The following is a 55,227-nucleotide window of genomic DNA, read 5'->3' as shown; positions in this document are numbered from 1 at the left end:
AACGCCAGGCCGCGTTCCAGATCGGGCACCGGCACCTGCACGCAGTCGACGGCTTGCAGTACACCTGTCATCGTTCCTCCCGGTTTTATTGACAGACGCCGATCGCTCAGCGACGCTGGGCACGCACCCCTGCCGGGTCACGTGGCGGGCGGAAGCCCTGGGCAGCTTCCGCCGGATCCCCCCTGACCTGCGCCCTTTTCCTCGAGGGCCTTCAATTTCGGAGTGCTGAGCCCCCATGTCCTCTTCTCTACGAATCCGCATCCTTGTCAGCGGTCTGGTCGGAGTCGTCGTCGCCACGCTGGCGGCGGTCGTCATCCCGGCCGGTCCCGCCTCCGCCCACGGCAACGTCACCGGCCCGGCGTCCCGCAACTACGGCTGTTACGAACGGTGGGGCAGCAAGTTCCAGGACCCGGCCATGGCGACCGAGGACCCGATGTGCTGGCAAGCCTGGCAGGCCAACCCCAGCGCCATGTGGAACTGGAACGGCCTGTTCCGCGAGGGTGTCGCCGGCAACCACCAGGCCGCCATCCCCGACGGCCAGCTGTGCAGCGCCGGCCGCACCGAAAGCGGCCGCTACAACGCCATGGACACCGTCGGCGACTGGAAAGCCGCATCCGTCGGCAACAACTTCAACGTCCGCCTCTTCGACGGCGCGCTGCACGGCGCCGACTACATCCGGGTCTACGTGACCAAGCCCGGCTTCAACCCGGTGACCACGGCACTGAAGTGGTCCGACCTGAACCTCGTCAGCCAGATCGGCAACACGCCCGCCGCACAGTGGCAGACGGCCAACGGCGGCGTGCAGATCGACGTGCCGGTGGCGCTGTCCGGGCGTACCGGCCGGGCAATGGTCTACACCATCTGGCAGGCCAGCCACCTGGACCAGTCGTACTACTTCTGCAGCGACGTGAACTTCAGCGGCGGCTCGACCACTCCGCCGGTCACCACACCGCCGGCCACGACGCCGCCGGTCACGACCCCTCCGGTCACCACACCGCCGGTCACCACACCGCCGGTCACCACCCCGCCGGTCACGACCCCTCCGCCGGCCACGGGCGCCTGCTCGGCCACCTACGCAGTGGGCTCCACCTGGTCGGGCGGCTTCCAGGGAGACGTGACGGTCAAGGCCGGCACGTCGGCGATCAAGGGCTGGACCGTGAAGCTGACCTACCCGGGCAGCCAGACGGTCCAGCAGGGCTGGAACGCCACCGTCAGCGCCAGCGGCACGACGGTGACAGCAGCCAATGCGAGTTACAACGGCGCATTGAGCGCCGGCGCCACGACAAATTTCGGATTCATCGGATCCGGCACCAGCAGCACCCCGGCGGTCACCTGCACCGCGACCGTCTGAGCAATTACGGTTCCCTCTTCCACCGGCCCGCCGGGACAGTTACAGTCATCTATGGGAGCGCTCCCATAGAACTGTCCCGACGAGCTGGAGGTGACCGGACAAGACCATTCGCGTGACCCGGCTCCCGGCACGGATGATCCGTCCGAACAGAATTGGACGGGGGACGAGGCGCCCTCCTCGTCCCCCGTTTCCCCTTGCGGTGCCCGCATCCCCGGTCCCCCAGGTGACGCGGGCACACGCCGAAGGCCTACGGCAGCGCCGCGGGCCTTTGGTCAACCGCAGGCCTCGGTGCAGGCCCCGATCTTGGCGGCACTCGCCTGGCAACCGATTCTCAGCGCAGGCCGCGATCTCGCGGCACTCGCCTGACAACCGCAGGTCTCGGTGCACGCCGCGATCTCGCAGCACTCGCCTGGCCACCGCAGGTCTCGGTGCAGGCCGCCCAAGCCGCGATCTCGCGGCACTCGTCCGGCAACCGCACGTCTCGACGCAGGCCGCGAACTCGCAGCGCTCGTCCGGGGTCGGAGTTCCCGGCGCCCGCCCTGCAACGCAGGCCGGACCGTTGACGCCCCGCCGGGCTCAGCTGATCGCGGCGCCCACGTCATTGCTGGTGGCTCAACCACACTGCCCGCCGCCGCGGAAGTCGCCACTGACCCATCGCCGGATTGATCACCGCGGCGATAGCAAAACGCAGTGATCGAGCGCCGGGCGACCGACCTTGAGAGGGCCGGAAGAAAGAAATAACGCACAGTTTTCTTTCAAGCGCACAGCGAAGGCCCACTCATGCTCTCGCAGCGTTCTTAACAGTTTTGGCAACTGATTGAGCCGCGGTAATCACCCTCCGCCTGGAGCCCTCTGCAGCTGCTCGATTCCCGCCCTCTGCGCCCCTCCGAGGTCCTGCATCTCCACGACCTATGCAGTTCGCAACTCGCGACGACCGCCCCGCTTTCTCCCAAAGCTCGTTCCGGGCCGGTGAGTCAGCAGTCTGGCGTGGTCGCCGCCAGCGCAGCCGCGCAGCTTGAGGTCTGACCACCGTGGTGAACGCCGCAACGTGCAAGGACCACAGCCCTTGGGAACTGCCCAATCGCGGGCACCGCAGAACTTCCACAACGGACCAGCAAGATCCGTCGAGGAGACTCCCTCTCCCGGCGTCCCGGATCACCAGCAGGGCCGCCGGGACGCGGGCGCGGTTGCGATGGCAGGCACAGGGCTGCTCCCCGCCGTTCCCGACCGCGGTGCCGTGGTGCACGCCGCGGCGGGCAACTGCGAGACCCATCAGTCCACCTGACCGCGAGACCGCTCAGGACCGCCCAGCTGCAGCCGGCCCGACCGCTGCTCGCCGTCGTGGTCAACGGTCCGTCCATCCCCTGGGGGACGGCGAGGTCGAAGGCTGCAGCAGCCTCGATCGGCCCGCGACCTCCCGCCGCCCCGGACGGCATGTTGAGGTCGCCGAGCCGGATCCGCAGACGGTGCTTCGGCGGCTCGGAACCGTGGGTGCAAACGGTTTCGGCGCGGCGGAGAGACAGGGCCAGCCCGGTCCCCGGCCGCCGTGGGGCGGGTACAGGGACCGGGCCGGCAAGGCGAATCAGAGGGAGATTCGGCCCGCGCCCGCGCTCGCCGTCACGATGGACTTGACGTTGCCGGCGGCGTCGAGGGTGTATCCGTACGGGATGGTTTTGACGCTGCCGCCCGTCTGGCCGGAGCCGGAGCCGACGAGCAGGTTGCCGCGGGCGACCAGCGTGCCCGGGCCGGAGTCGCCTTCGCCCAGGTGGTACGGGTCGGAGACGCCGTCGAAGGAGTTGTTTTCGACGAGGACGCCGGCGCCTTCGGTGGAGGCGACGCCGTAGCCGCTGTTGCGGTAGTAGAAGTTGTTGTAGACGTGGACGGGGTTGCCGAAGCGGACCCGCGGGTGGCGTTGGGTCGACGCGTCGAACCAGTTGTGGTGGTACGTGACGCGGAGGTGGCCGGTGTCCTGGCTCGCGTTGTCGTCGCTGTGGCCGAGCAGCATGGCTTTGTCGTGGTTGAAGACGCGGTTCCAGGAAACGGTCACGAAGTCGGAGCCGCGTTTGACGTCGACGGCGCCGTCGTAGCCGTTGCTGAAGGTGTTGTGATCGATCCAGATGTTGGTGGCCGAGGTCTGGACGTTGATGGCGTCGTCGTTCCAGTTGCGGAACGTCAGATTGCGGATGATGACGTTGCGATCGCCGTTGATGTTCAGGCCGCAGCCGACGATTGCCGCGCCGGAATTGCCGATGATGGTTTTGTTGGAGCGCACCCGCAGCATGCCGGAGCAGTTGATCGTTCCGGAGACCCGGATGACCGACGCCGAGGTGGAGCCGACCGCCGAGGTCAGTGCGGACGCGCTGGTCACCGTGGTGGTCGCGGCGCTGCCACCGCCGGTGGTGCCGCCGTTCTGGGTCGCCCAGCCGACCAGCTGGTCAACCGCGGCGAGGGGTACCGGTGTCGACGCCGAGGCGGACGTGGTCGCGATGATGCCGACGCCGGTGAGAGCGAGTGCGGTCGCACCGGCGGAAGCGCCCAGCACGAGTTGGCGCAAGTGTTTGCGCATGGTTGTTTCTCCTTGATGTTTGGTGTTTACCGCGCGGTGGATCGCGGCGAAGAATGCCGGCTCCCGCGCCCGCTTTGCCCGAAGCAAGCGCTTTCCTGTTACAGAACAACACAGACGTCTGTCAATGTGAAGACAAATGTGTTTGCAGGTTGTTTGCAGTGATTCGGCTTCAGTAGGCGAACGGCCAGCCCGCCTGGTCGTACCCGATGAGGTTGATCCCGAGGTAGGAAGCACCGCTGTTCGCGTAGTAGTGGTAGACCAGCACGTCGCTGTCGGTGTCCGCAAGAACGGCCTGGTGCCCGGGTCCGTGGATGCTGCCGTGCGAGGCCAGCACCTGCGTGCCGCCGCCGGCTGTCATCGCGGTGCCGTTGCGGTCCACGAAGGGCCCGGTGACGCTGACCGACCGGCCCACCATGATCCGGTACGTGCTGGAGGCGCCGCGGCAGCACAGGTCGAAGGAGACCCAGAGGTAGTAGTAGTTGCCGTGCCGGAAGATGGTCGGCGCCTCGATCGCACCGCCGTTGCGGCCCGCGATGGCCCGCAGAGAAGTGCCCGACCGCTTGCCCGTGGCCGGGTCGAGCGCGATCTGCTTGATGCCGGACCAGAACGACCCGAAACTCAGGAACCAGCGCCCCTGCGCGTCCACGATCAGGTTCGGGTCGATCGCGTTGAAGGTGTCGGAGGTTCGCGACTCGATCACCAGGCCCTGGTTGGTCCACGAGCCGGACGCCCCGGTCGTACTGGTGGCCAGGAAGATCGCGGAGTGGTTCGAGCCGAACGTGGACGCCGAGTAGTACAGGTAGTAACGACCGTTCCGGTAGGACAGATCAGGCGCCCACAGGTTCCGGCTGCCACCGGTGTAGGCCGTGGTCCAGCTCGCGCCGCCGGGGAAAACCGCCCCGGCATTGCGGAACGCGGTCCGGTCCGGCGAGGTCTTGAGCTGCACGTTGTCCCCCGTGTACGCGGCCAGATAACCCCCCGCGGGCGTCTTCACCATCGACGGATCGTGCGTGCCGGTGTCACCCGTGACCACCCCCGGGTTCGGGTACGCGGCCGGTGGAACAGTGGGCGTCGCCGCGGCAACCACCGGCACGGCCGCCTCGGCGTTGACGGAGGCGACGGCGGCCACTGCGAGCAGCGCGCCCGTGGCGACACCTAGCCACAACGCACGGCCGGTACGGGTTCTGGACATGGCACTCCTCCTGACTGAGCAGAGACATCGGTCGATGTCGTGCCGCAGTGTTAACGGTCACAACTTTCTCGTCAAGGTTTCGAACTTGTTTCGGGCAGATGGGGTCAAGCTATTGACCCTCATCTCTGTGAACGTTCACAATCGCCGCCATGAAACGACCTCTCTCCCTGCTCGCCGCAGTGACGCTGATGCTGAGTACCGTCGCGGTCGCGGCGCCGCCGGCACAGGACCGCGCCGCAGCCGCCACCACGTTCACCAATCCGGTCGCCGCCGCGCCGTACGGTGCCGACCCTTGGATGGGCTACTACAACGGGAACTACTACGTCGCCGCGACCACCTGGAACTCCCAGCTGGTGATCAAGAAGGCAGCGTCGGTGGCCGCGCTGGCCGGCGCGAGCGAAACCGTCGTCCACACCGGATCCGGGTCGACGAACTGCTGCAACATGTGGGCGCCGTCGCTGCACCAGCTCGACGGCCCGAACGGGAAACGGTGGTACTACTACTATTCGGCCGGCCCGCCCACCTGTTGCGACGGGCAGCGCTCCTACGTCCTGGAGAGCAGCGGCTCCGACCCGATGGGGCCCTATCATTTCGCGGGGCAGCTCAAGGTCCAGGCCGGTAACGGCTGGGCGATCGACGGCAGCGTGGCGACCATCAACGGCGCGAACTACTACCTCTACTCGTCGTGGGTGGGCAACCTGCAGAGCCTGTTCATCGCGCCCATGAGCAACCCCTGGACCGTCAGCGCGTACGGGACGAAGCTCTCGTCGCCGTCGTACGCGTGGGAGACGAGCGGCGGCAACACCCAGGAGGCCCCGTACGTCCTGCAGCACGGCGGGAAGACGTTCCTGACCTATTCGGCCAGCTCGTGCAACACGCCGGACTACAAGCTCGGCCTGCTGACGCTGACCGGCAGCAACCCGCTGAGCGTTTCGTCGTGGACGAAGAAGAGCACACCGATCTTCCAGCGCGCCGACGGCAATGGCGTCTACGGCCCGGGCGGGCAGGGTTTCTTCAGCTCACCCGACGGTTCAGAGACCTGGATGGTCTACCACGCCAACGAGACCACCGGTCAGGGCTGCGGCGGCACTCGGACGACCCGAATCCAGAAGATCAGCTGGAACTCGGACGGATCGCCGAACCTCGGCACACCTGCCTCGCTGGGCAGCACCCTGACCGCACCCTCCGGCGATCCGGGTGGCAGCGTCGGCTTCCCCGTGACCGGCGCCCGGTACCGCTTGATCAACCAGAACAGCGGCGCCGTCCTGGACGCGGTCAACTGCGGCACCACCAACGGCACCGCGATCGACCTGTGGGCGTCGCTCGGCAACACCTGCCAGCAGTGGACGTTCACGAAGGCGGGCAGTGGCTATTGGACGATCACCAACGTCAACAGCGGGACGGTGCTCGACTCCGTCAACTGCGGAACGGCCGACGGCACGGCGCTGAATCTGTGGGCCTCTCTGGGCAACGCCTGCCAGCAGTGGAGTATCACGCCGGTCAACGGCCGCTACCTGATCGCGAACCGTGGCAACGGCAAGGTCCTCGACGTGGCCGACTGCGGCACTGCCAACGGCACCGCCGTACGGCAGTGGGCAGCGCTGGGCAACGTCTGCCAGGAGTGGCGGATCACGCCGTGAGGGCGCACCGGGCGAGCGTCTCGACAACACACCGCACCGGCGGGGTGGACGCCACCGCGGTCTGCACCAGCGCGTAGATCGAGCGTTGCACAACCGGTCCGGTGACCGGCACGGCGACCACCCCACCGGGCAGGGTCGCGGCACCCAGCCTCGGCAGCACGGTGACACCGATTCCCGCGGCGACAAAGGCGATCGCGGTCGGATAGTCGTGGGCCTCGACCCGGAACGGCGGGCTGAAACCCGCTGCCCGGCAGGCTTCGACAAGGTTCCGCCGGCACCAGCCGCGCGCGAAGTCGTTGTCGATCCAGCGTTCGCCGGCGAGGCGACCCAGGTCCACAGTGTCCTCACCGGCCAAAGGATGGTCCTTGGGGAGCACGACGACGTACGGGTCGTCGATCAGGTGCTCGGCCCGGGCGTCGCGGGTGCCCGTGTAGTCCCGGTGCGACACCATGATCTGGACGTCGGGGCGCTTTCCCGCGCCGGTCGGTGGATCGTCGCGCAGCTCGAGGTCGAGGCGGATGTCGGGGAACTCCCGCAGCAGCACACGGGCGACCGTCGGCAGCCACGCCGCGCCGACCGACGGGAAGTAGGCCATCGACAGCGAACCGGTGCGCCCGTCGCGCAGGTCCGCCACGAAGGCCTCGACGTCACCGAGCCGGGTCAGCACGCCGTCGGCCTCGCGGGCGAGGGCCAGGCCGGCCGAGGTCGGCTGGATGCCGCGGCCGTTGCGGGAGAGCAGGACCAGACCGGTCTCCCGCTGCAGGGCGGTGACGTGCTGGCTCACCGCCGATGCGGTGTAGCCCAGGTTGGCAGCCGCGGCGTTCACGGAGCCGCTGGCCACGACGGCCCGAAAGATACGCAGACGGTGCAGGTCCAGCATGCGGCCACCGTACAGTAGGGCTTAATGATCCGGTAGAAGTCTTTGCTTGTGCTTAAACGGCAGGCGGCTGAGATTGGACACATGCCTCCCGCGAAGACCGCCACTCTGCCCCTGCTCGCCGCGGCGGCCACGATGATCCTCTGGGCGTCCGCGTTCATCGTGATCCGCAGTGCCGGCGCGCACTACAGCCCCGGCGCGATGGCGCTCGGCCGGCTCGCCGTCGGCGCCACCGCACTCACCCTGGTCGCGTCCTTCAGACCCCGTCGCCTCCCGCGCGGCCGTCCCCTCCTGCTGGTCATCGTGTACGGAGTGCTGTGGTTCGGCATCTACGCCGTGCTCGTGAACGCGGCCGAACACCACCTCGACGCGGGTACCACCGCCCTCGTGATCAACGTCGGGCCGATCCTGATCGCCGTCCTCGCCGGGCTGTACCTGAAGGAGGGCTTCCCGCGCGGCTTGATGATCGGGCTGGTGGTCGCGTTCGCCGGGGTCGCAACGATCGCTGCCGCCACCTCGACCGGCCGCCACGACACGACGGGTGTGCTGCTCGCGCTCGGCGCCGCCGCCCTGTACGCCGTCGGCGTGCTCCTGCAGAAGCAGGCCCTCGACTTCGTGGACCCGTTCACCGCCACGTGGCTCGGCTGCGTCGCGGGCGCCGTCGCCTGCCTGCCGTTCGCCCCGGCGCTGGTCGACGAGGTTCGCGCGGCGCCCGGGTCCGCCACCCTCGGGGTCGTCTACCTGGGGGTGTTCCCGACGGCCATCGCGTTCGCGACGTGGGCGCACGCCCTCAAGCGGATGAGCGCGGGCACGCTGAGCTCGTCGTCGTACCTGGTCCCGGGTCTGGCCGTGCTGATGTCCTGGCTGCTGCTGGACGAGGCGCCCGCACCGCTGGCGCTGGTCGGCGGCGCCTTGTGCCTGACCGGCGTGGCCCTGACCTCACTGTTGCAAATTAGTGGCAACAAGTCGCCGGAACCTCTGGACTCGCCCCGACCTGTGTAAGTAGCGTGACGGGCATGACTCATTACCTGGCCGACTCGGCGGCAGCGTGGCAGGAGAGCTGGAATCTGCAGCAGGAGGCGTTCCTGCCCGACCGGGAACACCGGTTCACGACCATGCTGGACGCGGTCGGGGCCGTCACGGACGACGCACCGCCGCGGGTGCTGGACCTGGCCGGCGGCACCGGCACGATCAGCCTGCGGACGCTGGCCCGCTTCCCGGGCGCCGAGGTCACGGTCGTCGACCAGGATCCGGTGCTGCTCGCGCTGGCCACCGCCTCCCTGGGTGACCGGGCGACGATCATCGCGGCCGACCTGGGCGACCCGTCCTGGACGGCGGCACTCCCCCACCGGCGGTACGACGCGGTGCTGACCGCCACGGCGTTGCACTGGCTGCCACCGGAGCGGCTGACCACGCTCTACGGCGAGATCCTCCAGGTGCTGCGCCCCGGTGGCGTCTTCGCCAACGCCGACCACATGCCCGACGAGGGACTGCCGGGGCTGACAAAACGCCTGATGACCAGGGCGGACACCCGTCGCGAGACGCGCTACGCGACGGGTGCCGCACTGTCCTGGCCCGGCTGGTGGAGCAAGGTCGCGGCGGACCCGCAGCTCGCGCCGCTCTTTGCCGAACGCGAGAAGATCTATCCCGCCGCCCACGGCGCGGCCGAGTGGACCCCGCCGGCGGCCTGGCATCTCGATGCCCTGCGCGCCGCGGGGTTCACCGAGACGGGCCTGCTGTGGCGGGGCGCGGCCGACGCCACGGTTGCCGCGGTCCGGTAAGGATCAGCCGCTGCGACGGTTGCCGTACTGGCGGGGGCTCTGGACCGAGCCGCGACCCATCGGGCGCTGGCCCTTGGTGAAGACCTCGGGGCCGCCCCCGGCCTTCTTGCCCTTGGCCCGCCGGGCGGCGCGGTTGACGAACTCCTCCTCGGGCTGGTCACCCTCGGTCGGCTCGACCTCGGGCTGCTCGCCGGCGGTGGCGTCGGAACCTGCAGTGGACTCGGTCATCGGTGTCTCCCTGATCGCTGACTGCCGCGCGGGTCGTCCCCGACCCGGGAAACGCGACGGCCCGACCGACAGACGGTATCGCAGACCACCCCGGTCCCGGCGCACCGCCGCCGTGATCAGAAGCGGACTCGCGCCGTCCGGATCTCGGTGCGCAGGGCGGGCGGCCCGTCCAGCGGCGCCGGGTCCTCCGCGGTCGGGGTCACTCCCCCGGCTGCCACCTCGTCCAGGGTTTCCAGGCCGGTGGTCGTGACACTGCCGAAGATCGTGTAGTTCGGGCGCAGTGCCGAGTTGCCGTAGACCAGGAAGAACTGGCTGCCGTTGGTGTCGGGCCCGGCGTTCGCCATGGCGAGCACACCCCGGGCGTAGACGCGGCGCTCACCGGTCGGGTCGGTCGGCGCCGGGGGCAGACCGGTCGGCAGCTCGTCGGCGTAGCGGTACCCCGGCCCGCCCTCGCCGGTCCCCGACGGGTCACCGCACTGCAGGACCAGCAGGGTCGGGTAGGTCGTGAGCCGGTGACAGATCGTCCGGTCGTAGAACCGCTGCCGCGTCAGGTGCACGAAGCTCTGCACCGTGCAGGGCGCCGCGGCCCGGTCGAGCACGAGCGGGATCGGCCCGAGGTTGGTCCGCAGCAGCACCTCGACCACTCCCCGGCTCGGCGTCCGCTCCGGATCACGCGGCAGCGGCACCGGCCGCGCGGCCGGATCGTCCGGCGTCGGCGTGTAGGCGCACGGCCCCGCGGTCGGCGCATCAGGATCACCACCGCTCGCCACGGCGGGCGACGCACCGGTCAGACCCAGTGCCCCGGCCATCAGGACCGCAGCCACCACACGACCAACAACCATTTTCCGTACCCCCGGAGCTCGACGAATGCCGCACCCCGGTCTAATCGACGGAAGTGGATACGTCAAGCGTCAGCGGGGTGCGGTGGTGCGCAGCGAGAGGGCCTCGAGGAAGACCGCGCCGATCTGGGCCGGGTCCTCGGCGACAAATACGCCGCCGCCGGTGACACCGGTGATCTTCTTGAGCGGGGGCTGTTCGACGGCGTTGCCGATGCCGAGCACGATCACCTGGACCGGCTTGTCGGCTGTCTTGGCCTCCGCGAGCTGATCGAGCAGGTCGTTCAGCTCGAGGTCGCCCTCGCCGATGCCGACGCCGTCGGTGAGGACCAGGACGGAGTTGACCCGGCCGGCCTGCCAGCCGTTCTGGACGGCGCGGTAACCCTCGAGGATCGAGCGGTAGAGGCCCGCCTCGCCGCTGGAGGGCCGGATGCCGGCCAGGGCGTTCGCGACCGTGGTGCGGTTGCCGGTGAGGGGCCGGATCGGGACGAGCTCGCTGTGACCGCCGCCGGAGCCGCCGGCGGACTGCCAGAGACCGACCGCCCAGTCGTCGCTGAACAGGCTCAGGCCGCCACGGGCGGCGGCGATGGTCAGCTGCATGCGGGTCGCGTTGCGGGCGGTCGGCACCGGTGTCCGCATGCTGGTCGAGGAGTCGACGATCGCGAGCATCCGGGCCGGGGCGATCACGGCCGACCAGCCCGCCAGGGCACGGTCGATGCTGGCACCGTCGGCGTCGGAGGCGGCGGCCTCGCCGCTGCCGGCCGACGCACCCGTGTCGATGCGGGCCGGCGCGCCCTCGGGACGCTTGAGGCCGGAGGGTGCGGTGCCGTCGGGCGCCCGCAGACCGGCGGTGCCGAGCTGGGCCCGGAAGGCGCTGCCCGTGGTGAGCCGGCCGTAGAACTGGTGGGCGGCCTCGGCCTGGTCCGGGGAGATCTCGGGCATGACCGCGAACGGGTGGTCCAGCGGCACCGGCGCCGGCTCGAGGTAGAGCGCGGCCAGCGGCACCGGCGGGTTGCCGGCGTTGTACCGGACGACGTCACTCTCGGGCATGGCCGCGAGGCTGAGACCGGCGGCCAGCGCCGCGTCGTCGGCCGATTGGGGCAGCTGGGCCATCAGGTCGTCGCGCAGCACCGACGTGTCGGTGGCCAGCGACCGCAGCAGACCGTTCGAGGTGCCGGGCTTGCGCTGGTCGGCGGCCGTGGCCGCGGCGGTCAGCGCGAGCAGTCCCGACAACGCGGTGGCGTCGCGGGTGGGATCGGCCGTCCCGGTCCGGGTCGTGGTGCTGGTGGTGATCAGGGTGAGCAGGTCGTTGTAGGTGAGCTTCTTGCGGGGCCAGCCGAGACTCTCCGCGATCGGCGCGGGCATCGCCAGGACGACCGGGCTGAGCGCGACCGAGCCCTCCTCGGTGAAGGCGAAGGACGGCGCGGCCGACCGCAGCCGCTGCAACCAGCTGCGCGAGTCCGAGATCCAGACGTCGGGGGCGGCGACACCCTCCCGGGGCGCACCCGCGCCGGTCAGGGAGACCCGCTGCTTCGCGCTCAGGACCGCGGCGACGTCCGCCGGATCCGAGGACTGCACGTCGATGCGGATGCAGGACCCGTCGATCTCGGCCTTCTCACCCGTCCAGGCGTCGGCCTCGCTGCGCACGGCCTCGGCGAGCCCAGGTGCAGCCGCGACGGTCAGGTGCACCTCACCGGAACACTCCGCGCCGTTGAACTGGTTGATACCCACACGCACACCGGCAACCACCGCTACGACGGCGACCGTCGTCAGAGCGGCGGTACCTGCGCGAAATCGCATTCGTCGACGGTGCCGGCCTGTCACGTAGCCATCATCGACAAGAACACCTGTTGCCGCTAGGCCTGGAAGGAACGGATATCGCCTGGGCGGTCCGTTTATGCCGGAACGGCCGCATTACGGTGGCCGCCCCGCTGCTCAGCAGGGACGTCCGGCCGGGACCCCGAGCCGGAATCGCCCCAGGGCGGCACGATTTCCACAGTGGAGGCGCCGAGACGGTCGCAGACGCGCAAGATGGTCGCCACAGCGTCGACAGCAACCCCGATGGTTTGCCACAAAAGGAGCGGACGGTGCGCCTTGAAGGAGGAAATGACATGACACCCGACGTGGTGACGCGGGAGGAGTGGCTCGCGGCCCGCAAGGAGTTGCTGACGCGGGAGAAAGAGCTCACCCGGGCCCGGGACCGGCTCAACGCCGATCGCCGGCGGCTGCCGATGGTACGGATCGACAAGCCGTACCGCTTCGAAGGCCCGGACGGGGCGGTGGGTCTGCCCGAGCTGTTCGAGGGCCGCCGGCAGCTGGTGCTGCACCACTTCATGTTCGCGCCCGGCTGGGAGGCGGCCTGCGCGAGCTGCTCCTCGGCGGCCGACAGCATCGCCGGGCTGCGGCAACTGCACGCCCGCAACACCACCCTGGTGGCGGTGTCGCGCGCCCCGTACGCCCAGATTGCCGCCTTCCGGGAGCGGATGGGCTGGACGTTCCCCTGGTACTCGTCGTACGGCAGCGACTTCAACTACGACTTCCACGCGACCCTCGACGACCGTGTGACGCCGGTGCTGCTGCACTTCCGTACCGAGGACGAGCTTGCGGAGACGGGGACGCCGTGGACGGGCGGGCCGTGGACCGAGAGCATGCGGGGTGGGGAGTTGCCGGGTCTCAGCGCGTTCCTGCGGGTCGATGACGAGGTCTTCCACACCTATTCGACCTATGGACGTGGCATCGAGGAGTTCCACAACGGTTACCCCTACCTGGACCTGACCGCTCTCGGGCGGCAGGAGGCGTGGGAGGAGCCGCAGGGCCGGGCGACCCCGCTCGGCCTGCAGGTGGGCAGCCCGGGGATGCGGCTGCCCGACGAGTACGACGTCTAGACGACCGGACGGGTGACGAACGCTGTCGCCTCGGCCGGGCGCGTACGGATGAGTGACAGCAGTGAGTCGCGCTCCGTGAGGTAGTGATCGGGGTAGTTGTGCGCCCGGAGCACAAATCCGCCACCGGTCACGGGCACCGCGCAAAAGGTCGTGTCCGCGTCGAAGAGCGCACTGCCGTCGACGCGGTCCAGGCGGAGCACGAAGTTGCGGTGGCGCAGGAAATAGCCGGGGAAGTTCTGCGACTCGAACGAGAGGCAGCCGGTGCGGGCCCGGCCGGGCCGGACGGTGAACCGCGAGTCGGCCCGGTCCTGCGCGGAGCTGCGGGCGCCGACCTCCTCGAGGTAGGCGCGGTAGTCACGGTGCCGCACGCGCAGGCCTGGCACGGACGCCGAGCCCAGACCGATCGAGGAACCCACCACGGGAAGCGACGGCCGGGGAGAGGCCACCCTCCGCGCCGCCGGCGGTCGCACCGTGCTGATCGAGTCGCTGGTCACCCGCACGGTGGAGCGGCTCGGGAACGGCCGCGGCGCGGCGGTGGACGACGGAACGGACGCCGGGACGGAGGACGGGTCCGCCGCCGGGACGGTCGCCTCGGGGACGGTCGGGAGCGCGATGAACATCGGCGGCCGGCGCGCCTCCTTCTCCTCGGGCGCCAGCACCAAGCCGATCACGAAGAGCGCGCTGAGCGTGGCCGCACCGGCGACGACGGTCCGCGGCCGGAGGCGCGGGGCGAGCCGATGGGCGCCGGCCGGTGAGACCGGCACGGGCGGAAGGGGTGGGCGTTGTGGTGCGGGAGGAGCGAAATGCTGAACCGGGGGAATCCATCCGCCGGGCCGACCATCCTCTGGGGACATCCGGTTCCGTTCGATCCATAAGTGAAGACACGCAGCAGCAATATTCGGGGCAAAACGCGACGATGGCAAGAGGCAATCCGACGAACACCCACAGTGATCGATCCGACGGGCGCTTCCATCCGTAGTCACGAGGGAATCACCACGCGCTGCTGCCCGCTGCGATCCCGCGGGCGTGGCGCTTGCCCGAGGGAGCACGAGCCGTGGACAACACCGACTCCGACGAGATCTACCGCCGGCCCGCAGCGCCGGCCTCACCCACCTTTCCCTCGATCTCCGACTACTGGCCCGACGCACCGCACCGGATCGGCCCGCCCGCCGACCACTACAGCGACGAGCCGACGGCCGCTTCGGTCGACTCGCTGCTGCGCAAGAGCCGCACCTTTCACCCTGTCGCCGCCACCTCGGCACCGCCGCCACCGCGACGGAGGGGCCGTCGTGTGTACGGCTTTGTGCTCGCGGCCGTGCTGCTGGCAGGGGCGGGCCTGTTCGTGGCGAAGGTGGCGCGGGATCAGGAGCGGGAACCGGGGCCGGTGCGGGCGGCGCCGACGCCGGTCACCACCACACCGAACTCACTCTCGGCACCGGCGCGTGGGCGTACCGAGGCCAGGTTCGAGCTGGTCAGTGACACCGCGACGATCGACCTGAGCACGGCGGCGCTGGGGGCCGACCTCTACCGGATCAGCACCCCGGAACGCGGCTCGGTGGTACCGCGGGCGACGATCGGTGACACCGGCGTCCGGCTGTTCCTGGACGACAACGGCGAGCGTGGGGACGCGGCGGTGAAAGTGCTGCTCAACACCGACGTGCGGTGGAGTCTGCGCATCAGCGGCGGCGTTCGTCAGGGGGTCTTCGATCTCGGCGGGGCGAAGGTCGGCACCGTGGACTTCGCCGGGGGCGCGGCCCGCATCGACCTGACCCTGCCCGCACCGGACGGCACGCTGCCCATCCGGATGTCCGGTGGTGTCAACCGTTTCGAGGTCCGCACCGGCCGCGACGTGCCGGTTCGCGTACGCACCCGCAAGGGCGCCGGCCAGGTGAAACTCGACGGGCGTACCGATGACGGGGTGGCCCGGGGTGCGGCGTTCCTCTCCCCCGGCTGGTCCCGCAGCACGGACCGCATCGACCTGGACGCGGTCGCGGGCGTCGGCACCCTGCGCGTGGGACGCGGCTGAGGGTCGGTGGCAGGTGCTGTCGTGGGCGACGAGGCACCTGCCACCGGACGTTTCTCAGTCGTTGTAGCAGGCGGCACTGCTCTGGCTGACGCCGAGCAGCGCGATGCTGTTGCCGCAGAAGTTCAGCGGCACGCTGATCGGGAAGTACGCCTGGTTGCCGTTCAGCAGACCGACGTTGTGGTGGGAGGACTGGCTGCCGCCGCCGTAACCACCGTAGTTGTCGTCATCGTCGTAGTGCGCGCTGGCGGGACCCGCCGCGAAGGCCAGGGCGGCCGCAGCGGTACCGAGCATGACCAGCGTGCCTCGAACCAGTTTCATGACAAACCTTTCCTTTGCGGACACTTACCAGAGTTACCGTAGCGGCATCTTTGTGGCAGTTTGACCGTTTTAGGAAAATTAGGCGAGACCCCTTCTCAGGGCGTCGATCCGCAGTGCCCAGATGCGCCGCGACAGGGCCGCGTCGGCGGCGAAGGTCTCCGCCGCGTGGTAGCTGCCGGGATGGATGTGCAGCTCGGTCGGCACCCCGGCCGCCATCAGCCGCTGCGCGAAGGCGATGTCCTCGTCGCGGAAGAGGTCGACCGTCCCGACGTCGATGAACGCCGGCGGCAGTCCCGTCAGGTCCTGCGCCCGCGCCGGAGCGGCGTACTGGTCGGCCTCCTTGCCACCGAGGTACCAGCCCCAGGCCTCGAGGTTGCCGGACCGGTCCCAGATGCCGATGTCGGTGATCTCGTGGCTGGACTCCGTCTCGTTGCGGTCGTCGAGCATCGGGTAGATCGGCATGATGAATTTCAGCGCCGGCCCGCCCCGGTCGCGGGCGATCAGCGCGGTCCCGATGGTCAGGCCACCACCGGCGCTGGCACCGTAGATCGCCAGCCGGTCCGGGTCGATGCCGAGCTCGGCCGCGTTGGCAGCCACCCAGACCAGCCCGGCGTAGCAGTCCTCCACGGGTGCGGGGTGCGGGTGCTCCGGGGCGAGGCGGTACTCGACCGAGACGACCACCGCGCCGACCTGGTCGCACAGCACGGTCGCGGCCGGGTCCTCACCGTCGACGGAACCGAGCACCATCCCGCCGCCGTGGATGTAGTAGATGCCCGGCAGGGTGCCGGTGGCGTTCCGCGGCCGGTAGATCCGCACCGTGATGTCGGGGTCGCCGGCCGGCCCGGGAACCGTCCGGTCCTCCTTGACGACGTTCGGGTTCTCCGGCACCTCGATGGCGCTGAGCATGCCGACCACGGCCGCACGGCGCTGGACGATGTCGGGGATGGCGTTGAAGCCACCGGGCAGAGCTTGCTGCAGGGCCTCCAGCGGGACGAGGACCTCGGAATCGATGAGATGACGACGAGACATGGGCACTCCTCAAACAGTGAACTGGTCAGGCGGTCAGTGCGAAGCCCTCGTAGCCCTGGGCGGCGACCTCGTCGCAGCGCTTGCGGTACGCGCCGACACCACCGGCGTACGGCATGAAGACCCGGGTCTTGCCGGGCACGTTGGCGCCCATGTACCAGGAGTTGGCCTTGGGATAGAGCGTGTAGCCGGCGATCTCGTTGACGTGGTCGACCCAGCTGTCCTGCGCCTGCTGCGTCGGCTCGATGGCGCGCAGCCCCTGCTTCTCCAGGTGCTCGATGACGCCGGTGACCCACTCGACGTGCTGCTCGATCGACACGACCATGTTCGACAGCACCGACGGGCTGCCCGGGCCGGTGATCATGAACATGTTGGGGAAACCGACCGACCCCAGGCCCAGATAGGTACGCGGCCCCGCGCTCCACGTCTCCTTGAGCGACACCCCGCCCCGCCCCCGGATGTCGATGTTCGTGAGCGCACCCGTCATCGCGTCGAAGCCGGTGGCGTAGACGATCGCGTCGAAGGCGTACTCGCGCTCCGCCGTGCGGATACCCCGCTCGGTGACCTCGACCAGCGGCTCGCGCTGCAGGTTGACCAGGTGCACGTCGGGCCGGTTGTAGGTCTCGTAGTAACCGGTGTCCAGGCACGGCCGCTTGGTGCCGACCGGGTAACCGGGGCACAGGTCGCCGGCGACCTGCGGATCGGTGACGATCTGACGGATCTTGCGGTGGATGAAGTCCCGGGCCGTGTCGTTGGCCGCCTGGTCCACGGCGGTGTCCGTGAACGCGGTCAGCAGGTTGACCAGGCTCCCGCTCTCCCAGGCCCGCTCGAAGGTCGCGTCCCGTTCCTCGTCGGAGACCTCGAGGGCCGACTTCGTCGGCACCGGTGTGGGCACGCCGAAGCCCGACTCCCGCTGCGCCTTCCGGTACGCCCGGTAGCCGGCCCGCATGTCGGCGATCTCGTCCGGCCGCAACCGCCGGTTCCGCGCCGGCAGCGAGTACGCGGGTGTGCGCTGGAAGACGGTCAGGTCGGCGGCCTGCTCGGCGATGACGGGTATCGACTGGACGCCGGAGGACCCGGTGCCGATGAGCCCGACGCGCTGACCCGTGAAGTCGACACCCTCGTGCGGCCAGTGCGCGGTGTGGAAAGTCGCGCCCTTGAACGTGTCGAGACCGGGGATCTCGGGCAGCTTCGACGCGGAGAGGCAACCGGTGGCGAGCACCAGGAAGCGGGCGGTGACGGCGTCCTCGTGCTCGGTGCGGACCTGCCAGGTGCCGGCCTCGTCGTCCCAGTGCGCCGCGGCGACCCGGGTCCGGAAGACGATGTCACGGCGCAGGTCGAAGCGGTCGGCGACGTGCTGGGCGTACCGGAGGATCTCGGGCTGGGTCGGGTAGCGCTCTTCCCAGGGGTACTCCTGCTCGAGTTCTTCGGAGAACGAGTACGAGTAGGCGAGGCTCTCGACGTCGACGCGGGCACCGGGGTAGCGGTTCCAGTACCAGGTGCCGCCGACGTCGGTGCCGGCCTCGAAGACGACGGCGGACAGGTTGAGTTCGCGGAGCCGGTGCAGCAGGTACAGGCCGGAGAAGCCGGCACCGACCACCACGACATCGACGGATCGGTTGGGGGCGGAAGCGGACATGAAGGCCTCCTTTACGTCGCCTGAAGCGAGCGCCAGCACCGCGCGCGAAGGGCTGGTGTGTCAGGCGGGCGACGGTCAGTAACGTGACCTGGCTCACAAACTAGAATGCATCCTGCAGCGAGTCAATGTTTCCGGCGCGTTACGTCGACTGATGCTTCTTCAGAACTCCGCGGGCCCGTCGATAGAGGGGCCATGTGGCGTCGGCAGAACGTGCGCAGGCGGAGCGGAACAGGCTCCCGCCTGTTCCTGGCGTACGCCGTGGCCAGCCTGGTCCTGGTCCTGCTGCTCGGCGTCATGCTGGTGCGCAGTTACCGCGACGACGCCGAGCATCAGGGCCGGGAGCAGGGCCGCGCGCAGGCCTCCGTCATCGAGGAGATGGCCGTCGCCCCGGCCCTGGACGGTGCCGAGCTGGCCGCCGGCCTCACGGCGACCCAGCTCGAACGTCTCCAGGGCGCCACCGACCTGGCCATCTTCCACGGCTCGGTGGTCCGGCTGCGCGTCCGCAGCTACACCGGCCAGGTCGTCTTCTCGGACGACGGGTCGACGGCGGGCGGCATCTCCGTCTCCAGCGCGGCTTTCCGCGCGGCCGTGGCCGGGCAGGTCGACATCGCGGTCGTCGCCGACAGTCAGCGCAGCGCCGGCAAGGTCATCCGGGTGCTGCAGCCGGTCATCGCGGGCGCCTCCGGCCAGGCGATCGGTGTCCTCGAGCTGTACCTGCCGTACGACGCCATCGACGCGCAGCTGCAGCGCCAGATGACCGCGACGTACTGGCGGCTCGGTGTCACCCTGGCGATCCTCTACCTGGTGCTGGCGCTGATCGCCTGGTCGACCACGCGGTCGCTGCGCCGCCACGCCGCGCGGCGGGAGCACGAGGCGTTGCACGACGGCCTCACCGGTCTGCCCAACCGCGCCGCCTTCCGCGAACGCGCCCGGACCGCGATCTCCGTGGCCACGGGCAGCGGCGGCGAGGGCGCCATCGTGCTCGTCGACCTGAACCGCTTCAAGGAGGTCAACGACACCCTGGGCCATCACGCCGGCGACGAGCTGCTGCGGCTGGTCGGGTCCCGGCTGGGCCAGGCGCTCCGCACCGGCGACACCGTCGCCCGGCTCGGCGGCGACGAGTTCGGCCTGATCCTGCCGGCGCTGCCCGGACAGGACGTGCTCGATCTGCTGGAGGAGGCCCGGCGCGAGCTGACCCGCGAGACGGTCCTCGACGGCGTACCCCTGAGCATCGAGGCCAGCTTCGGCGTCGCGCTCTACCCGCACCACGGCACCGAGGTCGAGGAGTTGCTGCAGCACGCCGACGCCGCGATGTACCAGGGCAAACGCGGCGCGGTCGACGTGGTCCTCTACGCCGAGGGCGGCGTCGCCAACCCGACCCACTGGCTCATGGTCCAGGCCGAGCTGCGCCACGCGATCGACCGCGACGAGCTCGTGCTGCACTACCAGCCCAAGGTGCGCTTCGCCGACGACGAGATCGGCGGCCTGGAGGCCCTGGTCCGCTGGCAGCACCCGCAGCGCGGTCTGCTGCCGCCCTCGGAGTTCCTGCCGGCCGCCGAACAGTCCGGTGTCATCGAGGTCCTGACCGCCTGGGTGCTGCGCCGCGCCCTGGAGGACCAGGCGGGCTGGACCGCTCTCGGCCAGTCGTGGCCGGTGGCGGTCAACGTCTCCGCCCGCAACCTCGAGGCACCCGGTTTCCCGCAGTTCGTCGCCGGCCTCCTCGCCGAGCACAGCACGCCACCCGGGCAGCTGCTGCTCGAGGTCACCGAGACCGCGCTGGCGGGCGACGCCGAGATCGTGGCCCGGGCCGTCGTCGAGCTCCGGGCGCTCGGCATCGGTGTCGCGGTCGACGACTTCGGCATCGGCTACACGAGCCTGTCGCAGCTGCGTACCGTGCCGGTCTCCGAAGTGAAGATCGACCGGCTCTTTGTCATCGACCTCGACCAGGACCCGCAGAACCAGGCCATCGTCCGCTCGGTGATCGAGCTGGCCCACGGCCTGGGCTGCCGCGTCACCGCCGAGGGTGTCGAGACCGCGCAGGTCAGCGCCTGGCTCGCCGAAGCCGGCTGCGACGACGCCCAGGGTTACCTCTACTCCCGGCCCGTCGTCTGGCCGCACCTGCTCGACCTGTTCCTGCATCCCCGCAGCACCGGGCGCCACGCCGCCCTCGACGAACCCGCCGCGCCCGCCCAGCTGACCACCGGAGGACCGACCCCATGAAGATCCACACCCCGACCCGTCTCCGGTACGCCGTAGCCGGTGTTGTCCTCACCCTCGCCACGGCGGGCTGTGGCACGGCCTCGGCCGACGAGACCACTGGTGACGGGACGGCAACCGGTGCCGTCGCCTTCTCGCAGCAGATCCACGACCGGCTGCCCGACGCCGTCCAGAAGAGCGGTGTCATCCGGCTCGCCACCGACCCGAGTTACGCGCCGATGGAGTCCTACGCCGCCGACGGCCGCACGATCATCGGCTTCGAGCCGGACCTGGCCGCGGCGCTCGGCGCGGTCGCCGGCGTCCGGGTCGAGATGGTCCCGGCCGAGTTCAGCAGCATGATCGACGGCACCCGCAAGGGCACCTTCGACGGCGTGCTGTCCTCGATGAACGACACCCCCGAGCGGGAGAAGAAGGTCGACTTCATCGACTACTTCTCGGCCGGGCTGGCCATCGTGGTGCAGCGCGGGAACCCGCAGGGCATCACGGACCTCAAGGACCTGTGCGGCCAGGTGGTCGCGGCCGAGAAGGCCACGGTCCAGGTCGACCTGCTGCGGCGGACCCAGCCCGCCTGCGGTGACCGGCCGATCGTCATCAAGACCTTCAAGACGAACGCCGACGCGCTGCTGCAGGTGCGTACCGGCCGGGCCGCCGCCATCCTCAACGACTACCCGCCGGCGGCCTACCTGGCGACCGACCCGCGCACCCGCTCGCGCTACCAGCTGGCCTCGACCGTGCAGTACGAGCCGGGCCTCTTCGGCATCGCGGTGGCCAAGGACAACCCCGAGCTGCGGGACGCCCTGCGCGACGCGCTCGACCAGCTGATCCGCTCGGGCACCTACACCGAGCTGCTGGAACGCTGGGGCCTGGCCAGCGGCGCCGTGACCACCTCGTCGGTCAACTCCGGCGCGGAGAACTAGGTTCGTCGGCTGCCCGGCTGGGAGCTGAGGCGGCGGCCGCGGACCAGCGCCTGCCGGCGGCCGATCTCCCGGCCGTCGGCGGCGACCTCGACACCCTCGACCTCGTACCAGTTCTCGCCGTCGTAGATCACGGGACGGGTCCAGTCGACCCGGTCGACCCTGATGGAAAGCGGGCCGGTGCCGTAGCAGTAGTCCGACTCGGCGAACTGGGTCACCGGCCGGAGCGGCCCGCGGTTGCTGTCCATCTTCACCCCTCGGAGCAGGGCCTGACCTTCGTCCCGCGTGGACGGTCGAGGCGACTTCTGCACGTGCTCAAGCATGGCCGTATGCGCATCGCATACGCAAGGCCGGATGCACGTGCATATGCACGCGGGCGCGAAAGTGGAAGATCCGCCAGTGCGGGTAGCCGTTCGACCGATCCCTCTAACGGGTGACGGAGACGATCCCGTCCAGGGCCGCGGCGAGGATGTCGAGCGTCCGGTCCGGCGGCTCGGCCTCCAGACAGGCCCGTTCCATCGTCAGGGCGTACTGCTCGACGTCACCGTTCTTGTCCAGGTAGAGCGCGCTGGTCAGCTGCTCCACGTAGACCACGTCGGGCAGCTCCGGCTCGGTGAAACGCAGGATGGTGAACGGGAAGCCGGGCGTGGGCGGCGACGCGGGGTCGAACGGCGCGATCTGCAGCCGGACGTTCGGCCGGACGGCGGCCTCGATCAGCGCCTCGACCTGGGCGCGCATCACCTCCGGCCCGCCCACCTGCCGCCGCAGCACTGCCTCGTCGAGGACCGCCCAGATCTGCGGCGGGTCGGCCCGGTCGAGCACCTGCTGCCGGCCGAGACGCAGGGCGATGCGCTGCTCGATCTCCTCCGGTGACGCATCGACGCAGGTCCGCCTCAGCACCGCCCGGGCGTAGTCGCCGGTCTGCAGCAGGCTGGGCACGGAGTGCGCCTCGTAGACACGGATCAGCGACGCCGCCTCCTCGAGCCCGAGGTAGGCCAGGAACCACGGCGGGATGACCTCACCGAACTGCTGCCACCACGGCGCGGAGTTCGCCCGGCGCCCCAGCGTCAGGAGCGCGGCGCGTTCGTCGGCGTCCACGCCGTACAGGGTCAGCAGGTCCTCGAGGTCGCGCTCCTTGAAGGGGACGCGGCCGAGCTCCATCCGGCTGATCTTGGATTCGGAGCCGCGGATCTCCCAGCCGGCGGTCTCCCGGGCGATCCCCCGGGCCTTGCGCAGGCGGCGGAGCCGGGCGCCCAGCCTGATCCGCAGCGCTGTCGGCCCGGTGCCGTCGTCCGGACGAACCGAAATCATCTGTCCACCCCGATCAGGCGAAGGTCCAAGGCTCGGTACCTCCAACGTTCCGTACCCAGGTGCACGTGCATACAACCGTGCAGGTTCCCTCGCCGATGCGCAACCGCACGGAAGATCGATGACGCGTGCATCCCCCGCACCGCCGCCGTGGTACGCAGGAGACATGACATCTGAGCAAGATTCTTTCGACCTCATCGTGCTGGGTGCGGGACCCGTCGGCGAGAACGTCGCCGACCGGGCCGTCCGCGGCGGCCTGACCGTGGTGCTGGTCGAGAAGGAACTCGTCGGCGGCGAATGCACCTACTGGGCGTGCATGCCGTCGAAGGCGCTGCTGCGCCCGGCGCAGGCCGTCCGCGCGGCCCGCCAGGTCGCCGGCGCCGCGCAGGCCGTGACCGGCGGCCTCGACGTCCAGGCCGTGCTCGACCGGCGTGACTCCTTCACCAGCAACTGGAAGGACGACGGCCAGGTCGCATGGGTCGAGGGCGCCGGCATCTCCCTGATCCGCGGCCAGGGCCGGCTCACCGGCGTCCGCGAGGTCACCGTGACCGCGGCCGACGGCACCACCACCGTGCTCACGGCCCGCCACGCGGTCGCCGTCGCCACCGGATCGGACGCGCTCGTGCCCGACATCGAGGGCCTGCGCGACGCCGACCCGTGGACCAGCCGGGAGGCGACCAGCGCCAAGGAGGTCCCCGCCAGCCTCGCGATCATCGGCGGTGGAGTGGTCGCCACCGAGATGGCCACCGCGTACCTGAGCCTGGGGTCGACGGTGACTTTGATCTCCCGATCGGGGCTGCTCGCCGGGATGGAACCGTTCGCCGGGGAGGCCGTCGCCGAGGCGCTGCGCAAGCAGGGTGCCACCGTGCTGCTCGACACGGAGACGACCCGCGTGACCCGGACGGGCGAGGAGGTCGCGATCGAGACCTCCGGGGGCACCACGGTCACCGCCGCCGAGGTGCTCGTCGCGACCGGCCGGACCCCGCGTACCCGGGACATCGGTCTCGACGTGGTCGGGCTGAAGCCCGGTGACTGGATCTCCACCGACGACACCATGCGTGTCGAGGGTTTCGACTGGCTCTACGCCGCCGGCGACGTCACCCACCGCGCGCTGCTCACGCACCAGGGCAAATATCAGGCACGCGCGGCGGGCGACGTCATCGCGGCACGGGCCCAGGGCACCCCGGTCTCGGACGCGCCGTGGGGCAAGCACGTCGCGACCGCCGACCACAGCGCGGTCCCGCAGGTCACGTTCACCGACCCGGAGGTCGCCTCCGTCGGCCTCACCGCGGCCGCCGCGCAGAAGGCCGGCATCCGGGTCCGTGTCGTCGACTACGAGATCGGCCAGGTCGCCGGCGCGAGCGTCCACGCGGACGGATATCAGGGCAAGGCCCGGATGGTCGTCGACGAGGACCGCCAGGTTGTCGCCGGCGTCACCTTCGTCGGCCCGGACGTCAGCGAGCTGCTCCAGGCCGCGACGATCGCGGTCGCCGGCGAGGTCCCGATCGCCCGCCTCTGGCACGCCGTCCCGGCCTACCCCACGATCAGCGAGATCTGGCTGCGCCTCCTGGAGACCTACGGCCGATAGGTCGCGATGATCACCCCGGTCGTGGTCGTCACGGTCTCGACCAACTGCATCTTCCGGTACGCGTCACCGAACAGTTTGGTGCCCTCGCCCAGCGTGAGCGGGTGGATGGAGAGGGTGTAGACGTCGACGAGCCCGGCAGCGGTGAGAGCGCGCACGAGCTCCCCGCTGCCGAGCACGACCAGGGCTCCGGTCACGTCCTGCTTGAGCTTCGCCACCGTCTCCGTCGCCTCGCCCTCCAGCAGCGACGAGTTCTCCCACGGCAACGCCGTGTCCCTGCTCCGCGAGGCGACGTACTTGTGCTTGCGGTTCAGCACCTCGGTGTACGGGTTCCCGTCGGTCTGCGCGGACCAGAACCCGTGGAACTGCTGATAGGTGCGCCGCCCGAACAGCATCGCCCCGTCGTCGCCCATGCCCCGGCCCATCGTCTCCGCGGCGACCCGGTCCATGTACGGCTGCGCCCAGCCGCCGTGCCGGAACCCGCCCCGCGGGTCCTCGTCGGCACCGCCCGGCGCCTGCATGACGCCGTCCAGGGTCACGTTCTCGACGACAACAACCTCGCCCATTTTTCCGCTCCTCGGTACGCGGCCGACCCCTCGCCGGCCCTTCACGCCCTACACGAACGGGCGGTCCCCGAATCGACAATCCGCGGACGCCGACTATCGTCTGGTGAATGCCCAAGGACGCCGTGGTCACATACGAGCAGGCCGACGCCGACGGGCTGGTGATCGCCAGCCTCTCCGGAGAGCTCGACCTGGATCGCGCGGACGCGGTCCGGGACAGCCTCGCCGAAGCCGCCTCGGACCCGACCTGCCGCTACCTCAACGTCGACGTCGCCGCCGTGACGTTCATCGACTCGTACGCACTGGGCGCGCTGGTCAGCGCCCGCAACACCGCGGCGAGCCGGGGTGTCTCCTTCACACTGGCCAACCCGTCGGGCCCGGTCCGCAAGGCCATCCAGGTGACCGGCCTGAGCCACGTGTTCGGGCTCCCCGCCTAGGTTGAGGGACATGGACTACCGCCGGACGTACCGCAGCGCCGCCGTCTCCTTCGCCGACCTGGTCTCCCGCCTCCCGGCCGACCGCTGGGACTCCCCCGGCCTCGGCGAGTGGACCCTCCGCGAACTGGTCGGCCACACGGTCAGCTCGGCGCTGCGCCAGGTGCCCGGCGTGCTCGCCTCCACCAGCGAAACCGTCTCGGTCGACACGCCCCAGGGCTACTGGGCCTACGCCCGTTCGGCCCCGCCCGCCCTCTACGCCGCGGCCGTCGCCGCCTCCACCGACGACGCCCGCGAGGCCGGCCGGTGGCTCGGCGACGAGGCCGCCGACCGGGTCAGCGACCTGGCCGGGAAGGCGACCTCCGCCCTGGCCGCGGTCCGCGACCACGACATCGTCGCCACCCCGGTCGGCGGCATGGCCGTCTGCGACTGGATCCCCACCCGCACGTTCGAACTTGTCGTCCACGGCCTCGACATCGCCGCGGCCGGCGGCGTCTCCTTCGCGATCGCGGCCGAGGCCGAGACGGAAGCGCTGGTCCTGGCCGCACGCATCGCCTCGGCCACCGGGGACGGCACCCAGGTGCTGCGCGCCCTCACCGGCCGCGCCCGCCTCCCCGAGAACTTCTCCGTCGTCTGAGCCTCCGCTCACTCGGAACGCGTCGAACTCCCGCCGGCAGCGTTCGATCTGCTCGCTGTGCCCGAGCGGGTCGCCACGGCGTCGAACAGCACCCACCCGTCGAGCTCTGACCGGACGGGCGCGTCAGCCTGCCATCCACCGGCGATCGCCTCATCGAGCAATGCTCGAACCACACCCGGCTCGTTCAGATTCAACGTTCGCCCATCGGCATGCGCCACCAGGCCCGAGTGCATCGGAAACCCGTCCGCGGCGAGGTGGCCGTCACCAGATCTGAAGATCACCGAGAGTTGTCCCCGCGCACCGTCACGGCGAAGCCGCACCACCTCACGGCAGCCCACCCAGCGTTCGGCTTCCCCATCCCCCGACTCGTGGGCGTGACCGACAGACCAAGCGAACCGGTCTGATCCGACCACCAGAACCCGGGGTGCACGACGCGCCATCAGCCCAGCCTACGAACAACCACCGGGCTGCCGGCCACGACGGTGCCGCGAGCTTCGGGCCTTGGTGGGCGGCGTTAGGGTGCTGCCGTGCCTCTCTTTGTGGTCTCTGACGTTCATGGGCATCGCGAGGCGTTGCGGGAGGCGCTCCGGGAGGCCGGGCTCACCGGGGCCGACGGGCGGTGGGCCGGGCAGGACGCCCAGTTGTGGCTGCTGGGTGACTACGTCGACCGGGGGCCGGACGGAATCGGTGTCGTCGACGACATTCGCCGGCTCACCGGGGAGGCTCGTGCCACCGGTGGCGAGGTCGGCGCCCTGCTGGGCAACCACGAGGTTCAGCTGCTGGCCGCGCACCGGTTCGGCCATGCACCGGTGGCCGGCTGGGGGCGGCCCGGTGGGTTCCGGGAGTTGTGGGCGCGGTACGGCGGTCAGGCCGGGGACCTGCGACGCCTCACGCCGGAACACTTGGCCTGGATCACCGCGCTGCCGGCGATGGCGCTGGTCGACGGGCATCTGCTGATGCATTCCGACACCACGCGCTATCTCGAGTTCGGGCGCAGTGTCGAGGCGGTCAATGCCGCCGTCGCCGAGGCGTTGCGGGGTACCGACGTCGACGATTGGTGGGAGTTCGTCAGGCGGATCAGTGGGCGCGGGACGTTCCGGGCCGATGGTGGGGAGGACGAGGCCGCCGTGATGCTGGGTGTGCTCGGTGGTGAGGTGATCGCGCACGGGCACAGCACGCTGATCCAGCACTTCGGGGTGGCGGCGGGGGACGTGCGGGAGGCGGTGCGCTACGCCGGTGGCCGTGTGGTCGCCGTCGACGGCGGGGTGTTCGAAGGCGGGCGTCTCCTGCTCACGCGCCTGCGCTGAGCGGCGGCACGGACGGGTACTGCGTCCAGGCGCGGAGGTCACCCTGGGGGTCGAAGAGGTACGCGCCGTCGCCGCGGGCTTCCTCGTCGAAGGTCGGGTTGTCGAAGACCGGTGCTGTCTGGCGCCAGTGCTTGTCCGTGGCTGTGTCCGTACCGGATCCGGCGTGGACGACGACGGCGCCGCCGGCGGGCAGGAGGGTGCCGGACGGGAAGGTGTAGCGGCGGAGGGCGGAGTCGCGGACCCACCACTTGGCCAGGGATACCGGCTTGTCACCGGCGTTGCTGATGCGGACCCATTCGCCGTTGAGGTTGTCCTGGTCGGGGCCGGGCGGGTCGTAGTTGACCAGGACGCCGAGCGGGGCGCTCTGCGCCGGGCCGGTGCCGCAGGAGTCGGTGTCGAAGAGGTTGAGGCCCTTGCGGGCCGCCGCGGCCTGGGCGGCGCGGTACTGCGCGTTCCAGGCCCACTCGCCGCCGAACGGTTGCCACAGGGTGAGCCCGTGGCTGAGCAGGTCGAGCCCGAGGTCGCGCCAGACTCCGTCGATCTTCACCGCGACGCTGCGCAACGGGCGGTTCTTGCTGCTGCTGGAGGCGTTCTGCGCGGTCAGCCGGACGACTCCCTGACCGGCCTTGACCAGCTGCTCGACCCGCGCGGTCGCGGCCAGGCTGTGGCATTCGCCCCGGCGCCGCGCGACGACCGAGGAGTACACGGTCTGTTCCATGGCCTGCACGTTGATGAAGCGGATCGACCGCGGTGTGCTCGTGCCGTCACCGGCGAGGTCGACCGACATGGTGTCGCCGTCGTTGACGTAGGTGACCTTGCCGGTCCAGACCTGGCAGACCGGTCCGGTGCCGTCGGGCAGGCAGGGCGCGGAAGCCGCGACGGCCGGCGCGGCAGGCCCGGCGACCAGCGAACCGGCTGCCAGCACACCGGCGACGGACAGGGCGGCAAGTCGGCGCAGCATGGTTGTCCCATCGACCACACCGGCAGCCGGTTGAGCGTTGCGTCCATAATCCTCCGATGATTCCTGCGATCGTCCGTCCCCCGCGTCTCCGTCCCGGTGACCACGTCCGGCTGGTGTCGCCGGCCAGTACGCCGGCCCCCGAGGCGGTCGAAGGCACCTCGCGGTTCCTGGAGGGGCTCGGTCTGCGGGTGACTGTCGGCGAGCACGCCCTGGACCGTCTCGGCTACCTGGCCGGCACCGACGAGGACCGGCTCGCGGACCTCAACGCCGCACTGCGTGACCCCGGCATCACCGCGGTCATCGCCACCAAGGGCGGCAAGGGCGCGTACCGCATCGCGGGTGACCTGGACTTCGCGGCGGCGGCCCGGCATCCGAAACTGCTGGTCGGGTTCAGTGAGATCACCGTCCTGCACCTGGCGCTGTGGCAGCGGACCGGGGTGGCGGGCCTGCACGGCGCACCCTTCGAGGTGTCCTGGGCCGGTGAGCGGGCGGCGCAGTCGTTCCTGACCGCGGCCTTCACCACCGACGACATCACGGTGACCGCGTCCGCGGACGAGCCGACCTCGGCGCTGACCACGAGCGGACGCGTCTCCGGTGTGCTGCTCGGCGGCAACCAGGACATGGTCGCGACCGCGGCCGGGTGGGCGTTGCCGGACCTGACCGGCGCGATCCTGCTGCTGGAGGCGTACAACCTGCGGCTGGGGCACATCGACCGGCAGCTCACGATGCTGGAGCGGTCGGGGCGCCTCGAGGGCGTACGCGGCATCGCGGTGGGTCAGTACACCGAATGCGGCCCCACACCGGACGAGCAGCTGGACTGGACCGCCGTCGACGTGCTGCGGGACCGGTTGGGGCGGCTCGGGGTGCCGATCCTCGGCGGGTTGCCCATCGGGCACGGCAGTGATCCTGTGGCCGTACCGGTGGGAACGCCGGCCGTGCTGGATGCCGGCGCCGGGACGCTGACGGTGAGTGCCGCGGTGGTGTGAGCCGAGGCCCTACACTTTCGGCGTGGCCCATCAGGAGATCGACATCCTGCTCGTCGAGGACGACCCCGGTGACGTGCTGCTGACCCGTGAGGCGTTCGCCGACCACAAGGTCCGCAACCGTCTGGTCGTCGTCGGCGACGGCAGGCAGGCACTGCGCTACCTGCGGCGCGAAGGTCCGTTCGAGGACGCGCGCCCGCCGGGCCTCATCCTGCTCGACCTCACCCTCCCCGGGCTCGACGGCCGCGACCTGCTGACCCGGCTGGCGGACGACCCGGTGCTGTGCGCCATCCCGGTCGTGGTGCTCACCAATTCCCTCGCCGAGCGTGACATCCTGCGCGCGCGGCAGCTGCGGACGGCCGGTTACATCGTCAAGCCCGTCGACTTCCACCGGCTCGTCGAGGTCGTCCGCGAGGTCGAAGGTCTCGCGATGCAGGTCGTCCGCGTCTCGGCGGGACAACGGACCTGACGCCACCGGAGATCGTGCAGCTGCTCGCCTCACCGGTCCACCGCTTCGAGGGCCGCCCGGGCGACGGCCCGCTGCCCGCACCCGAGGGTGAGCTGGCCGGCAGCATCCGGATCCGGGCCGGGCTCGGCATCGTCGGCGACCGCTACTTCGGCAAACCCGCCCACCGCGACGCGAGCGTCACGGTCATCGCGGCGGAGAGCCTGCCCTCCGGCGCCGGCCTGGTGCAGGTCAGGCGCAACATTCTGGTACGCGGCATCGCCGTCGACACGCTGATCGGCGCGGTCCTGACCCTGGACTCGGGCGACGGCCCGGTGTCCCTGCAGGTACGCCGCCGCGCGAACCCGTGCGCCTGGATGGACGTGACGCTCGGCCCGGGTGGCTTCAAGGCTCTACGCGGCAAGGGCGGCATCCGGTGCGTACCCCTCAACGACGGCGTACTGCGGGTCGGCCCGGTGGAGATCTCGGTGGCTTGACGACCTGTCAGATCACGGTCTTGCGGGAGGCCTCGCGCGCCTTGGCGATCGCCGGCATCGGTGACTGCCACCGGTCGTCGGCGGTCGCGACGACCGTGACCTGGTGGGTGGGCATGATCGTCGAGTAGGACTTCTCGTCGCCGATCCGCAGCTCGGGATCCCGCGGCGCACCAGCGTAGGGGCCCATGTCGGCGTGCGAGACCGCGCTGCCCATGCCACCGCCCAGAAAACGGAAGCGGTGACGCAGGCGGCGCATGAAGGTCGAACTACCCACGGTCGCAGTCATCACCACACTTTACCGGCGGCCGAACTCGTGACCGAGGACGTACCGGGCGACCTGCTCACCGAGCTTCTGGCCCTGGACGTCGGCGCTGCGGTAGTGCACGCCGCCCCAGATGCGAGCCTCGACGACCTCGGCCATCGCCTGCGAGAAACTGGCGAAGGAACGCGTGGTGCCGGAGTCGGCGCTGTACGCACTGAACGGGACGTCGTCCCGCCCGAAGAACGCCCGCAGCGCCGCCATGATCGCGGCCGTCGAGCAGGTGTGCCCGGAGGTGTAGTCCGGGAACGGCGGCGTGGCCAGCAGCGGCGTCCACGCCGGGTCGGCCGTGGTCGCCGGGTTGCCGTCGGTGTCCGCGAGCGGGACCGCCGTTACCGGCCGCCAGAAGTTCCAGAGCTTCTTCTCGGCGAAACACGCGGTCAGCGAGTCGGCGTTGGCGATGTCGGCCATCGCGAACATGCGCGCGGTCTGCAGCGGGCTCAGCCGGTGGGTCGTGGCGAGCTGACGCTTGATCTCCCATTCGCCCAGGCGCCGGTCGTGCCACCAGATGGCCGCCTCGGTCTGGTCCGGTGTGCGGACCGTGCTGGTGGCCGACCCGAGCGCCTTGATCTCGTTCAGCTCGCGGGCATAGGCCTTGCTGGTCAGCGCCGGTGGCCCCGACGTGCGGTAGTCGCTCGCGCGGCGGATCACGAACGGCTTCAGGTCACCCACCCAGGCGCCGTCCTGCGCGAAGGCCGGTGGGGTGGGCCGCCACTGCCCGGGGGCCGTGCCGGCGTTCCAGGTGGCGTCGCCGAAGGCACCGTCGCCGGTCCGGGCCGCGATCATCGCCGCGGCGGTCTCCTCGCCGACGGTGATGCCACCGCTCTTGGACCGGCCGTCCCGGATCACCGCGAGCGAGGCGTCGTACTGCGTGCGCAGGGACTCCGCCTGACCAGGGAAGAGCGACAGCAGGACGCGGTAGGCCGCGGTCGCCACGGCGGCGTCGGCCGAGTCACCGTGGCGGGTCCGCGGGGCGACCAGGTACGGCTCGTAGGGCGTACCGGCGATGGTGTTGACCGCGTCGTAAACAGCGCCCTGGACCATCGCAAAACTGCGGCCGGTCACGTACGGGGGCTGCCGGGCGACCTCGAAGATGGCGGTCTGCGCGTGGGTGTTCCAGGTGACGACGGCGTTGGGTGCCGTGGCGGGCCGTGCCTGCGCCGCTGTGGCCGGCAGGGCGACCGGGGTGAACAGGGCGAAGGTGGCTGTTACGGCCAGGCTGCGTGATTTCCAGGATTTTCCGGGCGTACGAACACGAAGTGCCATGGGATCTCCCCCGGGCTTGTTCGGTGCCGGCTCTTCGGCGGGCAGCGTCCAGGGTGGGACCACTGTGGAAGCCCTCGCAAGGCATTGTCGCCGAACCGTCTCTGCGCCGGACGCGGCTATCATCGCTGCGATGGGCCGGGACGCATGACCACTTCGCGCTGGCGCTCGCTGGGGCTGGGTGCGGCGCTCCTCGCGGGCGGCACCCTGCTGGCGTTGCCGCCGGCCGGTTCCGGCACCCCGTCCACGGTCCTGGTCTCGGCCGGCGCTGCCTGGCCGCAGGCGCAGCGGGGCACGGTCCAGCCCCAGCTCGCGGACGGCACCGAATACCGCCCAGGGATCTTCCTCGACGCCACGACGTCGATCGGTACGGCGGAGACGCCGGACGGGCGCTTCCTGCGGCTGCTCGAGGTCGGCGCCGACGCCACCGTCCGCGAGTTGCGGCGACTCCCGCGGGCACAGCACCCGTCGTTCCAGACGTTCGCGATCGCCGGGGATGTCCTGGTCTGGGTGGAAGGCACCGGTGGCGGGCGCCCGGCGCTGTGGACCGCCGGGGTGAAGGGTGGCAGCCCCGCACGGCAGCTGACGGCCGACCTCGGCCGCGCCACGTTCTACCAGTCGGACTACGACCTGGTGATCGCCGACGGCCGCGTCCTCTGGGCCGCCGCCGGCGCCGGCGGTGCCACCGAGATCCGCTCGATCCCGCTGGCCGGCGGATCCGTCGGCATCCGCCCCCAGGCGGGCACCTGGAAGCTGTCGGCCTACCCGTGGCTGGTCAACGGCGTCAACGACGCGGCCGGCGCGACCCTGCTGCGCGACCTGACCACCGGGCGCGAGGTCAAGGTCGCCCGGGCCGACAAACGCGCCACCACCGCCTGCGGCCCGGTGTGGTGCCGGATCGCCGCCCTCGCCGAGGACGGCACCAACCGGATCGAGCTCATGCACCCCGACGGCACCGGCCGCGAACGCATCGCCGGCGACGCGGCGACCACGGTGATCACCGATGTCGCCCCGCTCGACCGCTTCGACGTCCTCGCCCTGGCCGGCCCGAACTCCGAACTGACCGGCAACAACCAGCTTGTCGTCTTCGAGCTGGCCACCCGCCAGACCATCGAGATCAGCCCGGACGCCGGCTCGGTCTCCTACCGCGCGGGCGTCCTGTGGTGGACCACCGGCAACCTCGACGGCATCGTCTGGCACTCGCTCGACCTGCGCACGATCTGAGCGGTCGCGGTTATGCTCACGCCCGTGCCGACCGCCGACCTGCTCTTCACCGGTGGCTCCGACGCCTGGGGCGCCTCCACCCTCGCCGTGCACGACGGCCGGATCCTGGCTGTCGGTGAAGAAGCCCGGGAGTTCGCGGGGCCGCGGACCGAGGTGGTCGAGCTGCGGGGGCGGCTGCTGCTGCCCGGCTTCCAGGACGCCCATGTGCATGCCGTGATGGGCGGGCTCGAGCTCGGGCAGTGCGACCTCACCGGTACGACGGACGTCCGTGTCTACCTCGAGCGGATCGGTGCGTACGCGGAAGCGAATCCGGACGCGGCCTGGATCGTCGGCAGCGGCTGGTCGATGGAGAGCTTTCCCGGCGGGACGCCCGCCCGCGGCCTGCTGGACGACGTCGTCCGCGATCGTCCGGTCTGCCTGACCAACCGTGATCACCACGGTGCCTGGGTCAACAGCCGGGCGCTGGAGCTGGCCGGCATCACCGCGGACACACTCGACCCACCGGATGGGCGCATCGACCGGGAGCCCGGCGGCGCACCCGCCGGTGGGCTGCAGGAGGGTGCGATGTCGCTCGTCGCTCGCGTGCTGCCCCCGGCCACTCCGGCCGACCGGCTCGCCGGGCTGCTGCGGGCGCAGCGGCTGCTGCATTCGTTGGGGATCACGGCCTGGCAGGACGCGCTGCTGTGCGGCACCAACGGTTATCCCGACATCTCCGACGCCTACCTGACCGCTGCCGGGGACGGTTCGCTGGTCTCGGCCGTCGTGGGTGCGCTGTGGTGGGACAGGGAGAGCGGCCTCGAGCAGATCGCCGGGCTCGTCGAGAAGCGGGAACGGTTCACGATCGGGCCGATGCGGGGCGGGTCGGTCAAGTTCATGCTCGACGGTGTCGTGGAGAACTTCACCGCCGCCATGACGGTGCCCTACCGGGACGCCTGCGGGAGCCCCACGGACAACCACGGTCTGTCCTTCATCGACCGTGAGGAGCTCGCCCGGTCCGTGACCGCGGTGGACGCGCTCGGCTTCCAGGCCCACTTCCACGCGCTCGGTGACCGGGCCGTGCGGGACGCGCTCGACGCCGTCGCCGCCGCGCGGGACGCGAACGGGAGGCGGGACACCCGGCCGCACCTCGCGCACCTGCAAGTCGTCCACCCCGACGACATACCCCGCTTCCGTACGCTCGGGGCCACCGCGAACATCCAGGCGTTGTGGGCCGCGCACGAACCGCAGATGGACGAGCTGACGCTGCCGTTCCTGGAGCCGGGACCGGCGGGCCGGCAGTACCCCTTCGGTGACCTGCTGCGCGCCGGTGCGCCTCTGGCCGCCGGGAGCGACTGGCCCGTGAGCAGCCCTGATCCGCTGCTGGGGATCCACGTTGCGGTCAACCGGGCGCACCTCGGTGGCGACCGGCCGGCGTTCCTGCCGGAGCAGGCGCTCGGGCTGCGGGCGGCGCTGGGGGCGTACACGGCGGGGTCGGCCCGGGTGAACCACCTGGACGACACCGGGGAGCTGCGGCCCGGTTTCCGGGCCGATCTGGTCGTGCTCGACCGCGATCCCTTCGCGGGACCACCCGCGGAGATCGGGGAGACAAGAGTCGCGCTCACCGTCGTGAACGGTGAGCGCGTCTACTCGGCGGACTGAGGCGGACTGAGGCGGACTGAGGCGGACTGAGAGGGTGCGGCACCCGCCGCACCCTCTCCCCTGTCAGCCGGCCCGGCAGGTGAGCGACGGCCAGGACCAGTTCCCGCCGTGCTGCACCGTGAAGCCGAACGAGTTGCCGCTGCCATTGGGCCGCGCCGTCATGACGTTGCCGGAGGAGTTCCAGCTGACGGTGGCGTTCCAGGTGGCGATGATCTTCTGGGGCGACTGGACCGTGACGGTCACGATCCAGCTGTTCGTCCCGGAGACCGCGACCTGGCCGTTGAAGCGGTCACTCCACTTCTGGCCCTCCGAGTAGGTCGCGGTGCAGGAGCCACCGGCCGGCGGCGGCGTGGTCGGGTCGGTCGTCGGGGGCGTCGTGCCGGTGTCGGGCGCCACGGCCCGGCCCGTCGTCGGCGAGATCATGCCGGCGCACAGGCCCCGGCTGGTCAGCCCCGAGACGATCTGCGGGATGGCGGCGACGGTGGTCGCGTACTGGTCGTGCATGAGGATCGTCTGGCCGTTGGTGAGCGTCGACGCGGCCTGCACGATCTGGGCGGTGCTGGCGCCGTTCCAGTCCTGGGAGTCGACGTCCCAGGTCAGGGTGCGCAGACCGAGCGCCGAGGCGGCCGACTGCAGGGTAGCGTTGGTCTCGCCGTACGGCGGACGGAAGAGCTTCGGAGTGCCGCCGCCGGCGTTCTGGATGGCGGACTGGGTCCGTGACAGCTCCGAGGACATCTGCTCCGCGCTCAGCGTCAGCATGTGCGGGTGCGTGTAGCTGTGGTTGGCGATCCACATGCCCGCGGCTGCCTCGGCCGCGACCAGGCCCGGGTTCGCGGCAGCGTTCTGACCCGTGTTGAAGAGCGTGGCCCGCACACCGGCCGACCGCAGCGCGTTGAGCAGGGCGGTGGTGTTGGACGGGTTGGGGCCGTCGTCGAAGGTCAGCCCGACGTACCCGTTGGGGCAGCTCTGCGTCGGCGGCGGGGTGGTCGGATCGGTCGGTGACGCAGCGTTCAGAGCATCCAGCGTGGACGTGTAGGCCGCCTTCTTGTTGCCGTTGCCGTCGAACAGCAGCGGGGTGTCGCTCGCGCGCCAGGAGTCGCTGTCACGCACACCCCAGACGGTGATGCCGGTGCAGCGGGCGACGGCCAGGCAGGCGTTGACCACCGTGCGGTACTTGTTGGCCTGGTCGCTGCCGGAACCCTGGATGTCGAGCTCGGTGATCTGCACGTCGACACCGAGACCGGCCAGCGTGGAGATGGTGGTCTGGAAGTTGCTGGGCACCGGGTTGCCGCTGTTGAAGTGCGCCTGCAGACCCACACAGTCGATCGGCACCCCGCGCGCCTTGAAGTCGCGGACCATGGAGATCACGGCCTGCGTCTTGGCGTGGCCGGGGTCGTCGGTGTTGTAGTCGTTGTAACAGAGCTTCGCACCCGAATCGGCGGCCCGGGCGGCCCGGAAGGCGGCCTCGATCCAGTCGTTGCCGGTGCGCTGCAGGTTCGAGTCGCGGCGGGCGCCGCTGCCGCCGTCGGCGAAGGCCTCGTTGACGACGTCCCACGCGTAGACCTTGCCGCGGTAGTGCGTGGCGACCTGCGTGACGTGGTTGAGCATGGCGTTGCGCAGGGCGGTGCCGCTCATGTTCTGCATCCAGCCGGGCTGCTGCGAGTGCCAGGCCAGGGTGTGCCCGCGCAGCCGCTTGCCGTTGGTGGACGCCCAGTTCGCGATCCGGTCACCGTTGGTGTAATTGAACTGGCCCTGGTTGGGCTCGGTGGCGTCGAGCTTCATCTCGTTCTCGGCGGTGATCATGTTGAACTCGCGGTTCGCGATGGTCGTGTAGGCCGAGTCGTTGAGCTTGCCGCCGCTGATCGCCGTGCCGAAGTAGCGCCCGGACTGCGCGGCGGACGCGCCGAGAGTGGTGGCCGCCTCGGCCGTGGTGGTCACGGCGACAGCGCCGGCCGCGGCGAGGACGCTGACCGCACCGGCGAGGAACAGACTGCGCCAGCTCGGCCGGTGTCGCCCGGCAGGTTTTTCGATCATGGTGGGGTCACCTCTCTGGAATGTGGAGCGTGTCGAGGAGCACCGGCCGGGCCTCGGTGCCAACGATCGACAGCCATCGTTCCCCCATTCTCAGCAGCCCCGTCGGCAAACGTCAACAACAAATTTCCGGAAGTTTTCCGGTACGTATCAACGCGCCCACGACCAGCGGGACTGCACGTTTGATCGTCGAAGATCATTTCTCGGCGTCCACAATCGTCGAAAGTTTCGGCCTACAGCGACAGCGTGTCACCGGGTCTGGCGATCACGCACCCGGCAGGGAGCGCAGCGATCCGGTCCCGGCGGGAGCGACGTCCCGCACTCCGACGCAGCGTCGCAAAAAGGACTCGGCTGTTGCTTCGATGAAAAAGAATCGACCCACCCGGTAACCGCTACACGCCTTCCGGACCTGTATCGGTGAGCGAGGAGGGTCATGACGGACGAGGAGTTGTTCACGGCGATGTTCCGCCGGAACTATCCGCGCGTGCTCGCGTTTGTCGCGCGCCGCACCGATCCGTCGCGCGCCCACGACGTTGTCGCCGACACGTTCACGACCGCCTGGCGGCACTTCTCGCGGCTGCCCGAGGAGCCGCTGCCCTGGCTCTACCGGGTGGCCCGCAACAGTCTCGCCAACGAGGAGCGTGCCGCCCGGCGGCAGCTGCGCCTGGCCGAGCGGATCGCCCGCCGCGGCGTTCCGCAGGCGCCGGACCATGCGCTCGAGGTGATCGCCGACGCCGGCCTGCGGGACGCGCTGCGGCAGTTGCCGGCGCTCGACCGTGAGGCGCTGCTGCTGATCGGCTGGGAGGACCTCGATCACGACGCCGCCGCGAAGGTGCTGGGCTGTTCCGCCGTCGCGTTCAAGGTGCGGGTCCACCGGGCCCGGAAGCGCCTGGCCCGCCTGCTGGAGTCGGCGGAGGAGCAACCGTTCGCCGTGAGCCCGAGGAGAAGGTCCGCATGACCGAGCAGGACGCCCTGGCCCGCCTGGCCGCCGCCAACCCGGTGCCCGCCGAGGAGGTCCGCGACGCCGCCGCCTCCTCGGCCCGCGCGCAGTTCCTGCTCCGCACCGTCCTGTCCCGGCCGCGTCGCCGTTTTGCCGTCACTTCCCGGCGGCGGCTCCGGTGGGCTCTGCTCCCGGCCGGGCTCGTGGCGGCCGCTGTGGCAGCGGTTGCCGTGCTGCAGACGCCCGCGCCCCCGGCGCCGGATCCGCCCGTCGTGACCTCGGCCATGGTCCTCAACGCCGCGGCGGAGCAGGCCGGGCAGGACGCCGGGCGGGCACGGTTCGTGCACGTCACGGGGACGGCGGGCCGGGTGGTGCATCTGGATTCCGCCGGTGGGTACGACGTCATCCGCGTGGACGCGGTGCGCAGCGTGCAGCCCGCCGGCGGTCTGCCCGGTGAGGGCTGGCTGACCATCGGTGAGGCCGGCACGAGTGTGCGGCCGCTGACCGCCGCGGACGCCGCCGCCTACGCCAGGGACGGCGCGCCGGACGCGGCTGCCCTGCCCCGGGATCCCGCCGGCGGTCTCCATCCGGACCTCGCCGGGGATCACGGCTTCGAGGGTGACGTCGCGGCCCTGCCGGACGACCCCGCGCAGACCGGGAGCGCGATGATCGCCTGGCTGGCCGAGCAGGGCCTGCCCGTGCCGCCGGATCCGCAGGGCTGGCTCTTCCGGACCGGCACCGGCCTGCTCGACACCTTCACCTCGGTCGCCGGCAGCAAGGAACGGGCGAAGATCTACCGCATGCTCGCCGGGCTGACCGGGGTCAGCAGTCTCGGCCCGGCCGCCGATCCGCTGGGGCGCCCGTCCCGGGGTCTGGCGTACACCGAGCGGACGACCCGGTTCGGCCTGATCGAGTGGCAGGTCTACCTCGGCGCGGACTCGGACCTGATCATGTACAGCCAGGCGGTGGTCCGGCAGCCGGGCCCGGCCAACGCGAGCCTGTCACCGGGCGCCGTGCAGTACAGCACCGCCGTCACCTCGGTCGCCTGGAGCGACAAGCCCTGATCCCCGCCCTGGAAGGCCTTTCGCTGTGCGCATTCTTGTCAGTCCACTTAGGACAACCGTGTGTGTCGTCGCCGCCGTGCTGGCCGTGCTGGTGTTCGACGAGCACTACCGGTTCTTCGACATGGTCATCTACCACGACGCGATCCGCTGGTGGACCCACGGCGGCGACCTCTACGACTACGTAGCGCCCGTCCGCGGGCAGCTCGGCTTCACCTACCCGCCGTTCGCGGCGTTCGCGCTGATGCCGGTCGCGTCGGTCTCCGCCGCCACGGCCGGCTGGCTCAACGCCGCGGGCAGCGTCCTGGCCCTGGCGGTTGTCCTGGCCGTGCTGACCGCGCCGCTCGCCGCCCGCCTCGGGCGGTCCCGGCCCGCCGTCCTCGCCGTCGCCGTGCCGCTCGCCCTGGCCACCGAACCGGTACGCCAGACCCTCGGCCTCGGCCAGGTCAACCTCTGGCTCTTCGCCCTGATCGTCGTGGACCTGGTGGTCCTGAGCCGCCGCGGATCCCGCTGGACGGGCGTCGGTGTCGGCATCGCCACGGCGATCAAGCTGACTCCCGGCCTGTTCATCGTCTACCTGCTCGTGACCCGTCAGTGGCGTGCGGCGGGCACGGCGTGCGCGACCGTCGCCGCCCTCACCGTCGGCGGCTTCCTGCTCGCACCGGCCGAGTCGGTCCGCTACTTCGGCGACCTGATGTGGCAGCCCGGCCGGGTCGGCGCCGCGGAAGCCCTGACCAACCAGGCGCTCAGCGGGCTGCTCGCCCGTCTGCACGCGCCGTCCGGCTGGTGGCTCGTCGTGAGCCTGCTCGTCCTGGCGATCGGCCTGCACCGGGCGCGGCAGGCGTTCCGGGCCGGTGACGAGCTGACCGCGCTGACGCTGACGGGCCTGACGGCCAACCTCGTCAGCCCCATGTCGTGGACCCACCACCTCGTCTTCCTGCCGGTGGCGGTGCTCCTGCTGACCACCCGGGCGGTCCGACTGCGGGATCCCCTCTCGGCCGTCGTTGCGCTGTCCGCGTACGCCCTGAGTGTCGTCTCGCCGATCTGGTTCGCGCCGGGTGGTGTGCTGGTGGAGAACGCGTACACGCTGATGCTGATCGTGCTGGTGGTGGCGTTGCCGGCTCAGCACACGGCCGAGCGGATCGCGTCGGCCATCACGTCCACGGCCACCGCCCGCAGCAGGTCCAGGTCTGCCTCGGCCTCGGATTCGCCGGTGGCCAGCGCGACGACCGCGTCACCGTCGTACCGCGAGTGAGCAGGGTGGATGGTCCGCGCGAAGCCGGTGTGGCCACTCTGCGCGAGCAGGAAACAGTCGGCCTTGGAGAGTCGCGCGGTGGTCAGTAAGACCGCGATCGTCGTGTTGTCCAGGCCGAACGGCGTTCCCGGGTGGGCGGCGTCCTCCCCGGCGCCGAAGAGTGGTTCGCCGTCGCGGCCCAGGACGTCGCCCCAGGCGTTGACCACCACCACGGCCTCGACCCGCACCCCGTCGACGTCGCGCTGTGCCCGGCCGAGCCCACCCGGATCGAGCAGTCCCCGCCACTTGCCGGTCGACGCTCCCATACCGGCACCGATCCGGCCCGACCGGAGGCCCGCGCCGCCGACAGCCGGGCCGCCGACAGCCGGGCCGCCGAGGTCCGCGCTGTTGAGGGCTGCCTCGGCTGCTGCCCGGCCGGCCTCCGCGCCGGGCGGGCCGGTCCGCACCGACCCGTCGAAGATCGACATGCCGACGACGATCGGCACCGGCCCGGCGGGTGTCGGGAAGCCGGCGCCACGGTCGCGGAGCAGGCCCATCACCCCGTCGGCGGCGGAAAGACCGAACGCCGAACCGCCCGACAGCACCACGGCGTCGACGCGGTCGACCAGACGTGCCGGGTCGAGCAGCGCGAACTCCCGGGTGGCGGGCGCACCTCCCCGGACCTCGCCGGAGCCGACGGTGCCGGCGGGCGGAAGAATCACCGTCACGCCCGTTCCGTCACCGGTCCAGTGCCCGATCATGGTCATTGCGCCTCCCGGCCTCGCCGAAGTCCCGGACGGAATTCTCGCAGGCCGTTCCCGGCCGGGGCGCGCATCCAGCCGGGTGGTCGGGGGTCGAAACGTTCCGGCCGGGGCGCGGACCCGATCAGCCCCAGCCCGGGCCCTCACGCCGGTCGGTCGGGGGCTCGAGGCCGGCGACGTGCGGGTTGAAGAGCTCGGGAGCCTCACCGGCACGCCACCGGTCGACCATCTCGATCAGGTCGCCGAAGTTCGACAGCCAGGTCGCCAGCTCGTCGGAACCCGGTTCCATGTGCTCGAAGCCGTTGTCCCGCGCACGCCCGAAGGCCGCGCGGGCCGCCTCGTAGAACGGTCCGCGGTGCTGTGGGGCGATCTGGCGGACGTCGACGCCGCCCATTCCGCTACCGAGGAACTGCGCCTGACAGCCCGTCAGCCACTCGGCGAAGACCGGGTCGGCGAGCTCGGCGGCGATCGCGCGGATCACCGCGTCGGTCGCCCGGCCGGACGCCGCGTAGGAGCGGCCGTCCTCGAGAACGATGAAGCCTGCCATCGGGGGATCAGATCATGGGAGTCACTCGTCGCGGTACATAGGGGCCAGCAAGCCACCGAAGATCATGATGGCGGTGGCGGCCCAGGCCCACCACGGGACCGGCGAATCCGGGCCGAAGAGATCGGCGATCACCGAGTTGAGCGCGTTCATGGCCAGGTCCATCTCGTGAGCTCCTGTTCGGTGACCGGGCCCCGAAGATCGGCCGTGGCGGCCGGCGGCTGAGGAAAAGCGAGGTAGCGTTCCGCCATGTCGACGGACCCCGGCGCGGAGCGCGTCATCGATCGTGACCGCCTCCGGCTGCTGACGGGCCGGGAGCGGGCCCTGTTCGCCGAGCGGAACCCGAGGTCGGCGGACGCCTACGCGCGGGCCGGGCACCTGTTCGGCCGGGTGCCGATGACGTGGATGAACAAGAGTGCCGCCGGCTATCCCGTTTATGTCGACCGGGCGCGGGGTGCGCGGCTCAGCGACGTCGACGGGCACGAGTACGTCGACTTCTGCCTGGGTGACACCGCCGCCATGGCCGGGCACTCCCCGGCGCCCGTGGTCGAGGCAGTGACACGACGGCTCGGTGAGCTGGGCGGGGCGAGCACGATGCTGCCGACCGAGGACGCCGCTGTGGTCGGTGCGGAGTTGAGCCGGCGCTTCGGCGTACCGGAGTGGAGTTTTGCGCTGACGGCGACCGACGCGAACCGGTGGGCGATCCGGTTGCTGCGGGCGGTGACGGGCCGCTCGCGGATCCTGGTCAACAGCTACTGCTATCACGGGTCGGTGGACGAGTCGCTGATCGTCGTCGGGCCCGACGGGCGGCCGCGGAGCCGGGAGGGCAACGTCGGGGCGCCAAGCGATGTGACGCTGACCAGCCGGGTGGCCGAGTTCAACGATCTGGACGGTCTGGCGCGGGAGCTGGCGCACGGGGACGTCGCGGCCGTGCTGATGGAGCCGGCGCTGACCAACATCGGCATCGTGCTGCCCGAGCCCGGTTATCTCGAGGGTGTGCGGGCGCTGACCCGCGAGCACGGGACGTACCTGATCAACGACGAGACGCACACGTTCTCGGCCGGGCCCGGTGGCGCGACGGCGGCGTGGGGGCTGGAGCCCGACGTCGTCACGATCGGGAAGGCCATCGGTGGCGGTGTGCCGGTCGGCGCGTACGGGATGTCGGCGGAACTGGCCGCTGACCTGCTCGGACGCGGCGACCTGGACCTGATCGACATGGGCGGGGTCGGCGGGACGCTCGCCGGGAACCCGGTGTCGATGGCGGCCACCCGGGCGACCCTCGAGGAGGTGCTCACCGAGGCCGCCTTCGCCGGGATGATCGAGGTCGCGACCGGTTTTGCCGACGGCGTCCGCAAGATCATCGACCGGTACGCGCTGCCGTGGTCGGTCAGCCGGCTCGGCGCGCGGGTCGAATACCGCTTCGCCTCGCCGGCACCCCGGAACGGCACGGCGTCCGCCGCGTCAGCCGACGGTGAGCTCGAGGACTACCTGCACACCTATCTGCTCAATCGCGGCATCCTGCTCACGCCCTTCCACAACATGGCGCTGATGTGCCCGGCGACCACGCCCGAGGACGTGGCCCGGCATCACGAGGTCTTCGACGCCGCGCTCGGTGAGCTGACCCGGGACGCCAGCAGCTCGACGTAGTGCGGGTTGTGCATGATGCCGAGTACGTTCCCGAACGGGTCGACCACGGACGCGGTGGTGAAACCCTCGCCGTCACCGTGCGCGGTGATCGGCTGATATTCGGTCGCGCCGAGTTTCAGCAGCCGGTCGAAGGTGCCCTGCAGGTCGTCGACGTGCCAGAACATCACCGCACCACCGGGGGCGTTCGCGGCGCCCGGAGGGGCGTACCGGCGGTCGATGAAGCCGAGCTCGTCCTCGTCGTCGCCGACCCGGAACTCCACGTAGGCCGGCGCGGCGGGCGCGGGCGGGAACGCGTAGTAGGCCTCCTGGCCGAGCAGCTCGGCGTACCAGTCGCGGGCGGCGGCGAGGTCGTCGGCGTAGAAGCTGATGGTGGCAAATCCTCGGAACATCGTGTTCTCCCTGTCCGGTGTGTTGTGGCCTCATCCTGCGCCCCATAAGTGCTCACCTTCTGAGCACTTTCCGTGGGAGTCTTCCGTCATGCGCGCAGACCGTCTGGTGGCCACCGTCCTGCTGATGCAGGCCCGCGGCCGGGTGACCGCGGCCGAGCTGGCCGGCGAGCTCGAGATCTCGGTGGCGACCGCCCGCCGCGACCTCGAGGCCCTGTCCGCGGCCGGCGTCCCGGTCTATCCGCAGCCCGGCCGCGGCGGTGGCTGGTCGCTCGTCGGCGGCGCCCGCACCGACCTGACCGGTCTCACGTCGTCCGAGGCCCGGGCGTTGTTCCTGCTCGCCGGGCCGGCCGCGGCCGGTGCGCCCGCTGTCCGGTCCGCGCTGCGCAAGCTGGTCCGGGCCCTGCCGGACACCTTCCGAGCCGACGCCGAGGCCGCGACCGACGCCGTGATCGTCGACGCCGCCCGCTGGGGTGATCGCGACAAGACCCGCCCGGCGGTGGTCGACCTGCTGCAGGACGCCGTGGTCCGCCGCCGCAAGGTCACCTTCGGGTACGCGAGCAGAGGCCGACCCCCGGCCCCGCGCCTGGCCGACCCGCTGGGACTCGTCGACAAGGACGACCTCTGGTACCTGATCGCCGGCACCGACCGGGGTCAGCGCACCTTCCGGGTGGACCGGATCACCGACGCCACCGTGACGGACCTGGTCGCCGAACGGCCCGCCGGCTTCGACCTGCAGCGGGAGTGGGACCGGGTGGTCGGCGAGGTCGAGCAGCGCCGCTCCCTGCTCTCGGCGACGGTCCTGATCACGGAACGCCTGCTCCCGATCCTGCGCGACCACTTCGGCCGCCATTGCGAGACCCTCGGCACCCTCGACGACGGCCGTGTCCAGGTCCGCGTCGCCGCGCCGATGGCCGTGTCGATCGCCGAGCAACTCGCCGGCTGGGGTGCATCCGTCGAGGTCATCGAGCCCGAGTCGGTCCGCGCCGAGCTCGCCCGGCTCGGGTCGGAACTTGTCGCCCGTTACGGTCCGGCGGGAGGCGATTAAGCTGGGCCGGTGCCGGCCCCCGCCCCCTTGCTGCTCGTCCTCGACGGCAACAGTCTGGTCCACCGCGCGTACCACGCCGCGGCGCTGGACGGGCTGCTGGACAAGGCCGGCCGGCCGGTGTGGGCGCTGAAGGGTCTGATCGGCTACATCGCCCGGGCCGCCGCCCACCTGCGGCCGTCCGGTGTGGTGGTCGGCTTCGACTGCCCTGACGACTCTGCGCGCAAGGTCGACTACCCGGCGTACAAGGCGCATCGTCCGGCGAAGTCGGCGGACCTCGCCGAGCAGATCGCCGGCGCACCCGAGTTGCTGCGGGCCGCGGGCATCTGCACGGTCGTCCCGCCCTCGTACGAGGCCGACGACGTCCTGGCCAGCTCGGCCGAGCACGCCCGCAGCCGCGGCTGGCGCTCGGTCCTGATGACCAGCGACCGCGACGCCTTCGCCCTCATCGACGACACCACCTCGGTCCTGCGGGTCCGCAACGGCGGCTTCGACGAGGCCGTCCTGATCGACGCCCCGGCCCTGGTCGAGCTCTACGGCGTCCACTCCTGGCAGTACCGCGACTACGCGGCCCTGCGCGGCGACCCGTCCGACAACCTCCACGGCGTCCGCGGATTCGGCCGGGCCCGCGCGGCCGCCCTGCTCAAGACCTTCGGCACGGTCGACGCGGCCTGGGCGGCAATCGACCGGGGCGACTCCGCCGCGGTCCGCGAGGTGGTCGGCGAACAGGCCCTGCAACACCTGGCCGCCGCGGCGACCCGCGACATCGTCGCCCGCAACCGCCGCCTGATGGCCATGCGCGCCGACCTCCCGATGCCGGACCTGAGCGCGGCCCGCCTCCCCCTGCGCCGCTCGGTGATCCGCTGGGCCCTCTCCGGCCGCGGCATCCACCTCGGACCGTCCCTGTGGGCCCTGACCGGCGAGTCGGCACCGGTCGGCACCGAGGACCTGACCCCCGAGCTGCGGCCGTGGGTCTTCCGCCGCGGTCTGGCCAGCTCCCGCGAACCCACCCCGGGCCAGCTGTCTCTCTTCTAGACAGCCACCGGCACTGAGGTGATCAACCGGAGCGTGGTCACCGCCCAGTCGCCTCCGCCGAGATCACCCCGGTACGCCGCGGCGACGTCCCGATGACCCACCAGTGAACCGCTCACCGGCGCTGCCGTCGCCGGGCGCGACAGGCGTGACTCCCCTGCCCGCCCACCCTGGCCGGTCCTCGGCAACAGGTACTTCTCGGCGTCGAGGGGCTGTTCCGCGACAAGAAGCTTGAGCCAGTCGGTGGCGGTGGCGCCCGGCATCACCGGCCGCGACTGCGGCAGCGAGACGCGGATCTGCCGGCCACGCATGGCGGCAGCCACCTTTCCCGGATCGACCCAGCCGCCGGGAAACAAATCCACGTGACTCCTGGCCTCACCCGCGAGATCGACCAGGATGCAGTAGAGCCGCCGATCGGTGGTGTTGCGCAGGGAGATCCGCACCTCGGGCGACTGCCAGCCGTCACCGGCGAACCGGTAGGCCAGCTCGACGGTTCCGTCCGCACCGACAGGGAGGCGCCCGCCGCCACCGCTGATCAGCTCGATCTTCACGGCGCCGGCGAGCGGAGAACCCGGATTGTCCAGGCGGCGCAACTGAAGCCACTGCGACAGGCGTTCGAGCTCACGGACCGGGTCCTGATCCGGCAGGATCCCCAGTGGCTTCCCGGTGTTCCCGTCGAGAGCCGTGAGGCCATCAGCCTCAGACACGATGACATCGGGCGGGCCGGTCTCGACGACCCGGAGGTAGGGCGATGGCCTCCCACCGGGACCGGCTGTCTCGATCGCTGCCCGCAGTCCGGCGGCAGCAGCACCGGCGGTGTTGTCGAAAGCCAAGCTGACCGCCGGCCTCGGCACCGCGGCGAGGGCCACCGGATATTGCGCACCGGGATCGGGTTCCCAGCCCACTGGAGCGACCAGGCTCTTGGCGACCTGCACCTCCAAGACCTGCGCCTGCCGCAACGGTCCGGATCCGGCGACGGCCACCAGGGTGGGACCGTCCCCGTCAGCAGCAAAACCGTGGCAGGCGCCGAGATCGATCTCCCACTGCTCACGCACTCGCCGCATCACGGCGCGCGTGGCGGGTCGCCGCACCGGTCCACCGAGGAACGGCTGATCGATGAGGCGGCCGTCCACCGGCGACATCGTCGGCACCTGATGCTCGATGCGGTCCTCCACCTGAGCCCGCGCCGCGATCATGAGTTCGCGGTAGGTGGCGCCGGGACCGAGCCTCGTGAGGGCCGACAGCAGCGCTGAGCTGAACAGCCCGCGCGTGGCTCCGTCGATCACCATCTCCTGGGCAGTCTCGTCGGCACGACAGGCAGCCAGCGCCACGTGCTCGGGCCGGACCGCGGTCCGGCCGTCCTCCCGCAGGAGACCGGGCAGCGACCCGAGGGGAAGATCCGGGGCGAGCTCTTCCGGGGAGCGGACGATCGACGGCCGCGCGGAGAGCCCGCCCGAGTGACAGGCGTCCAGCACGGTGACGACGTGCGCGCCACGACCGGCGATGTCGTCGACCAGCCTGGTCAATTCGGGGGCGTAGAGGTCCGGCACGTCATCGACACGGCTGTCCGAGCACACCAGAGTCTGGACCGGGCCGGGGTCGAGGGGTGACTGCGCCTGCGAGCCACTGCCCGAGAACCAGAACAGGACGCTGTCGCCCTGACCCGCCTGGCCCAGGTGATCGTGGAATCCCGCCAGCACAGCAGCCCGGGTCGCCTGCTCGTCATAGAGAGCAACAACGTGCAGGTCGTCGGGGATAATGCCGCGCAGATGGCTTATCGCTGCCTCGATGTCGTTGCGGCACCCTCTCAGCGCCGGCATCGGCCCGAGGTACCGGTCGATGCCGACCATCAGGGCGAAGACCCGGCGACGGCGCGGCGCCGGGGCCCGGAACGGTGCGAGACGGCGACGCCGCACGTTCTCCAGCCCGTCGACACCCGAGACCGCACACCCGAACAACGGATCAGCCAGCATGGCGACCAGCTGCTCACCGGGCTGCCGGGCCGGCTCGGCGGAGAGCCGCGCAACCCACCGGAACCAGTCCGAGGCCCAGCCGGCCACGTCCGGCTCGTCCAGCAGCGCGAGACGCCGCAACATCGCGCTGACCTCGCCCTGCCGCGCGGGATCGACCGAGGCCGGCTCGTCCGACCCGGCGGCCACCGCGGTGCGGTACCGGCGCAGCGACAGGTTCCGCAGCAGGACCCGGGCCGACGACGCCGCGTCGGACACCTCGATCGCGTGGCCGCGGGGCCGGGCCGTGAAGCCGTCGAGCGGAGCGAAGACGTCACCGCAGAACGGCTCGGTCAGACCCTCGGTGATGAGCAGCTCGATCCCGTCGCCGAACGGGCGCACCGCCCGCACCGGGAGCAGGCCGGCCGGCGCCGGGCGGCTCAGGATCGCCGACATGATCCGCGACTCGAGCCGCTGCTGGGCGGCGTTGTGCGCCTCGGGCAGAGCGGTGGCTCCGGCGGCGGTCAGCCGCAGCACCGCGTCGCGGGCCTGGGCGTACGTCTCGCCGGTGTAGCGGGCCCGCCGCCGGGCCCGCGCGCTGATCGTCTTCGGTGTCATGACCGGCGCGCCACTCGGGTGTCCCGCAACGCGTCGGCACTCCACTTGCGGAGCAGGGACAGGGTCTTCAGCGCGAAGTCACCGTGGGTGGCCGGCAGGACGATCGCCACCAGCAGGACCAGGCAGGCGAACAGCGTGACCAGGACGATCGGCAGATAGACGATGGCCACGACGAGAGGCCGGACCAGAGTGGCCGGCAGCGTGGCGAGGTCGAAGGTGGGCATGATCCACTCCCGTTCCGTTGCCCGGCCAACGGCAATCGAGATGGATGGCGCCTGGTGTTCCTGTGCCGTGCTGGAGGATCTTGGACCCTTTAGTCACCGACTGGATCTCGACCGGGAGATCCATGCGACTCGGCTTCCGTCTGCCGTGGTCCACACGCTACCCGGCGGTGGCAAGCACAGCAACGACCGGTCACAGGGTGGCGGCGTAGGTGAGGACCGAGATGCCGGTGATGGCGTCGAGGACACCGCACCATTCGGCGAAGGCGCGCGGGACGACAGCGTTGTGGCGGTGGTGCCACAGGTCCCAGCCGGCGTGGGCCAGCCAGCCCGAGCCCACCAGCACGACGCTCAGGACCGGCCCGGCGGTCAGGGCCGCGGCCAGCAGCACCAGGTACGCGACCAGCGCCGCCACCTGCACCACCAGCGTCCGCCGGGGCCGCAGCGTGCCCCGCACCGCCCCGATGGCGACGTACGCGAAAGCCAGCACCAGCAGTGTCCACGGTGCCATGCTCTGAGGCTCGACGATCACGTCGATGGTCATGAGCACGGCCAGCACCGTCGGCCAGCGGGCGAGCAACCCGGTGCGTTCGACGGCGGGGTGCGGCGCGGTGTATTCGGCCCGGCGGTGGAGCATGGTCAGGATCATCGCCGGGACCATCAGGACGTGGCCGCCGGTCAGGACGGCCGCGGGCGGGAGCAGGCCGGCCCACCACGGGATCAGGAAGACGAGGAACGACGCGTACATCGCCGCGGTCATCTCCGCGGTGGCGCGGGCGCTGTGGCCGCGGTGCCACATCCAGACCGCCATGGCGACGGACATGTTCGTGGCCATCACGAACGAAGCCACGTCGGGACGGTCGGTGGGCAGGGGCCAGAACGGGGCGAGGACAACCATGCCGACGACCATCGCGATGATCATCTCGGCCAGGTGGCGCAGGAAATGTCTCATGGTGGGAGCGTGCGGCGGTTCGCGGGCAGGCGGCACCGGCGTGGTGTCATGGCCGGACCGTGAACTTGTCATGGGTCCGGCGACGCCTGCGGCTCCTACGATCGAGCGATGCATCGGCGTCTGAGGCGGGTCCGGGTCGTCACCCTCGTGGTGCTGGCGACCAACGCGGCGGCGGCGTGGTTCATGCCGGCCATCGGGCTCGGGCGGGAGCCGGACCAGGCGCGGGTGGTGTGGGGCCTGACGGGCATCGTGCTGTTCGCCGTCGCGCAGGCGGTGGTGCTGCGGGCATTGGTCACGCCGTGGATCAGTGAGCGGGCACGGCGCCGGTCGATCGTGGTCTTCGCGGGCGCGTCGCTCGTGTCGGTGCCGCTGGTCGGTCCGCTCGGTGACAGCTGGCCGAGCTGGGCCTGGCTGGCGGCGTGCATCGTCGGGATCGTGCCGGTGCTCACGGGGAAGGTGGCCGCGGCACTGTTGTGCACGCTGGTCGCGGTGATCTCCGTGGTGATCTCACCGGGGTCCGTGGTGGACACGGTGCTCATCACGGTCGGGTTCGGCTCGGGGATCGCCGCGATCAACGGGCTGCACGTGTGGTTCTGGGACCTGCTGCTCCAAGCCGAGGAGGGCCGCAGCGCGCAGGCGCAGCTCGCCGCGACCGAGGAGCGGCTGCGTTTCGCCCGCGACGTGCACGATCTGCTCGGCCACCGGTTGTCCGTCATCGCCCTCAAGGCCGAGCTGGCCGAGCGGCTGGCGCCCTCCGACGCCGGTCGCGCCGGTGCGGAGGCCGCCGAGGTACGCCGGATCGCCGCCACGGCCCTGACCGAGCTCCGCGAGGTGGTGCACGGCTACCGCGAGGTGGATCTGCGCGAGCAGGTGTCGGCGATCGAGCGGGTGCTGGTCTCCTCCGGGGTGCGCTGCACGGTGACCACGCCGGCCGGCGAGCTGCCCGGGCCGGGCGCCGCGGTGCTCGCGGCGGTGCTCCGGGAGGCCTCGACGAACCTGCTGCGGCACAGCGCGGCGACCTGGTGCACGATCGACGTCGAGGACAGCGCCGGGGGCGTACGCCTCACAGTGGTCAACGACGGCGCGGGTGCCGCCACCCCGGACGCCCACAGTCACGGCCTGCGCGGACTCGCCGAGCGGCTGGCGGAGCACGGTGGACAGCTGCGCACCCGCGCGGCGGACGGCACCTTCACCGTCGAGGCCGTCGTACGCTCGACGCCGTGATCCGTGTGCTGCTCGCCGACGACGAGGAACTCATCCGTGTCGCCGTGGCGGCCCTGCTCGGGCTCGAGCCGGATCTGGAGGTGGTCGCCCAGGCCGCGGACGGGCGTACGGCGATCACCCAGGCCCTGGCGCACCGGCCCGACGTGGCCGTCCTCGATCTGCAGATGCCCGCACTCGACGGTCTGGAGGCGACCGCTGAGCTTCGACGGGTTCTGCCGGGGTGCGCGGTGGTGATCCTCACCGGGCGCGGCCGGCCGGCCCAGATCCCGCGGGCGCTGGCCGCCGGCGCCAAAGGTTTCCTGCCCAAGGGTTCTCCGGGTGGCGCCCTCGCCGACGTCATCCGCCGGGTGCACGGCGGCGGCCGGTACGTCGATCCGGCTCTGGCCGCGGAGGCGCTGAGCCTGCCCGCCTGCCCGCTGACCGAGCGTGAGCTGGAGGTGCTCCGGCACGCCGAGCCGGACGTGCCGGTGAGTGTGGTCGCCCGGCGGCTGCGGCTCTCCCCCGGCACCGTCCGCAATCACCTGACGGCCATCACGACCAAGCTCGGCGTGCCCAGCCGGGCCGCAGCGGCGACCGTCGCGCGGGAGAACGGTTGGCTTGGGAGCGCTCCCATGTAACGATGAGCGTCACTGTCTCGTCGTGAGGATCCCCCGCCATGCGCCTGACCCGGATATCCGTCGCCGCCCTGACCCTGCTGGCCACCCTGCCGGCCACCGTGGTGGTCGCCGGCCCCGCCGCCGCTGCGGTGGACCCCGCACCCGTCACCGTCGTCACCAGCGACTTCGAGGACTCGACGACGCAGGGCTGGTCGGCGCGGGGCGGGGAGACCGTCGCCGCGAGCGACGTCGTGGCGCACGGGGGCGACGGCAGTCTGGCGGTCACCGGGCGGACGGCGACCTGGGAGGGCCCGTCCCTCGACCTCCTCGACGTCGTCGAGAAGGGCACGCAGTACACGTTCACGGTCTGGGTACGCCTCGCGGCCGGCACCCCCGCGGACGATGCGCGGCTCAGCGTGGAGCGCCGGACGGACGGGACGGCGAGCTACGACCAGGTCGTGGGGAACACCGCGGTGACGGCCGACGGGTGGACCAGTCTGAGCGGCCGGTACACGCTCGCCACGGACGTCGACTTCCTGCGGGTCTACGCGGAGACGACGACCACCGCCTCGTTCCACGTCGACGACTTCGTGGTCTCCTACGTGCCCGCGCTGCCGATCCAGACCGACATCCCCCGGATCCGCGACGTCGTCACGGAATTCCCGGTGGGCGCCGCGATCACGGCCGCGGAGACGCTCGGTGTGCACGGCGAGCTGCTCGCCCGGCACTTCACCTCGGTCACGCCGGGCAACGCCCTCAAGTGGGATGCCACCGAGCCGGCCGAGAACTCGTTCACCTATGCGCAGGCGGATCCGCTCCTCGCGTACGCGAAAGCCCACGGGCTGGCCGTGCGCGGCCACACCCTGGTCTGGCACAACCAGACGCCGGCCTGGGTCTTCACCGGCGCCGACGGTGAGCCGATGACGGCGACCGCGGCGGACAAGGCCCTGCTGCTCTCGCGCCTGGAGAACCACATCCGCAACGTCGCCGCCCACTACGGCGACGACATCGCGACCTGGGACGTGGTCAACGAGGTGATCGACGAGAGCCAGGCGGACGGGATGCGCCGCAGCACCTGGTACGAGATCACGGGGCTGGACTACATCCGGACGGCCTTCAGGGTGGCGCGGGAGGTCGCACCGCAGGCCACGCTGATCATCAACGACTACAACACGAACGTGCCGGCCAAACGGGACGCGCTGTACGACCTGGTCGCCCAGCTGAGGGGCGAGGGCGTACCGATCGACGGTGTGGGACACCAGATGCACGTCAACGTGGGCTGGCCGACCATCGCCGAGACCGAGGCGATGCTGCGGAAGTTCGTCCCGCTCGGCATCGAGCAGCAGATCACCGAGCTCGACGTGAGCATCTACCGCGACAGCACCGAGACCTTCGAGGTCCCGCCCGCCGACCGTCTCCTCGCCCAGGCGTACGCCTACCGCGACCTGTTCGCGTTGTTCCGCCGCTACGCCGCCGACATCACCTCGGTGACCCTGTGGGGGCTGGCCGACGACAACACCTGGCTCGACACGTTCCCGGTGACCCGCAAGGACGCCCCGCTGCTGTTCGACACGCGGCTGCAGGCCAAACAGGCGTACTGGGGTGTGGTGGATCCGTCCCGCCTCACCCCGGCCGGCGCGCCGTGCTCGGTCGCCTACCGGGTGACCGGCAGCTGGCCCGGCGGTTTCCAGGGCGACGTGCGGCTCACGAACACCGGCACGACCCCGCTGACCGGCTGGGCGCTGGCCTGGTCGTTCCCGTCGGGGCAGCGGATCACCCAGGCCTGGAACACTACCTACCGGCAGACGGGAGCAGACGTCACGCTCACCAACGCCGCCTGGAACGCCACGATCGCCCCCGGTGGTTCGGTGTCGGCCGGCTTCCTCGGCACGTGGACCGGCACCAACGTGGCGCCGGACTCCTTCACGCTCGGCGGGACGACCTGCGCCGGGTGAAGCCGGTCTCTTTCGTGGAACCCGCTCCCGCTCGCGGGCCGCGGACGACAATGACGGGGTGATGTCCGAGAACGCCCGTGTGCTCACCGATCTCGTCCGGCTGCAGGCGGTGGCGTCGTACGACCTCTTCCACCCGGTGCTCGCCGCGGAGCTGCGCGGTGTGTGCCTGCGGACGGCCGAGCGCCTCGGCATGCCGCTGGCGGCCGTGCAAGCCGTGCTCAACACGTCGACGACGGCGCTCGCCACCAACGGCGGCGAGGGCGACTTCCTGTCGCCGCTCGGGGGCACGCCCAACGAGATCTCGATGTGCCCGGCCGTTGTTGTCACCGGCCGGCCGCTCATCGCGGGTGACCTGCGGCGGTCCGACGACTTCGCCGGCACCCCGGGTGTGCTCACCGGCCTCGTGCTCGCCTACGCCGGTGTGCCCCTGACCTCGGAGAGCGGCGAGCTCATCGGCACGCACTGTGTCATGAGCCCCGAGGCGCGCGAGTTCAGCGCCGCCGACATCGACAACCTGCACATCGGCGCGGCCGAGGTCATGGACATCCTGGCCCGCTACCGGATCACCGAATAGCCACCGGGGTGTCGCTCGGCGGCGCGTCCGCCAGGTAGACGTAGGCAGACCCCCGGATGATCAGGGCGCGGCCGCAGAGTGCGGTGACCGGGTCGGCGGCGAGCATGGCCTCGATCAGACGGCCGAACGACGCGCTGTCGGTCTCGGTGCCCGTGAGGCCCGCGCTCGTGGTCAGCGCCGTCCAGAGGTCGTCGGCCGCGGCGCCGTGGACCTGCCGCAGCGACTCCTGCGCCTCGGCGAGGTCGGGGCGGGCGAGACCGTACGATCCGGTCCGGTCGATGGCCGGCACAGCCGTGGCGAACGCCATGGGTTCCTCGCTCAGGGTCGGACGGTGCCGGCGGGGGCGCCCACCGGTCTGCGCCTTCCATCGGCAGCATTCCGCCCGGACCTGAGCAGTCCCGCACGACGGACCTGTGCCGTGGTCACTCCCGGACGACCGCCGCGCTGCCCGCCCGCAGCCCGAGTGACCCGTTCACCCGCCGCCCGGTCAGCAGGTCGAGCCCGGTGGCGGGCACGTCGTGGTCGTCGGCCGTGTGGTTCAGCAGGAACAGCCAGGACCGCTCACCGGCGCGGCGGCGGACCGCTTCCACGCCCGGCGGCAGTCCGGCCGCACCGCCCGCGATCTCGCCGAGCAGCTTCTCCAGGTCCGGCTCGTCGAGGCGGGTGGAGACGTACCAGGCCTCGCCCCGGCCCACCTTGTGCCGGGTCACGGCCGGTCCACCATCCAGGTAGGACAGCACAGCTTCGGCGCCTTCGAGGTGCACGGTCTCGCTCCACAGGTCGCCGGTGCCGCTCGTCAGCGTGACGCGCTCCTCCGGGCCGAGCGGGTGGAACTCCTCGACGCGCACGCCGAGCAACTCGCGCAACGCGCCCGGATAACCGCCGAGACGGACGCGGCCGTGTTCGTCGGCCACCCCGCTGAGAAACCCGGCCACCAGCCGGCCGCCCGCGGCGACCCAGTCCCCGAGGCCGCCGGCCTGGGCGTCCGACAGCAGGAAGTGCCCCGGCAGCACGATCATCCGGTACGCGGAGAGCCGCTCGAGCGTCCCGATGACGTCCGCGACGATCCCCCGCCGCCACAACGCCCGATGCGCCCGCCGTGCCTCGTCGTGGTGATCGAGCCGGTCGGACGGCAGACCCGGGGCTTGCAGCGCCCAAGCGGAGGGCTCGTCACAGGAGACCGCAACGTTCGCTTCCACCACCACACCCTCGGCGGCTTCGGCGATCCGTTCCAGTTGTTCGCCGAGCGCGACCGCCTCCCGGAAGACCCGGCTGTCGGGCCCGGCGTGCGGCACGAGCGCGGAGTGGAAGAGCTCGGCACCCCCGCGCGGCGCCCGCCACTGGAAGAACAGCGCACCCGACGAGCCGCGGGCGATCGCCGCCAGACTCTGCCGCGCCATCCGGCCGGGTTCCTTGGTGTGCATGCGCCCGCCGGTGTAGATGAGGTTCGGCGCCGTCTCCATCAGCAGCCACGCCGGCGCGCCCGGGCTGTGCCGTGCCCAGCCACGCGCCCGGTCCGCCGCGAAGGCCGCCTCCACCTCGGCCTCGAGACCCGGGTCGGACGGGTAGTGGTCGATCGCCACCAGGTCCACCTCGCGGGCCCAGCGGGCGTGGTCGACCGGCACCCAGCCGCCCAGGACGAAGTTGGTGGTGACCGGCACGCCAGGTGTCGCGGCCTTGAGCACCTCTCGCTGCTCCCGGTACGCCGCCAGCAGCTCGTCGGAGGTGAACCGGCGGAAATCGAGCACCTGCGCGGGATTCGGCAGGTACTGCGTCGCCCGCGGTGGCCGGATCTGG

54 protein-coding genes and 1 pseudogene (2 of these 55 cut by a window edge) are annotated in these 55,227 nt (G+C 71.1%); 28 read left to right on the top strand and 27 right to left on the bottom strand.

What is annotated here, in order from left to right:
* On the bottom strand, positions 1–71 hold the start of the coding sequence (locus tag AFR_RS18035) for a VOC family protein (protein WP_023362183.1). The gene continues 319 nt to the left of window position 1, outside the view; only the first 71 of its 390 coding nucleotides appear in the window; its start codon is at positions 69–71; the stop codon falls past the left edge of the window.
* A gap of 164 nt (positions 72–235) precedes the next feature.
* Here AFR_RS18035 and AFR_RS18030 point away from each other — a divergent pair, with 164 nt between their 5' ends.
* The gene (locus AFR_RS18030) at positions 236–1,351 is read left to right on the top strand and encodes a lytic polysaccharide monooxygenase auxiliary activity family 9 protein (protein WP_023362181.1); all 1,116 of its coding nucleotides are present in this window, start codon (positions 236–238) and stop codon (positions 1,349–1,351) included.
* Positions 1,352–2,417: 1,066 nt separating this feature from the next.
* Complete coding sequence (locus AFR_RS46120) at positions 2,418–2,636, top strand: hypothetical protein (protein ID WP_148307993.1); 219 nt, start codon at positions 2,418–2,420, stop codon at positions 2,634–2,636.
* Between the two features lie 297 nt (positions 2,637–2,933).
* Here the strand turns inward: AFR_RS46120 and AFR_RS18025 are convergent, their stop codons facing one another.
* A complete protein-coding gene (locus tag AFR_RS18025; protein WP_023362179.1) occupies positions 2,934–3,917 on the bottom strand; it encodes a pectate lyase family protein in 984 nt (327 codons plus the stop codon).
* A gap of 169 nt (positions 3,918–4,086) precedes the next feature.
* Complete coding sequence (locus tag AFR_RS18020) at positions 4,087–5,109, bottom strand: arabinan endo-1,5-alpha-L-arabinosidase (protein WP_023362177.1); 1,023 nt, start codon at positions 5,107–5,109, stop codon at positions 4,087–4,089.
* A 149-nt stretch (positions 5,110–5,258) separates the two neighbouring features.
* Between AFR_RS18020 and AFR_RS18015 the strand changes: the two genes are divergently transcribed.
* Positions 5,259–6,749, top strand: a complete 1,491-nt coding sequence (locus AFR_RS18015; RefSeq protein ID WP_041840953.1) for a family 43 glycosylhydrolase — start codon at positions 5,259–5,261, stop codon at positions 6,747–6,749.
* On the opposite strand, the gene AFR_RS18010 is transcribed toward AFR_RS18015, so the two are convergent.
* Complete coding sequence (locus AFR_RS18010) at positions 6,739–7,629, bottom strand: LysR family transcriptional regulator (protein ID WP_023362173.1); 891 nt, start codon at positions 7,627–7,629, stop codon at positions 6,739–6,741. The two genes, AFR_RS18015 and AFR_RS18010, sit on opposite strands and share 11 nt — an antisense overlap.
* 81 nt (positions 7,630–7,710) lie before the next feature.
* Here AFR_RS18010 and AFR_RS18005 point away from each other — a divergent pair, with 81 nt between their 5' ends.
* Both AFR_RS18005 and AFR_RS18000 read left to right on the top strand, forming a co-directional pair.
* A complete protein-coding gene (locus tag AFR_RS18005; protein ID WP_023362171.1) occupies positions 7,711–8,628 on the top strand; it encodes a DMT family transporter in 918 nt (305 codons plus the stop codon).
* Positions 8,629–8,642: 14 nt separating this feature from the next.
* Positions 8,643–9,407, top strand: a complete 765-nt coding sequence (locus AFR_RS18000) for a class I SAM-dependent methyltransferase (protein ID WP_023362169.1) — start codon at positions 8,643–8,645, stop codon at positions 9,405–9,407.
* Between the two features lie 3 nt (positions 9,408–9,410).
* Here AFR_RS18000 and AFR_RS17995 read toward each other — a convergent pair whose 3' ends face one another.
* The 3 genes from AFR_RS17995 to AFR_RS17985 all read right to left on the bottom strand — a co-directional run bounded on the left by AFR_RS17995 (position 9,411) and on the right by AFR_RS17985 (position 12,271).
* Entirely contained in the window at positions 9,411–9,635 is a 225-nt protein-coding gene (locus AFR_RS17995; RefSeq protein ID WP_023362167.1) for a hypothetical protein, read from the bottom strand.
* A 116-nt stretch (positions 9,636–9,751) separates the two neighbouring features.
* Entirely contained in the window at positions 9,752–10,477 is a 726-nt protein-coding gene (locus AFR_RS17990; protein WP_041840952.1) for a peptidylprolyl isomerase, read from the bottom strand.
* 69 nt (positions 10,478–10,546) lie between these two features.
* Positions 10,547–12,271, bottom strand: coding sequence for a substrate-binding domain-containing protein (locus AFR_RS17985; protein WP_052359409.1), 1,725 nt, complete (start codon positions 12,269–12,271; stop codon positions 10,547–10,549).
* Positions 12,272–12,582: 311 nt separating this feature from the next.
* On the opposite strand from AFR_RS17985, the gene AFR_RS17980 reads away from it, so the two are divergent.
* Positions 12,583–13,356: a DUF899 domain-containing protein gene (locus tag AFR_RS17980; protein ID WP_023362161.1), complete on the top strand. Its 774-nt coding sequence runs from the start codon at positions 12,583–12,585 to the stop codon at positions 13,354–13,356.
* Here the strand turns inward: AFR_RS17980 and AFR_RS43705 are convergent.
* Positions 13,353–14,120, bottom strand: a complete 768-nt coding sequence (locus AFR_RS43705) for an AbfB domain-containing protein (protein ID WP_023362159.1) — start codon at positions 14,118–14,120, stop codon at positions 13,353–13,355. The two genes, AFR_RS17980 and AFR_RS43705, sit on opposite strands and share 4 nt — an antisense overlap.
* Positions 14,121–14,410: 290 nt before the next feature.
* On the opposite strand from AFR_RS43705, the gene AFR_RS17970 reads away from it, so the two are divergent.
* Positions 14,411–15,382: a hypothetical protein gene (locus tag AFR_RS17970; protein ID WP_023362157.1), complete on the top strand. Its 972-nt coding sequence runs from the start codon at positions 14,411–14,413 to the stop codon at positions 15,380–15,382.
* A 54-nt stretch (positions 15,383–15,436) separates the two neighbouring features.
* Here the strand turns inward: AFR_RS17970 and AFR_RS17965 are convergent, their stop codons facing one another.
* The 3 genes from AFR_RS17965 to AFR_RS17955 form a co-directional block, all read right to left on the bottom strand.
* A complete protein-coding gene (locus AFR_RS17965) occupies positions 15,437–15,700 on the bottom strand; it encodes a chaplin family protein (protein ID WP_023362155.1) in 264 nt (87 codons plus the stop codon).
* A gap of 78 nt (positions 15,701–15,778) precedes the next feature.
* Positions 15,779–16,729 carry an alpha/beta hydrolase gene (locus tag AFR_RS17960; RefSeq protein WP_023362153.1) on the bottom strand — a complete coding sequence of 317 codons (951 nt, stop codon included), beginning with the start codon at positions 16,727–16,729 and terminating at the stop codon, positions 15,779–15,781.
* A 25-nt stretch (positions 16,730–16,754) separates the two neighbouring features.
* Complete coding sequence (locus tag AFR_RS17955) at positions 16,755–18,365, bottom strand: flavin-containing monooxygenase (protein ID WP_023362151.1); 1,611 nt, start codon at positions 18,363–18,365, stop codon at positions 16,755–16,757.
* 192 nt (positions 18,366–18,557) lie between these two features.
* Between AFR_RS17955 and AFR_RS17950 the strand changes: the two genes are divergently transcribed.
* Together AFR_RS17950 and AFR_RS17945 are read left to right on the top strand one after the other, a co-directional pair.
* A complete protein-coding gene (locus AFR_RS17950; protein ID WP_023362149.1) occupies positions 18,558–20,585 on the top strand; it encodes a putative bifunctional diguanylate cyclase/phosphodiesterase in 2,028 nt (675 codons plus the stop codon).
* Positions 20,582–21,499, top strand: coding sequence for an ABC transporter substrate-binding protein (locus AFR_RS17945; RefSeq protein ID WP_023362147.1), 918 nt, complete (start codon positions 20,582–20,584; stop codon positions 21,497–21,499). The genes AFR_RS17950 and AFR_RS17945 overlap by 4 nt, the downstream gene beginning before the upstream one ends.
* Here AFR_RS17945 and AFR_RS17940 read toward each other — a convergent pair.
* Positions 21,496–21,744 (bottom strand): hypothetical protein, encoded by a 249-nt coding sequence (locus tag AFR_RS17940; RefSeq protein ID WP_041842354.1) that lies wholly within the window; start codon positions 21,742–21,744, stop codon positions 21,496–21,498. The genes AFR_RS17945 and AFR_RS17940 overlap by 4 nt on opposite strands.
* 178 nt (positions 21,745–21,922) lie before the next feature.
* Positions 21,923–22,807, bottom strand: a complete 885-nt coding sequence (locus tag AFR_RS17935; RefSeq protein ID WP_023362143.1) for a Sco1979 family transcriptional regulator — start codon at positions 22,805–22,807, stop codon at positions 21,923–21,925.
* Positions 22,808–22,970: 163 nt separating this feature from the next.
* On the opposite strand from AFR_RS17935, the gene AFR_RS17930 reads away from it, so the two are divergent.
* Complete coding sequence (locus tag AFR_RS17930) at positions 22,971–24,392, top strand: dihydrolipoyl dehydrogenase family protein (protein WP_041840951.1); 1,422 nt, start codon at positions 22,971–22,973, stop codon at positions 24,390–24,392.
* Here AFR_RS17930 and AFR_RS17925 read toward each other — a convergent pair.
* Positions 24,380–24,955, bottom strand: coding sequence for a dihydrofolate reductase family protein (locus AFR_RS17925; RefSeq protein ID WP_023362139.1), 576 nt, complete (start codon positions 24,953–24,955; stop codon positions 24,380–24,382). The genes AFR_RS17930 and AFR_RS17925 overlap by 13 nt on opposite strands.
* Positions 24,956–25,062: 107 nt before the next feature.
* Between AFR_RS17925 and AFR_RS17920 the strand changes: the two genes are divergently transcribed.
* From AFR_RS17920 to AFR_RS17910, 3 genes are all read left to right on the top strand, one after another.
* Positions 25,063–25,389 (top strand): STAS domain-containing protein, encoded by a 327-nt coding sequence (locus AFR_RS17920; RefSeq protein ID WP_023362137.1) that lies wholly within the window; start codon positions 25,063–25,065, stop codon positions 25,387–25,389.
* Positions 25,390–25,399: 10 nt separating this feature from the next.
* Positions 25,400–26,023, top strand: coding sequence for a maleylpyruvate isomerase N-terminal domain-containing protein (locus tag AFR_RS17915; RefSeq protein ID WP_023362135.1), 624 nt, complete (start codon positions 25,400–25,402; stop codon positions 26,021–26,023).
* 527 nt (positions 26,024–26,550) lie between these two features.
* On the top strand, positions 26,551–27,330 hold the full coding sequence (locus tag AFR_RS17910) for a metallophosphoesterase (RefSeq protein WP_041840950.1): 780 nt from the start codon (positions 26,551–26,553) through the stop codon (positions 27,328–27,330).
* Here the strand turns inward: AFR_RS17910 and AFR_RS17905 are convergent.
* Positions 27,314–28,291: a lamin tail domain-containing protein gene (locus AFR_RS17905; protein WP_023362131.1), complete on the bottom strand. Its 978-nt coding sequence runs from the start codon at positions 28,289–28,291 to the stop codon at positions 27,314–27,316. The two genes, AFR_RS17910 and AFR_RS17905, sit on opposite strands and share 17 nt — an antisense overlap.
* Before the next feature lie 56 nt (positions 28,292–28,347).
* Between AFR_RS17905 and AFR_RS17900 the strand changes: the two genes are divergently transcribed.
* Genes AFR_RS17900 through AFR_RS17890 form a run of 3 tightly spaced genes read left to right on the top strand, consistent with a single transcriptional unit; the run spans position 28,348 to position 30,216 of the window.
* Entirely contained in the window at positions 28,348–29,277 is a 930-nt protein-coding gene (locus AFR_RS17900; protein WP_023362129.1) for a S66 peptidase family protein, read from the top strand.
* Between the two features lie 22 nt (positions 29,278–29,299).
* Positions 29,300–29,743, top strand: coding sequence for a response regulator (locus tag AFR_RS17895; RefSeq protein ID WP_023362127.1), 444 nt, complete (start codon positions 29,300–29,302; stop codon positions 29,741–29,743).
* Between the two features lie 14 nt (positions 29,744–29,757).
* Positions 29,758–30,216, top strand: coding sequence for a hypothetical protein (locus AFR_RS17890; protein WP_023362125.1), 459 nt, complete (start codon positions 29,758–29,760; stop codon positions 30,214–30,216).
* Positions 30,217–30,223: 7 nt separating this feature from the next.
* On the opposite strand, the gene AFR_RS17885 is transcribed toward AFR_RS17890, so the two are convergent.
* Both AFR_RS17885 and AFR_RS17880 read right to left on the bottom strand, forming a co-directional pair.
* On the bottom strand, positions 30,224–30,502 hold the full coding sequence (locus tag AFR_RS17885) for a hypothetical protein (protein ID WP_023362123.1): 279 nt from the start codon (positions 30,500–30,502) through the stop codon (positions 30,224–30,226).
* Positions 30,503–30,511: 9 nt separating this feature from the next.
* The gene (locus tag AFR_RS17880) at positions 30,512–31,801 is read right to left on the bottom strand and encodes a vanadium-dependent haloperoxidase (protein ID WP_023362121.1); all 1,290 of its coding nucleotides are present in this window, start codon (positions 31,799–31,801) and stop codon (positions 30,512–30,514) included.
* Positions 31,802–31,945: 144 nt separating this feature from the next.
* Here AFR_RS17880 and AFR_RS17875 point away from each other — a divergent pair, with 144 nt between their 5' ends.
* Together AFR_RS17875 and AFR_RS17870 are read left to right on the top strand one after the other, a co-directional pair.
* Positions 31,946–33,022, top strand: a complete 1,077-nt coding sequence (locus AFR_RS17875) for a hypothetical protein (protein ID WP_023362119.1) — start codon at positions 31,946–31,948, stop codon at positions 33,020–33,022.
* A 24-nt stretch (positions 33,023–33,046) separates the two neighbouring features.
* Positions 33,047–34,660, top strand: coding sequence for an amidohydrolase (locus AFR_RS17870; RefSeq protein ID WP_238547297.1), 1,614 nt, complete (start codon positions 33,047–33,049; stop codon positions 34,658–34,660).
* 63 nt (positions 34,661–34,723) lie between these two features.
* Here the strand turns inward: AFR_RS17870 and AFR_RS48590 are convergent, their stop codons facing one another.
* Positions 34,724–36,694 (bottom strand): endo-1,4-beta-xylanase, encoded by a 1,971-nt coding sequence (locus AFR_RS48590; protein ID WP_023362115.1) that lies wholly within the window; start codon positions 36,692–36,694, stop codon positions 34,724–34,726.
* A 430-nt stretch (positions 36,695–37,124) separates the two neighbouring features.
* On the opposite strand from AFR_RS48590, the gene AFR_RS17855 reads away from it, so the two are divergent.
* Genes AFR_RS17855 through AFR_RS48805 form a run of 3 tightly spaced genes read left to right on the top strand, consistent with a single transcriptional unit; the run spans position 37,125 to position 39,947 of the window.
* Positions 37,125–37,649 (top strand): RNA polymerase sigma factor, encoded by a 525-nt coding sequence (locus AFR_RS17855; RefSeq protein ID WP_023362113.1) that lies wholly within the window; start codon positions 37,125–37,127, stop codon positions 37,647–37,649.
* Positions 37,646–38,695 carry a hypothetical protein gene (locus AFR_RS17850; protein WP_023362111.1) on the top strand — a complete coding sequence of 350 codons (1,050 nt, stop codon included), beginning with the start codon at positions 37,646–37,648 and terminating at the stop codon, positions 38,693–38,695. Before AFR_RS17855 ends, AFR_RS17850 begins: the two co-directional genes overlap by 4 nt.
* Positions 38,696–38,720: 25 nt before the next feature.
* Complete coding sequence (locus tag AFR_RS48805) at positions 38,721–39,947, top strand: glycosyltransferase 87 family protein (RefSeq protein ID WP_438829929.1); 1,227 nt, start codon at positions 38,721–38,723, stop codon at positions 39,945–39,947.
* On the opposite strand, the pseudogene AFR_RS17840 reads toward AFR_RS48805, so the two are convergent.
* The 3 genes and pseudogenes from AFR_RS17840 to AFR_RS47880 all read right to left on the bottom strand — a co-directional run.
* A pseudogene (locus AFR_RS17840) lies at positions 39,878–40,687 on the bottom strand (P1 family peptidase); the annotation flags it as partial. The gene AFR_RS48805 and the pseudogene AFR_RS17840 sit on opposite strands and share 70 nt — an antisense overlap.
* Positions 40,688–40,811: 124 nt before the next feature.
* Positions 40,812–41,234: a hypothetical protein gene (locus AFR_RS17835; RefSeq protein ID WP_023362107.1), complete on the bottom strand. Its 423-nt coding sequence runs from the start codon at positions 41,232–41,234 to the stop codon at positions 40,812–40,814.
* Positions 41,235–41,255: 21 nt separating this feature from the next.
* The gene (locus tag AFR_RS47880) at positions 41,256–41,396 is read right to left on the bottom strand and encodes a hypothetical protein (RefSeq protein WP_238547296.1); all 141 of its coding nucleotides are present in this window, start codon (positions 41,394–41,396) and stop codon (positions 41,256–41,258) included.
* Positions 41,397–41,480: 84 nt separating this feature from the next.
* Here AFR_RS47880 and AFR_RS17830 point away from each other — a divergent pair, with 84 nt between their 5' ends.
* Positions 41,481–42,878 (top strand): transaminase, encoded by a 1,398-nt coding sequence (locus tag AFR_RS17830; protein ID WP_023362105.1) that lies wholly within the window; start codon positions 41,481–41,483, stop codon positions 42,876–42,878.
* On the opposite strand, the gene AFR_RS17825 is transcribed toward AFR_RS17830, so the two are convergent.
* On the bottom strand, positions 42,818–43,267 hold the full coding sequence (locus AFR_RS17825) for a VOC family protein (protein WP_023362103.1): 450 nt from the start codon (positions 43,265–43,267) through the stop codon (positions 42,818–42,820). The two genes, AFR_RS17830 and AFR_RS17825, sit on opposite strands and share 61 nt — an antisense overlap.
* 88 nt (positions 43,268–43,355) lie before the next feature.
* On the opposite strand from AFR_RS17825, the gene AFR_RS17820 reads away from it, so the two are divergent.
* Positions 43,356–44,312, top strand: coding sequence for a helix-turn-helix transcriptional regulator (locus AFR_RS17820; RefSeq protein ID WP_023362101.1), 957 nt, complete (start codon positions 43,356–43,358; stop codon positions 44,310–44,312).
* A gap of 9 nt (positions 44,313–44,321) precedes the next feature.
* The gene (locus AFR_RS17815) at positions 44,322–45,344 is read left to right on the top strand and encodes a 5'-3' exonuclease (RefSeq protein WP_023362099.1); all 1,023 of its coding nucleotides are present in this window, start codon (positions 44,322–44,324) and stop codon (positions 45,342–45,344) included.
* Here the strand turns inward: AFR_RS17815 and AFR_RS17810 are convergent.
* From AFR_RS17810 to AFR_RS47295, 3 genes are all read right to left on the bottom strand, one after another.
* Positions 45,341–47,908 carry a caspase family protein gene (locus AFR_RS17810; protein WP_023362097.1) on the bottom strand — a complete coding sequence of 856 codons (2,568 nt, stop codon included), beginning with the start codon at positions 47,906–47,908 and terminating at the stop codon, positions 45,341–45,343. The genes AFR_RS17815 and AFR_RS17810 overlap by 4 nt on opposite strands.
* Positions 47,905–48,132 carry a hypothetical protein gene (locus tag AFR_RS17805; RefSeq protein ID WP_023362095.1) on the bottom strand — a complete coding sequence of 76 codons (228 nt, stop codon included), beginning with the start codon at positions 48,130–48,132 and terminating at the stop codon, positions 47,905–47,907. Before AFR_RS17805 ends, AFR_RS17810 begins: the two co-directional genes overlap by 4 nt.
* A 190-nt stretch (positions 48,133–48,322) precedes the next feature.
* Positions 48,323–49,081 (bottom strand): hypothetical protein, encoded by a 759-nt coding sequence (locus tag AFR_RS47295; protein WP_023362093.1) that lies wholly within the window; start codon positions 49,079–49,081, stop codon positions 48,323–48,325.
* Between the two features lie 108 nt (positions 49,082–49,189).
* Here AFR_RS47295 and AFR_RS17795 point away from each other — a divergent pair, with 108 nt between their 5' ends.
* The 4 genes from AFR_RS17795 (at position 49,190) to AFR_RS17780 (ending at position 53,430) form a co-directional block, all read left to right on the top strand.
* Entirely contained in the window at positions 49,190–50,305 is a 1,116-nt protein-coding gene (locus AFR_RS17795; protein ID WP_023362091.1) for a sensor histidine kinase, read from the top strand.
* Complete coding sequence (locus AFR_RS17790; RefSeq protein ID WP_023362089.1) at positions 50,302–50,922, top strand: response regulator transcription factor; 621 nt, start codon at positions 50,302–50,304, stop codon at positions 50,920–50,922. Before AFR_RS17795 ends, AFR_RS17790 begins: the two co-directional genes overlap by 4 nt.
* 38 nt (positions 50,923–50,960) lie before the next feature.
* Positions 50,961–52,856, top strand: coding sequence for an endo-1,4-beta-xylanase (locus AFR_RS17785; RefSeq protein ID WP_023362087.1), 1,896 nt, complete (start codon positions 50,961–50,963; stop codon positions 52,854–52,856).
* Between the two features lie 61 nt (positions 52,857–52,917).
* A complete protein-coding gene (locus AFR_RS17780) occupies positions 52,918–53,430 on the top strand; it encodes a GAF domain-containing protein (RefSeq protein ID WP_023362085.1) in 513 nt (170 codons plus the stop codon).
* Here AFR_RS17780 and AFR_RS17775 read toward each other — a convergent pair.
* Positions 53,420–53,737, bottom strand: a complete 318-nt coding sequence (locus tag AFR_RS17775) for a hypothetical protein (protein ID WP_023362083.1) — start codon at positions 53,735–53,737, stop codon at positions 53,420–53,422. The two genes, AFR_RS17780 and AFR_RS17775, sit on opposite strands and share 11 nt — an antisense overlap.
* Before the next feature lie 115 nt (positions 53,738–53,852).
* Positions 53,853–55,227: the 3' portion of a beta-galactosidase gene (locus AFR_RS17770; protein WP_023362081.1), read on the bottom strand. It continues 560 nt past the right edge of the window; 1,375 of the gene's 1,935 nt are visible here — the last part of the coding sequence; the start codon falls outside the window, past its right edge — the gene reads right to left on this strand; the stop codon is at positions 53,853–53,855.

Source organism: Amorphoplanes friuliensis DSM 7358, assembly GCF_000494755.1.
In the GTDB taxonomy this organism is placed as follows: domain Bacteria; phylum Actinomycetota; class Actinomycetes; order Mycobacteriales; family Micromonosporaceae; genus Actinoplanes; species Actinoplanes friuliensis.
Note: the sequence above shows the minus strand (reverse complement) of the source record. Positions and strands in the feature narration are given on the sequence as shown.

What these genes read in the sequence shown, in the direction of transcription:
- AFR_RS17920 (WP_023362137.1), top strand. Translation starts at nt 25,063, where the DNA reads ATGCCCAAGGACGCCGTGGTCACATACGAGCAGGCCGACGCCGACGGG.
- AFR_RS17990 (WP_041840952.1), bottom strand. Translation starts at nt 10,477, where the DNA reads ATGGTTGTTGGTCGTGTGGTGGCTGCGGTCCTGATGGCCGGGGCACTG.
- AFR_RS18030 (WP_023362181.1), top strand. Translation starts at nt 236, where the DNA reads ATGTCCTCTTCTCTACGAATCCGCATCCTTGTCAGCGGTCTGGTCGGA.
- AFR_RS17880 (WP_023362121.1), bottom strand. Translation starts at nt 31,801, where the DNA reads ATGGCACTTCGTGTTCGTACGCCCGGAAAATCCTGGAAATCACGCAGC.
- AFR_RS17825 (WP_023362103.1), bottom strand. Translation starts at nt 43,267, where the DNA reads ATGTTCCGAGGATTTGCCACCATCAGCTTCTACGCCGACGACCTCGCC.
- AFR_RS17915 (WP_023362135.1), top strand. Translation starts at nt 25,400, where the DNA reads ATGGACTACCGCCGGACGTACCGCAGCGCCGCCGTCTCCTTCGCCGAC.
- AFR_RS17900 (WP_023362129.1), top strand. Translation starts at nt 28,348, where the DNA reads ATGATTCCTGCGATCGTCCGTCCCCCGCGTCTCCGTCCCGGTGACCAC.
- AFR_RS17955 (WP_023362151.1), bottom strand. Translation starts at nt 18,365, where the DNA reads ATGTCCGCTTCCGCCCCCAACCGATCCGTCGATGTCGTGGTGGTCGGT.
- AFR_RS17785 (WP_023362087.1), top strand. Translation starts at nt 50,961, where the DNA reads ATGCGCCTGACCCGGATATCCGTCGCCGCCCTGACCCTGCTGGCCACC.
- AFR_RS47880 (WP_238547296.1), bottom strand. Translation starts at nt 41,396, where the DNA reads ATGGACCTGGCCATGAACGCGCTCAACTCGGTGATCGCCGATCTCTTC.
- AFR_RS17945 (WP_023362147.1), top strand. Translation starts at nt 20,582, where the DNA reads ATGAAGATCCACACCCCGACCCGTCTCCGGTACGCCGTAGCCGGTGTT.
- AFR_RS18005 (WP_023362171.1), top strand. Translation starts at nt 7,711, where the DNA reads ATGCCTCCCGCGAAGACCGCCACTCTGCCCCTGCTCGCCGCGGCGGCC.
- AFR_RS17855 (WP_023362113.1), top strand. Translation starts at nt 37,125, where the DNA reads ATGACGGACGAGGAGTTGTTCACGGCGATGTTCCGCCGGAACTATCCG.
- AFR_RS18015 (WP_041840953.1), top strand. Translation starts at nt 5,259, where the DNA reads ATGAAACGACCTCTCTCCCTGCTCGCCGCAGTGACGCTGATGCTGAGT.
- AFR_RS18000 (WP_023362169.1), top strand. Translation starts at nt 8,643, where the DNA reads ATGACTCATTACCTGGCCGACTCGGCGGCAGCGTGGCAGGAGAGCTGG.
- AFR_RS17995 (WP_023362167.1), bottom strand. Translation starts at nt 9,635, where the DNA reads ATGACCGAGTCCACTGCAGGTTCCGACGCCACCGCCGGCGAGCAGCCC.
- AFR_RS18010 (WP_023362173.1), bottom strand. Translation starts at nt 7,629, where the DNA reads ATGCTGGACCTGCACCGTCTGCGTATCTTTCGGGCCGTCGTGGCCAGC.
- AFR_RS17850 (WP_023362111.1), top strand. Translation starts at nt 37,646, where the DNA reads ATGACCGAGCAGGACGCCCTGGCCCGCCTGGCCGCCGCCAACCCGGTG.
- AFR_RS17905 (WP_023362131.1), bottom strand. Translation starts at nt 28,291, where the DNA reads ATGCTGCGCCGACTTGCCGCCCTGTCCGTCGCCGGTGTGCTGGCAGCC.
- AFR_RS17965 (WP_023362155.1), bottom strand. Translation starts at nt 15,700, where the DNA reads ATGAAACTGGTTCGAGGCACGCTGGTCATGCTCGGTACCGCTGCGGCC.
- AFR_RS17805 (WP_023362095.1), bottom strand. Translation starts at nt 48,132, where the DNA reads ATGCCCACCTTCGACCTCGCCACGCTGCCGGCCACTCTGGTCCGGCCT.
- AFR_RS17795 (WP_023362091.1), top strand. Translation starts at nt 49,190, where the DNA reads ATGCATCGGCGTCTGAGGCGGGTCCGGGTCGTCACCCTCGTGGTGCTG.
- AFR_RS17935 (WP_023362143.1), bottom strand. Translation starts at nt 22,807, where the DNA reads ATGATTTCGGTTCGTCCGGACGACGGCACCGGGCCGACAGCGCTGCGG.
- AFR_RS17875 (WP_023362119.1), top strand. Translation starts at nt 31,946, where the DNA reads ATGACCACTTCGCGCTGGCGCTCGCTGGGGCTGGGTGCGGCGCTCCTC.
- AFR_RS47295 (WP_023362093.1), bottom strand. Translation starts at nt 49,081, where the DNA reads ATGAGACATTTCCTGCGCCACCTGGCCGAGATGATCATCGCGATGGTC.
- AFR_RS17930 (WP_041840951.1), top strand. Translation starts at nt 22,971, where the DNA reads ATGACATCTGAGCAAGATTCTTTCGACCTCATCGTGCTGGGTGCGGGA.
- AFR_RS17925 (WP_023362139.1), bottom strand. Translation starts at nt 24,955, where the DNA reads ATGGGCGAGGTTGTTGTCGTCGAGAACGTGACCCTGGACGGCGTCATG.
- AFR_RS17830 (WP_023362105.1), top strand. Translation starts at nt 41,481, where the DNA reads ATGTCGACGGACCCCGGCGCGGAGCGCGTCATCGATCGTGACCGCCTC.
- AFR_RS48590 (WP_023362115.1), bottom strand. Translation starts at nt 36,694, where the DNA reads ATGATCGAAAAACCTGCCGGGCGACACCGGCCGAGCTGGCGCAGTCTG.
- AFR_RS17775 (WP_023362083.1), bottom strand. Translation starts at nt 53,737, where the DNA reads ATGGCGTTCGCCACGGCTGTGCCGGCCATCGACCGGACCGGATCGTAC.
- AFR_RS17810 (WP_023362097.1), bottom strand. Translation starts at nt 47,908, where the DNA reads ATGACACCGAAGACGATCAGCGCGCGGGCCCGGCGGCGGGCCCGCTAC.
- AFR_RS18025 (WP_023362179.1), bottom strand. Translation starts at nt 3,917, where the DNA reads ATGCGCAAACACTTGCGCCAACTCGTGCTGGGCGCTTCCGCCGGTGCG.
- AFR_RS18020 (WP_023362177.1), bottom strand. Translation starts at nt 5,109, where the DNA reads ATGTCCAGAACCCGTACCGGCCGTGCGTTGTGGCTAGGTGTCGCCACG.
- AFR_RS17950 (WP_023362149.1), top strand. Translation starts at nt 18,558, where the DNA reads ATGTGGCGTCGGCAGAACGTGCGCAGGCGGAGCGGAACAGGCTCCCGC.
- AFR_RS17960 (WP_023362153.1), bottom strand. Translation starts at nt 16,729, where the DNA reads ATGTCTCGTCGTCATCTCATCGATTCCGAGGTCCTCGTCCCGCTGGAG.
- AFR_RS17835 (WP_023362107.1), bottom strand. Translation starts at nt 41,234, where the DNA reads ATGGCAGGCTTCATCGTTCTCGAGGACGGCCGCTCCTACGCGGCGTCC.
- AFR_RS17985 (WP_052359409.1), bottom strand. Translation starts at nt 12,271, where the DNA reads ATGCGATTTCGCGCAGGTACCGCCGCTCTGACGACGGTCGCCGTCGTA.
- AFR_RS17885 (WP_023362123.1), bottom strand. Translation starts at nt 30,502, where the DNA reads ATGACTGCGACCGTGGGTAGTTCGACCTTCATGCGCCGCCTGCGTCAC.
- AFR_RS17820 (WP_023362101.1), top strand. Translation starts at nt 43,356, where the DNA reads ATGCGCGCAGACCGTCTGGTGGCCACCGTCCTGCTGATGCAGGCCCGC.
- AFR_RS17940 (WP_041842354.1), bottom strand. Translation starts at nt 21,744, where the DNA reads ATGGACAGCAACCGCGGGCCGCTCCGGCCGGTGACCCAGTTCGCCGAG.
- AFR_RS17980 (WP_023362161.1), top strand. Translation starts at nt 12,583, where the DNA reads ATGACACCCGACGTGGTGACGCGGGAGGAGTGGCTCGCGGCCCGCAAG.
- AFR_RS17780 (WP_023362085.1), top strand. Translation starts at nt 52,918, where the DNA reads ATGTCCGAGAACGCCCGTGTGCTCACCGATCTCGTCCGGCTGCAGGCG.